Source organism: Ideonella sp. (assembly GCF_041918995.1).
Lineage (GTDB): Bacteria > Pseudomonadota > Gammaproteobacteria > Burkholderiales > Burkholderiaceae_C > Ideonella.
Window position 1 is genome coordinate 1 of the sequence record NZ_JAYRUN010000013.1, and the last position, 54103, is coordinate 54103.

Genomic DNA, 54103 nt, shown 5'->3' on the forward strand with positions numbered 1-54103 from the left:
GGCGCGGCCGGCGAGCCGGGCAGCGAGCTGCTGCCCGTGGCCGACGCGGCGGCCCCCGCGGCCGCGGGCCCGACGGCCGGACTGACCGCCACGGCCGGCGAGGGCTTCGCCGCCGCCCTGGCCGAGGCCGGCGGCGCGGCGCCCGCCGACACCGTGGCGACGGCGCCCGCCGAGGCCGCCGCGCCGGCCCCCACGCCGGCCCGGATCGACGCGCCGCCCGGCACGGAGGCCTTCAACGAGGCGCTCGGCGCGCAGCTGCACACCTGGCTGGAGGACGGCGTGGAGTACGCCACCCTGGAGCTCAACCCGCAGGACATGGGGCCCATCGACGTGCGCATCGCGCTGGTCGGCGGCCGCACCCAGATCGAGCTGGCCGCCGACGTGGCCGCCACGCGCGAGGCGCTGAACGACGCGCTGCCCGGCCTGGCCGAGGCCCTGGGCGACGTGGGCCTGCAGCTGTCGGGCGGCAGCGTGGGCGACCAGACCGGCCGCCACGCCGCCGACCGCGATGGCCAGGCCCAGCGCGGCTACGTGCTGCCGGCCTGGCTGGCCCCAGCGCGCCAGGGCGCCGACACGGCCGCGGCGCCGGGTGGCGGCCCGCGGCCCGGCCAGCGCGGACTGGTCGACCTCGTCGCCTGAGCCGGACCGCGCGGCCGGGAGGCCGCCGGGGCCCGCGCACCGCGCGCACAGGCGGGCGAGACCGTCGCGAGAGGGGGCCGAAAGGCCCCGCTTTTTCGCCATTCGCCGGGCAGGCCGCTCCGAATAATGGGCAGACAGGAAGAAGGGCCCCACCGGCCCTGCGCCTGTCGCCAACCAAGGAGCCCCCCTGATGTCCGCCGCCGCTGCCGCCCCCGCCGCCGCCGACGCTGCGCCCAAGAAGGGCAAGAAGAAGCTGATCATCATCGTCGCCGCCGTGGTGGCCCTGCTGGGCATCGCGGGGGGTGGCGCGGCCATCTTCCTGAAGCAGAAGGCCGCCGCCGAGGCCGCCGCCGCCGAGGACGAGGGCGAAGAGGGCGACGACGCCCACGCCGCCCCGGCGAAGGCCGCCAAGGCCAAGAAGGACGACAAGCACGTGCCGCCCGTGTTCGTGCCGCTGGACCCGTTCGTCGTCAACCTCGCCGACCGCGAGGCCGACCGCTTCGCGCAGGTGGGCATCACGCTGGAGGTCGAGGACGCCAAGGTGGGCGACGAGATCAAGGCCTACATGCCGGCCATCCGCAACAACATCCTGCTGCTGCTGGCGCACAAGACCTCGCAGGAGCTGATGGAGGCCGAGGGCAAGGAGCTGCTGGCCAAGGAAGTCAAGCGCGAGGCGCTGCGCCCCATGGGCTACGAGTACGAGGTGCCCGAGGCCGAGGCGGAGGACGAGGACGCGCCGAAGAAGAAGAAAAGGAAGAAGAAGGCCGCCCCGGCCGAGGACTTCCCGATCAAGTCCGTCCAGTTCTCCTCGTTCATCATTCAATGAGGCGTTAGCGGCGCTGCCATGAACCAGCAGATCCTGTCGCAAGACGAAGTCGATGCCCTGCTCCAGGGCATCACCGGCGAGAGCCAGAAGCTCGAGCAGGAAGAGCACACCGAAGGCGGTGTGCGCGTCTACGACATCGCGAGCCAGGAGCGCATCGTCCGCGGCCGCATGCCGACGATGGAGATCATCGGCGAGCGGTTCGCGCGCAACATCCGGATCGGGCTGTTCAACTTCATCCGCAAGAGCCCCGAGGTCGCGATCAACGGCATCAAGGTGCAGAAGTACAGCGCCTTCCTGCGCGAGATCGTGGTGCCCACCAACTTCAACATCGTGTCGGTGCGGCCGCTGCGCGGCTCGGGCCTGATCGTGTGCGACCCGAGCATCGTGTTCTCGGTGATCGACGCGCTGTTCGGCGGCGCCGGCAAGTTCCACACGCGCATCGAGGGCCGCGACTTCAGCGCCACCGAACAGCGTGTCATCGAGCGCCTGGTCGAGGTGATCATCACCGAGTACCGCAACGCGTGGAAGGGCATCTACCCCCTGGAGCTGGATTACCAGCGCTCCGAGATGCAGCCGCAGTTCGCCAACATCGCCACGCCGAGCGAGATCGTGGTGGCCAGCTCGTTCACGCTGGAGATCGGCGAGACCAGCGGCACCATCCATTTCTGCATTCCCTATTCCACCCTGGAGCCCATCCGCGACGTGCTGTATTCGTCCATCCAGGGCGACGCGGTGGAGCCGGACCGCCGCTGGGTGAACCTGCTGAAGCAGCAGATCCAGTCCGCCGAGGTGGACCTGGTCGCCGAGCTGGGCACCGCCCAGGCCACCGTCGAGCAGCTGCTGGCCTTCAAGCCGGGCGACTTCATCGAGCTGGACCTGCTGCCCATGATCCAGGCCAAGGTGGACGGCGTGCCGGTGTTCGACTGCCAGTACGGCACGTCCGACGGCCACTACGCCATCAAGATCGACAAGCTGCTGTCCACCCAGGGCCATGGCTGGCTGGGTGACGCCGGCGCGTCCTGAACCGAACTGACGACACGAGGAGCCGCACATGGCTGCTGACCAAGACGACATGGCCGATGCCTGGGCGGCCGCCCTGGCGGAATCGAAGGGCGCCGGCGACGTGGCGAGCGAGCTGGCCGCGCCGGCGGAACAGGTGTCGCCCGCCGCGTTCACCAACTTCTCGCCCACGGGCACCACCAGCGGGGCCGGGAACGACCTCAACATGATCCTGGACATCCCTGTCCAGCTCACGGTGGAGCTCGGCCGCACCCGCATTCCCATCAAGAACATCCTGCAGCTGGCGCAGGGCTCGGTGGTGGAGCTGGAGACCCTGGCCGGCGAGCCCATGGACGTGCTGGTCAACGGCTTCCTCATCGCGCAGGGCGAGGTGGTGGTGGTGAACGACAAGTTCGGCATCCGCCTCACCGACATCGTGACCCCCAGCGAGCGCATGCGCCGTCTCAGCAGGACATGAGACCCCCACGCTCCCTGCCAGTCGCTGCCCTCCGAGGGGGCGCCTGCAGGAGACCGGCAGAGCCGGATCTGCGCAAGAACCTTCGCTGAATCACCCATGCCCACCACTTCCCTCACTCCGCTGCTGGCCTTCGTGGCCGTGGTGGCCCTCATTCCGGCGGCCCTGTGGCTGCTGCGCCGCTCCGGCTACGCCGGCGCCGGCCCGCAGGGGCTGATGCGCACGGTCGGCAGCCTGTCGCTGTCGCCCTCCCAGCGCGTGGTCGTGGTGGAGCTGGGGCAGGGCGACGCCGCCCGCTGGCTGGTGCTGGGCGTCACGGGCGAGCGCATCTCGCGCCTGGCCGAGATGGACGCCCAGGCGCAGGCCGAGGTGCCGCTGGCCCTGCGCACGCCGCAGGCGGCCACGGTGGCGCAGCTCATCGCCAAGTGGCGCTCGGGCAGCGCCGGTGGCCAGCCGCCCGCGGGGGGCCAGCCATGAACCTGCGCGCCTTTGCACGCCGGGTGGGCCCCGGCGTGGGCCTGGTCATGCTCGGCGCCGTCCTGGCCGCCGGCTGGCCGGCCGACGCCCTGGCCCAGACGGCGCCCACCGCGCCCGCCGCCCCGGGCCCCGGCCTGCCCCTGGTCATCGGCCAGGGCGCCGGCGGCAACAGCTACTCGGTGCCCATCCAGACGCTGCTGTTCTTCACCGCGCTGTCGTTCCTGCCGGCGGTGCTGCTGCTCATGACGGGCTTCACACGCATCGTCATCGTGCTCAGCCTGCTGCGCCAGGCGCTGGGCACGCAGGCCGCGCCGCCCAACCAGGTGGTCATCGGGCTGTCGCTGTTCCTGACCTTCTTCGTCATGTCGCCCACCATCGACAAGGTCTACAGCCAGGCGTGGATGCCGTACTCGACCAACCAGATCGCGTTCGACGAGGCCCTGAAGCGGGGCGAGCTGCCCATGCGCGAGTTCATGCTCAAGCAGACGCGCCAGGCCGATGTGCAGCTGTTCTCCAAGCTGGCCCGGCTGGACCCGCAGGTCAAGGGCGAGGATGTGCCCTTCCGCGTGCTGGTGCCTGCCTTCGTCACCAGCGAGCTGAAGACCGCCTTCCAGATCGGCTTCCTCATCTTCGTGCCTTTCCTGATCATCGACATGATCGTGGCCAGCGTGCTGATGAGCCTGGGGATGATGATGCTGTCGCCCGTGCTGGTGGCGCTGCCCTTCAAGCTCATGCTGTTCGTGCTGGCCGACGGCTGGAACCTGCTGCTGGGGTCGCTGGCCGCCAGCTTCGCCACCTGAGGGACCCCCCCATGGATTCGAGCCAAGTCTTCACCTACGGCCAGCAGGGCCTGCTCATGCTGCTCACCGTGTCGGCCCCCATGCTGGTGGTGGTGCTCGTGGTGGGCGTGCTGGTGAGCATCTTCCAGGCCGCCACGCAGATCAACGAGGCCACGCTGAGCTTCGTGCCCAAGCTGCTCGCCGCCGTGGCGGTGTGCGCCGTGGCCGGCCCGTGGATGATGAGCACGCTGGTGGATTACCTGCGCAGCATGCTGCTGGCCATTCCGGCGGCGGCAGGCTGAATGTCCACCCCCGGTCGCTTCGCGCCCACCCCCCGCGGGGGTGCCCAGCCGCCTTGGGGCGGCCCGGCGCCGGCTGGGGCAGCCCGGTTCATCGGATGATCTCCGTCACCGAAGCGCAGCTGATGGCGTGGATCACGCCGGTGCTGTGGCCCTTCCTGCGCACGCTGGCGCTGTTCCAGGCCATGCCGGTGCTGGGCCAGCGCCTGGTGCCCATGCGGGTGCGCATCGCCCTGGCGTTCATGGTCGCGGTGTGCGCCGCGCCTTCGCTGCCCGCGGCGCAGGCCGTGCCGCTCGATTCGGCCCAGGCCGTGCTGCTCGTGGTGCAGCAGCTGCTCATCGGGCTGTCGCTGGGCTTCGCGGTGCGCATCGTCTTCGCCGCGGTGGAGTTCGCCGGCGAGATCGCCGGCCTGCAGATGGGCATGAACTTCGCGGGCTTCTTCGATCCGCTCATGGCGACCCAGAGCACGGCCGTCAGCCGCTTCTTCGCCACCCTGGTGGCCTTCCTCTTCATCGTGCTCAACGGTCACCTCACGGTGATCGCGGTGGTGGTGCAGAGCCTGCACGCCTTCCCGGTGGGCACCGAGCCCTTCGCGTTCCTGGTGCAGACGCTGCCGCATCAATGGGGCGCGGAGATCTTCACCCTCGGCCTGTGGATCGCCCTGCCGCTGATCGCGATCATGCTGTTCGTGAACCTGCTGCTGGGCGTCATCTCGCGCGTGGCACCGCAGACCCACATCTTCGCCATCGGCTTCCCCATCACCATGGGCATCGGCCTGGGCAGCCTGCTGTTCATCCTGCCCCTGATGGAAACGCCGTTCATGGCGCTGCTCGAGCGCATGCTGGCGCGCTTCCAGTAGCGCCCACCCGTTCGCCCTGAGCCTGTCGAAGGGTCCCGAGCCCGTTCGCCCTGAGCCTGTCGAAGGGTCCGCCCCTCCGTCACTGCCCCGGCGGCGGCTGCCAGAGCTCCACCTTGTTGCCCTCCGGGTCGATCACCCAGCCGAACTTCCCGTACTCGGAGTCGTCGGTCTTGTCCAGCACCTGGCAGCCTTCGGCCCGCAGCGCCTGCAGCAGGGCGGCGAGGTCCTCGACGCGGTAGTTCACCATGAAGGGCGCGGTGCCCGGCGCGAACGGCTGGCCGTCCGCCGGGCCCACCGACCAGATGGTGGTGCCGCCGGTGGGCCGGCCGTCCGCGTCGGTCCAGGAGAAGGCGGCGCCGCCCCAGTCCTGCACGTCGATGCCCAGGTGCTGCCTGTACCAGGCGCCCAGGGCCTTCGGGTCCCGGGCCTGGAAAAAGATGCCGCCGATGCCTGTGACTCTGCGCATGAGAAGCTCCCGGTGGGGGGTGAGAGCGCGAGCGTAGCGCGTTCGGCGGCCGCGCGCGTCAGTCCTGCACCGGCGCGAGCACCGCGATCGTGTCGCCACGGCCCTGCACGTAGGTGTCCACCAGGATATGGCCCGCGTCCGTGATGTGCAGGGCGGCGGAGCGGCCGCCGTGGGTCAGCAGGCCGCCACGCACCTGCCAGGTCAGGTCCACGAGCGTCCACTGGCCGTTCACCTCGTGCCACAGGACGGCCCGGGACTCCTTCACGTCGTCGGCGCACTCGCCCACCACCTGGCGCTGGCTGTTCATGCCGTTGGCCCAGCAGGAGAAGTGGGGCAGGTGGGTGGGCCGGGGCAGCAGCTCCACGCCGCCGGCCAGCGTCCACAGCGCGGCGTGCAGTCCCTGCCCAGCGGCCACGGCGGAGCCCACGGCCGTGCCGTCGTCGCGCAGCTGCCTCACGTCCACCATGTCGAATCGGTGCCGCGTGCCGTCGGGCTGCTGCACGAACGCGTACTGCTTGCGCGGCGCGTTCAGCACCCCGGCGATGTCGCCGCGGCGGTTGATGCGCAGCACGTCCGCCGGCATGTCCAGCCGCTCCACCTGGCCGTCCGGCGTCCAGCGCACTGCGTGCACCGGCTTGCTCCAGGGGTCGTCGTACAGGTGGCCGATGATGACGCCGTCATCGTTGACCGCCACGGCGCGCGAGGACTGGCCGGCGCCACCGGGGTGGGGCAGCGCGACGCGGCGGCCGTTGGGCAGCATCTTCAGCGCCCGCAGCACCCCGCGGTGGTCGCCCACGTTCACCGTGCCATGGCCCACCGCCAGGCCCTGGCGGTTCACGGCCACCAGTTCCACGCCATCGTCGCCGCCGCTGGGGAAATCGCTCACGCGGTCCATGCGCTCACGCGCGGGCGTCCAGCGGAAACCGGTGATCGTGCTGAAGTCGGCCGCGTAGGCCATGCCCACCACCTGGTCGCGCTCGTTCATCGCGTAGGCGGTGGGCAGCCAGGCCGGGTCGTCCAGCAGGTGCAGCACGCGGTAGTCGGGCGGGTTCGCGCCGGACGCGGCGGCAGGGGCCGCGGCGCACAGGGCCGCGGTGAAGGCGGCGGCGAGGGCGGTGAACAGGCCGAGGCGGCGTGCGCGCGCGTCGGAGAACGAGGGAGGTGGCATACAGGTGCTCCGGTCGTGATGGGAAAGGGTGGGGAGTCAGGCCGCAGCCCGGCGTCAGGGCCGCTGCGGCTCCAGGATCATGGTGACGAAGCCCTGGCCGGCCACCCAGCTGTATCCGAGGATGGTGCCGGCTTCGGTGATGTGCAGCGCCGCGGTCCCGCCTTGGTGGCGCGCCAGCCAGCCTCCCTGGACATGCCAGCTCAGGTCCACGAGCTGCCACTCCCCGCCCACGCGCTGCCACAGGATGGCATGGGTGCCGTCCTGCGCGGAGAAGCACTCCCCGACCACCTGCCACTGGCTGTTCATGCCGTTGGCCCAGCAGGACGTGGCTGGCCGGTTCAGCGGGCGCGGCAACAGCTGCACGCCGCCTTCCGGCGTCCAGACCGCGGCATGCTCCTTGTGTCGGTTGGCCATCGTGTAGCCGGCCACGGTGCCGTCGTCCAGCAGCCGCTTCACGCTGCGCAGCGCGAAGTGGTGCAGCGTGCCGTCGGCCTGCTGCAGGAAGGCCGTGCGGTCCGTGGGCGTGGTGACCTGGCCGGCAATGTCGCCCCGGTTGTTGATGTGCTGCACCTCGGGCGGGATGTCCAGGAGTTCCACGCTGCCATCGGGGTTCCAGCGGACCGCCCGCGACGACCGGCGGTAGAGGCCATCGGAGAGCTGGCCGATGATGACGCCGGCATCGTTCACGGACACCGCCCGCGAGGACTGTTCCGGGCTGCCCGGATGGGGCAGCTGAACCCGCTGCCCGTTCGGGGTCAGCATCACGGCGCGCACCCTCATCGCACCGTCGACGATCACGCCAGCGTCCCCTACCGCCAGCCCCGCGCGGTTGATCGCCCTGAGCAGCACGCTGCCGTCGCCGTCGGCCGGATGCGGGGTGTAGTCGATGCGGTCCTTCTCGGCGGACCATCGGAAGCCGACGCTTGGCGTCGGACCCCGGTATTCGCCCACCACCTGGTGGCGTTCGTTCATGACCTCGGGAAGGTGTGTCCACTCCCCGCCGTCCAGCCGATGACGGACGCGGTATTCCGGAGGCGACGGTTGCGCCTGCGCGGCCGCCAGGCTGCCCACGAGGACCGACAGGGTGGCGAGGCGCGTGGGTCTCATGGGCGGGCTCCAGGTCGAGGGAAGGCGCCGACTCTAGGGCGGCGGGCGCGGCTCTCTGCATTCCGGCTTGGGGGTTGACCGGTGCAGCGAGAATCGCTGCGTCGTCATTGCCGGGAGCCGCACATGGCCTGGTGGATCCTCCTCGTGGCCGGCCTGCTGGAAGTGGGCTGGGCCATCGGCCTGAAGTACACCGAGGGCTTCACGCGCCTGGTGCCCAGCGCGCTCACGCTCGCCGCCATGGGCGCGAGCGTGGGCCTGCTGGGGCTGGCGATGAAGACGCTGCCGGTGGGCACGTCCTACGCCGTCTGGGTGGGGGTGGGCGCCGTGGGCACCGCCATCCTCGGCATCGTGCTCTTCGGCGAGGCCGCCAGCGCCGGCCGCCTGGTCAGCCTGGGCCTCATCGTGGCCGGCATCGTGGGGCTGAAGCTGGCCAGCCCGGCCTGAGCCACAGGCAGTTCACAGGGAGTGCACATGGAACCCGTCGAGACCCGCTCGGACATCCGCCACCGCTGGCTGCCCGCCCCGCCCGAGGCGGTGTTCGCCGCCATGGCCGACCCCGCCCGCATCGCCCGCTGGTGGGGCCCGGCGGGCTTCACCAACACCATCCATGCGTTCGATCTCCGGCCGGGCGGGGATTGGCGGCTCACCATGCACGGCCCGGACGGCCAGGACTTCCCGAACGAGAGCCGTTTCACCCGCCTGGAGGCGGGGCGCCTGTTCGAGATCGAGCACCTGAACGGCCACCACTTCGTGCTCACGCTGTCGCTCACTCCCGTGGATGGCGGCACCCGGGTGGACTGGCAGCAGACCTTCGACACGGCCGAGCACCACCGGCGCATCGCCGACTTCGTGGCCGCCGCCAACGAGCAGAACCTGGACCGCCTGCAGGCCGAGGTGGCGCGCGGCGCCGACGCCGCATGAACGGCCGCACGCCGGCCGAGGTGGTGCGCGAGTTCTGGCGGCGCATGGGCAGCAACGATTTCGCCGCCGTGCAGGCGGTGCTGGCGCCCGACTTCGTGCTCGAATGGCCGCAGAGCCGCGAGTGCATCCGCGGCCCGGCGCGCTTCGCGCAGATGAACACCGAGTACCCGGCTCACGGCCCGTGGGTGTTCACGCTGCATCGCTGCGTGGGCGGCGAGGCGGCGGGCGCCGGCGAGGTGGTCACCGACGTGTCCGTGGCCGACGGGGTGCAGTCGGCCCGCGCCATCTCCTTCTTCACCGTGCAGGGCGGGTGCATCACCCGGCTGGTGGAGTTCTGGCCCGAGCCGTTCGAGCCGCCGCCGGGCCGCGCGCATCTCGTGGAGCGCATGGCGTGAGCACCGGGACGACGCCGCACGCCGCCTTGCCGGACACCGTGTTCGAGACCCACCGCCTGCGCGCGCGCCGCCTGGTGGCGGCCGATGCCGAGGCGATGCACCGCGTGTACGGCGACGCCGATGCCATGCGCTGGGTGGGCGATGGCGAGCCGCTGGACCGGCCTGCCTGCGAGCACTGGGTGCAGGTGACCCACCGCAACTACGCCACCCGCGGCTACGGCATGTTCACGCTCACCGACCGGCACGGCGGCGCGGTGCTGGGCTTCTGCGGCCTGGTGCACCCGGGCGGGCAGGTCGAGGCGGAGCTGAAGTACGCCCTGGCGCGCGAGGCCTGGGGCCAGGGGCTGGCCACCGAGGCGGCCGCGGCGATGCTGTGCACAGGGCACCGCCTGTTCGGGCTGGCGCACATCATCGCCACCGTGGCGCCCGCGCATGTGGCCTCGCAGCGCGTGCTGCTGAAGGCGGGCATGCGCTTCGGCGCCTTCCGCCCCGGCGAGGGCAGCGACGCGGCCCAGTGCTTCGACTGGTGGCCCGACGGGGCGGCGCCCGCGACGGTCCGCGAACGCCCCGCGGGCCCGATGACCGCCTGCACGGTGACCACAGCGGACCCGTTGGGCGACGACGCGCAGGGGCTGCTCGCCGCGCTGTCCGCCACGCTGCAGCAGATCACCGGCAGCCCCGGCACGGCCTCGTTCGACGTGGCGGACGTGGCGCAGCCGGGCGCGGCCTTCGTGCTGGCCCGCACGGCCGACGGCCGGGCGGTGGGTTGCGGCGCGCTGCGGCCGCTGCAGCCTGGCGTGGCCGAGCTCAAGCGCATGTACGCGGCGCCCGGCACGCAGGGCGTGGGGACGCAGGTGCTCGCCGCGCTGGAGGCGCAGGCCCCCCGGCTGGGTCACCGCGAGCTGTGGCTGGAGACACGCCGGGTGAATGCGCGCGCGGTGGCGTTCTACCTGCGGCACGGGTACGCTGTGATCCCCAACTACGGCCGCTACGCGGGCCGCGCCGAGGCGGTGTGCTTCGGCAAGCGGCTGCCCGCCTGACCCGCGGCGAAAGGCACCCCATGCGCCACGACGACACGCCCGCACCCTATCCCGGCGACATGGAGATCCTGGAGCGCGATCTCACTCCCACCGAGGCGCACGTGCTGGTCGGCTGCCTGCGCACGGCGGGCATCCCGGCCGACGCCGGCGACACGAACCTGGTGCAGGCGCACTCGCTCATCGCAGTGGCGGTGGGCGGCGCCAAGGTGCGCGTGCCGCGCGAGCACCTGGCCGAGGCGCGCGAGGTGCTGGCCGCCTTCCGGCGCGGCGACTTCGCGCTCGACGACGACTTCGACGTGGGTTCAGCCCCGGGCTGAGCCGGCGCCCCGGGCGACGCGGCCGCACAGGTAGGTCCACACGAAGCTGGCCGCCGCGTAGGCGGTGAGCTCGGCGTGGTCGTAGGGGGGCGACACCTCGACGCAGTCCATGCCCACGAAGGGCAGGTCGGCCAGCTCCTCCAGCACCGTCATCACGTGCGCGGTGCTCAGGCCGGCGGGCTCGGGGGTGCCGGTGCCGGGGGCGAACGCCGGGTCCAGGCAGTCGATGTCCAGGCTCAGGTAGACGGGCGGCTGGCCGGCGGCCTGCAGGCGCTGGCGGATCTGGCCCAGCACGGGGGCGAGCTGCGCGGGGCTGGCCAGCCCGCGCAGGTCGCGCGCGGTGAAGATCAGGCCGCCCTGGTCGCGCACGTACTCGCGTGCGGCCCGCTCGCCGGCCGAGCGGATGCCCAGCTGCGTGAAGCAGCTGCGCTCCACCAGGCCCTCCTGGATGGCCTCCCAGACCCAGGTGCCGTGGCCGCTGGGCTCGCCGAAGTGGTCTTCCCAGGTATCGCAGTGCGCGTCGAAGTGGATCACCGCCACGGGGCGGCCCTGCTGCGCCCGCAGCGCGCGCAGGATGGGCAGGGTGACCGAGTGGTCGCCGCCCAGCCAGACCATGTGGCGCTGCGCCAGCAGGGCAGGCAGCTGGGCGGCGAAGGCCGCACGCATGGCTTCCAGGCCCGTGTTCGGCAGGGCCAGGTCGCCCAGGTCGGCCAGCGCGTCCACCGGGCTGCAGTCGAAGTGCGGGTGGATGCCGTCGCACAGCATGTGGCTGGCCTGGCGGATGGCGCGCGGCGCCAGGCGCGCGCCGGGCCGATTGGTGGTGGAGCCGTCCCAGCACAGGCCGGCCAGGCCGAAGGGCCGCGCCGGTGCGGCGGCGGCGGTCGGGCACTTCAGGAAGCTGGCCTGGTCGAGAAAGGCGAAGCCGTGGGCAGGGGAGAGGTCGGTCACGGTGGTGGGCGGGTGAGAATGGGGCGCTGGCCAGCTTAAGCGGCCGCCCGGTCCGAAGGAATGGCCAAGCCGTCACGTTCACTTGCCTGTCGATCCAGCGTCGCCGAGTCCGAGCTGCGCCTGCTGCGCACCTTCGCGGCGGTGGTGGCCGCGGGCGGCTTCTCCACGGCCGCGGCCGAGCTGGAGGTGGACCTGTCCACCGTGAGCAAGCAGTTCCGCGAGCTGGAGCAGTGGCTCGGCGTCACGCTGGCCCGCCGGGGACGGGGCGGCTTCCGGCTCACGGCCGAAGGCGAGCGGCTGCACGCGCTGACGCGCCAGTTCTTCGGCGGCATGCAGGCCTTCAGCCAGGACCTGGCCGCCCTGGCGCTGGGCCAGCGCCCGCTGCTGCGGCTGGGCGTGGTGGACGCCTTGCTCACCGCCGGCCCGGTGGCCGACGGCCGGCAGGTGTCCGCCGCGCTGGCCCGCTGCCTGCAGGCGCTGCCCGGCCTGCAGCTGCAGCTGCGCGCCCTGCGCCCGCAGGACATCGAGCGCGAGCTGCTGGCCGGCACGCTGGACGCGGGCCTCACCGCCGCCCGGCCGCCGGCGCGCGGGCTGGAGCAGCACCGCCTGTACCGCGAGCCCAGCAGCCTGTACGTGGGCCCGGGCCACCCATGGCATGCCGAGCCGGGGCGCGCGCGCTCGGACGAGGAGCTGGCGGCGGTGCGGCTGGTCGTGGACCCGTACCTGGACGGGGTGCCACCCAACGGCCTGGCCCCGGCGCTGGCACGAGGCGGCCACGCGCGGGCCGACAGCATCGAGGCGGCGGCGCTGCTGGTGGCGTCCGGCCACTTCGCCGGCTTCCTGCCCGACCACCTGGTGCGCGGCACGGCGGCGCTGGCCGGCCTGAGCGCCGTGCAGCCGGACCGGTTCTCGTACGCGCAGGACATCGTGCTCACCTGCCGGGCGGGCAAGGCCGAGCCGCCCGTGCGGCAGCTGCTGCGCGCGCTGCTCGACTGAGGCGCTGCCTGGCCGCCGCACCGATACTGCGCCCATGGGCATCGAGATCGAACGCAAGTTCCTGGTCACCGGCACATCCTGGCGCAGCGCGCCGGGCGAGCGCCTGGTGCAGGGCTACCTCAGCCGCGACCCGGCGCGCACGGTGCGGGTGCGCATCGCCGGCGACGCGGCCTTCCTCACCATCAAGGGCGCCACGCACGGCGCCACGCGCGCGGAGTTCGAGTACCCGCTGCCGCTGGCCGACGCCGAGGCGCTGCTGGCGATGTGCGACGGCCCGTGCATCGACAAGATCCGCCGCCGCGTGCCGCATGCCGGCGCCCTGTGGGAGGTGGACGAGTTCGCCGGCGACAACGCCGGCCTGGTGGTGGCGGAGATCGAACTGCCCGCCGAGGACGCCCCCTTCGAGCGGCCGGACTGGCTGGGCGAGGAGGTCACGCACGACCCGCGCTACTTCAACGCGCAGCTGGCCCGCCGCCCTTTCCGGCAGTGGGGCAGCGCGGCGTCAGGCGGCACGCCATGACGGCCGTCCTCCGGCCGCGAGAGACGGCGCCGCCCCCGGGCAGCCGCATCGCCGGCTGCCTGGCCGGTGCCAGCTTCCACGATGCCTGGTGCATCGATGCGCCGTCGGCCGGCCGGGCCGCGCTGGGCCACTTCCTGGACGCGGCCTCGCGCACGCCGCGGTGGGTGGACGCCTGCATGGACCTGCGCAACCGCGTGGTGCGGCGCCTGGGGCTGAAGCACCTGGGAGCGCTGGCGGCCGTGGATCCCGCTCGGCCCTGGGACAGCCACCTGGCCGGCGAGCGCGTGGGCATCTTCACGCTGTTCGAGAACCACTTCGATGAAGCGCTGCTGGGTGACCGCGACAGGCACCTGGACGTGGTGCTCTCCGTGCACCGGCGGCCCCTGACCGACGGTGTCGGCGACCGTGTCACCCTCACCACGGTCGTGCACGTGCACAACACGCTGGGCCGGCTGTACATGCTGCCGGTGCGCCCCATGCACCGGGTCATCGCCCCGGCGGTGCTGGCACGCCTGCGTCCTGCGGCCGGCTGAACCGGGCGGCGGCTCGCGCCGGGCACCGCGTTTGCAGGGGCGGGGCATGCACGCCGCAGTGGTCACCCATGGGGGCACCGACACCCCCCCTGAAGAAGGCAGTGGATGCGACGAGGCGGCCGCCCAGGCGCTGGCCGCCCTGTCGGCCGACGCGCCCGCGGACGCCCTCGCCGCCGCCATCGACGCCGTCGTGCGCCTGGAGCGCGACGGCCGCTACAACGCCGGGCTGGGCGCGCTGCCCGGCATGGACGGCATCGTCATGGAGCTGGACGCCGCCATCATGGATTCGACAGGCCGGCTGGGCGCGGTGGCGGGCATCCAGGGCGTGCGGCACCCGGTGCGCGTGGCGCGATGCGTGGCCGACACGCCCCACGTGCTGCTGGTGGGGCAGGGGGCCACGCAGTTCGCGCTGCGCACCGGCCACTACCAGCCCTTCCTGCCCAACGAACGCGCGCTGGCGCAATGGCGCCAGTACGTGAAGGACATGCAGCAGGCGCAGGCGCCGCGCGCCGAGCGCGAGCAGGCCACCCACACCGAGGATGCGCCCGGCCGCGCGCGGCTGAAGGAGTTCTGGAACTTCCCCACGCCGTGGGAGGACGCGGTGGCGCGTGCCGGCCACGGCACGGTGGGCGCGGTGGCGCGCGACGGTCAGGGGCGTTTCGCGGTGGCGGTGTCCACCGGCGGCTCGCCCCCCTCGTTGTTCGGCCGGGTGGCCGACATCCCGCTGGTGGGCTGCGGCTACTACGCCGGCGAGCACGGCGCCGTGGCCTGCACGGGCGTGGGCGAGCACGTCGTGCGCCGCCATGTGGCGCTGCGGGTGTACGACATGCTGGCGCAGGGCACGCCGCTGCGCGACGCGCTGGCCGCGGGCCTGCGCATGGTGCCGGCCGGCCTGCAGATCGGGCTGATCGGCGTGGACCGCCGTGACGCGGCCGTCGTGTCCAGCCAGCCGATGGCCAGTGCCGTCGTGACGGGGGCCTGACCCGCGGGACCGGCTTACATGCCGCTGGCCGACAGCAGCTTGGCGGCCACCTGCTCCTGGCGCTCGGAGGTGGTGATGAGCTTCATCTGGTGCTCGAACTGCCGCGCGGCGGTGATCATCCCGATCATCGTTTCCACCGGGCTCACGTTGGAGCCCTCCAGGGCGCCGTCCTGCAGGCGCGCGGTGGCGTCGGCGGGCAGGTCGCCGTCGGCCGCGCGGAACAGGCCGTCGGTGCCGCGGCTGAGCTGGGTGTCGGCCTCGGGCGTGACGAGCTTCAGGCGGCCGATCGCCTGCGGCCGCTGGCCGGGCAGCGTGGCGCTCACCGTGCCGTCGCCGCCGATCTGCACCGCGGCGTTGGCGGGCACGGTGATCGGGCCGCCGTCGCCCATGACCTGCAGGCCGTTGCGGGTGACGAGCACGCCTTCGGCGTTGACGTCGAGCGCACCGTTGCGCGTGTAGGCCTCCGTGCCGTCGAGCCCCTGCACCGTCAGCCAGGAGCGGCCCTTCATCGCCACGTCCAGGTTGCGGCCGGTGGGCACCACATGGCCGGCGTCGGGCTTGTAGCCCACGGTGGTCTCCAGCGCGTACACCCGGGTGGACGCGCCATCGCCGCGCACCGGCACCGCGCGGTGCGCGGCCAGCTCTTCGCGGAACCCGGTGGTGTTGGCGTTCGCCAGGTTGTGCGTGAGCACTTCCTGGCGTTCCATGGCCGCCTTCGCGCCGGACATGGACAGGTAGATCATGCGGTCCATGGCGTGCCTTCCGTCTCAGCCGGGCCGTGGGGCGTCAGCGCAGGTTGACCAGGGTCTGCAGCACCTGGTCCATCGTCTTGATGGTCTGGGCGTTGGCCTGGTAGTTGCGCTGGGCGGTGATCATGTTCACCAGCTCGCCGGTGAGGTCCACGTTGGATTCCTCCAGCGAGCCGGCCTGCAGGGCACCGAAGGCGCCGGTGCCGGGGTAGTCGATGGTGGGGCCACCCGACTCCGCGCTCTGGAACCAGCGGTTGCCGCCGCCCGGCTGCAGGCCCTGCGGGTTGCGGAAGCTGGCCAGCTGCACGCGGCCCGCGTCGCGTGTGTCGCCGTTGGTGTAGCGCGCCACCAGGGTGCCGTCGTCGCTGATGCTGATGCCGGCCAGCGCACCCGGCGCATTGCCGTTCTGGTCGATGTTGGTGGTGGCGAAGTCGTCGTTGTACTGGGTGCTGCCTTCGAAGTTCCAGTCGGTGATGGCGATGGCCAGGGTGTCGCGGTCGGCGTTGGCCGGGATGTTCAGCGCCGTCTGGCTGGCCGTGAACGTGCTGCCGTCCTCGGCAAAGCTCAGGCGGTTCGAGGCGATGGGGTCGCCGTCGGCATTGGTGGCGACCGGCTCGCCGTTGGCGACCACGTACACGTCCCAGGTGTCGGCCGGTGTTTCCAGCTTGCGGAAGTAGTACTGCACGTTCACCGGGGCGCCCGCGGCGTCGTACACCGTCATCACCGTGGCGTTGTTGTAGCTCTCGGGGTTGTCCGCCGCGAAGGGCACGGCGGTGGCGATCGGGTCCGCCCCCTTGTTGAGGTTGAGCTCCAGTGAGGCCTCGCTGGTGGTGGTGGGCGAGATGCCGGCGGTGGGCAGCTGCAGCGCCACCGGCTGGCCCGGGATGATGGTGCCCGATGCGCTGGCCATGTTGCCCAGCAGCCGGTCACCCCCCGAGTTCACGATGTAGCCGTTGCGGTCGACCTTGAACTGGCCGTTGCGCGAGAACGAGGTGGCGCCGTCCGCCCCCTGCATCATGAAGAAGCCGCTGCCGTTGATGGCCACGTCCATGGGGTTCTCGGTGGCGGTGATGTTGCCCTGCGTGAACTGCTGCGACACCGAGGCGATGTTCACGCCCATGCCGATGGCGTTGCCGCCCGCGCCGTTGAGCGCCGCGGCGTACATGTCGGCGAACTCCGCCCGCGCGCTCTTGGCACCGAAGGTGTTGGCGTTGGCGATGTTGTTGCCGATCACTTCCAGGCTCTTGGAGGTGGCGTTCAGGCCGGACAGGCCTTGTTGGAAGCTCATGGGGTGCTCCTGCGCGGGGGGAATGGGGTGGGGGAGGGCAGTGGGTCGCGGGCGGTGTCAGAGCACGGCCCAGACGGCGTCGTAGGACACGCGCTCGCCGCCGACCAGCTCGAGCGCGAGCGTGCCGCCGAAGTTGCTGACGGCCTGCACGCGCTCGTGGGTGAGGGTCATCACGTCGACCTCGGCCTCGCCGCGGGTGGCGGTGACCTCGAAGCTCAGCTCGCTGCCCCGGTAGGCCTCGGGCACCTCGAAGTCGAAATCGTGGCGGCCCGCTTCCAGGTCCTCCAGCTCGATCGTGCCCACGGTGTTGCCGGCGGCGTCCTTGATCGTCACGGTCACGTCGTCGGCCGGGCCGGCCAGCTCGAAGCCGCCGTCGCCCTGGCCGGCGGTCTGGCGCAGGGTGTCGCCTTCGATGGCCACGTCGCGGCCGATGAGCGCAGCGCTCTGCAGCGCCTGCAACTGCACGAACTGGCCGTTCAGCCCGGCCACCGTGGTGTTGAGCGACTCGATGCCCGAGACGGTGCTGATCTGGGCCATCTGCGAGGTGACCTGCGCGTTGTCCAGCGGATTCAGCGGGTCCTGGTTCTGCATCTGGGCGACCAGCAGCTTCATGAAGCGGTCGGTCTGCTCCTGGGCGCTGGACGCGCTGGAGGCCACGGTGTTGGCAGCGCTGCTGCTGCCGGACAGGGCGTTGACGGTCATGGCGTGCGCTCTCGTTCAGGGCCGAAAGGAGGGGCCGTGCTCACACGCCCTGGCCCATCTGCAGCGTCTTCTGCAGCATGGACTTGGCGGTGTTCATGACCTCGATGTTGTTCTGGTAGGAGCGCGAGGCGGAGATCATGTTGACCATCTCCTCCACCGCGTTCACGTTGCTGAAGGTGACGTAGCCCTCGGCGTCGGCGGCCGGGTGCGCGGGCATGTGCACCTTGCGGCCGGGCACGTCGCTCTCGGTGATGGTCGACACCTTCACCCCGGCGCTGGCGCCTTCCACGCTGGCGTCGGCCGGCCCGGGCGTGCCGGCGGTGGCGCCCATCAGCACGGTCTGGAACACCACCTGGCGCGCCTTGTAGGCCTGGCCGTCGGGGCCGGCCACGCTGTCGGCGTTGGCCAGGTTGGAGGCCACCACGTTCAGGCGCTGGCTCTGCGCGCTGACCGCACTGCCCGAGATGTCAAACACGCGGAACATGCTCATGTCAGCCCCTCGCTCGCTGAGTACAGCGACCGATCCCCCGAGGGGATGGCGGGCCGGCTCGGGAGCGGCCCGGCGCTCGGCCCGCGGTCAGTCGCTTGGATTCGGTTCATCTCATTCAACCCTGGGTGTGGCTCTTCATCGCGTCCAGCGTGGTCTTCACGCTGCCGTTGATGAAGCGCAGGGTGGCCTCGTACTTCACCGCGTTCTCGGCGAAGCTCGCGCGCTCGCGGTCCATGTCCACGGTGTTGCCGTCCAGGTTGGTCTGGCTGGGGGCGGCGAAGCGCATGGCGGTGGCCGTGGGGTCGTTGCTGCCGCCGGCGCCCATGTGGCCAGGGCGCGGGGTGTCCAGGCGTGCGGCGCTGGCCTGCGTGCCGGTGGCCGCGCGCAGGGCGGCGGAGAAATCCATCTCCCTGGCCACGTAGCCCGGCGTGTCGGCGTTGGCGATGTTGCTGGCGATGATGCGCTGGCGTTCCGAGCGCAGCGTCAAGGCCTGGGCGTGGAAGTCCAGCGAGCGGGTCAGGCGGTTGACGTTCATGGCAGATGTCCCTTCAGCGCCGGCCCGAGGTGGCCGATATCGGGCCCATGGGAAGCGCGTTGGGGCGATTGTGGGAATCGGGCCTGCGCGCCAAAGCGCCGAATAGCCGGGTGGCGGGCCTGCATTTCCCGTCTTGGCGCGCCGGGGCGCTGCCTACAGTGGCGGCCATGACCTCCGGCCTGCCCCTCTGCCTGCCCCTGCTGCGTGCCACCGTGCTCGCGGGCGGCCTGCTGGGTGCCGGGCTGGCCGCGGCGCAGACAACGGCCCCGAGCGGCACCCCCGCGGCCGCCGACCCCTTTGCCGCCGTGAGCGAGCAGGTGCGCCAGCTCGCCACCGACAGCGCCGGCCGCGCCGGCCTGGCCACCGCCCGCGTGGAGGTGGAAGTGGGCCAGCTCGACCCGCGCCTGCGCCTGGCCCCGTGCCAGCGCATCGAACCCTATCTGCCGCCCGGCGTGCCCGCCTGGGGCCGCACCCGCGTGGGCCTGCGCTGCGTGCAGGGCGAAAAGCGCTGGAACGTGAGCCTGCCCGTCACGGTGCATGTCTGGGCCCGCACCCCCGTGGCCCGCGCCGCGCTGCCCGCCGGCACCACCCTGGGTGCCGAGCACCTGGAGCTGGCCGAGGTGGACTGGGCCACCGGCTCGGGCGTGCCGGTGGCCGACGCCGAGCGCCTGGCCGGCCGCGTGCTGGCCCGGCCGCTGGCCGCGGGCAGCCCGGTGCGGCCCAATGACCTGAAAGCCCGCCAGTGGTTCGCCGCCGGCGAGACCGTGCGCGTGGTGGCCGGCGGCCCCGGCTGGCAGGTGGTGAGCGAGGCCGAGGCCCTGTCGCCCGGCATCGAGGGCCAGACGGTGCGCCTGCGCGCGGCGTCCGGCCGCCTGCTGCAGGGCCGGGCCGTGGCCGACCGCCAGGTGGAGGTGATGCTGTGACCGCCCCGCTGACACGGCCGCCCGCGAAGGCGCAAAATTCTTCTCAAGTTCGCCCGCAGGGGGTCGAAATCCGATCCATGCCGCCATGTCCCGACCGGGACGCCGCGGCAATCAGGAGAGCATCATGAAAATCGGTTCGCTCGATTCCAAGGCCTCGCTGGCGCCGCTCACGAACGAGCGCCGCTCGGGCCAGGCGGACAAGACCGGCGCGTCCTCGGCTTCTGCGGAGCCGAGTGCGACGGTGCAGCTGTCGTCCACGGCCTCGATGATCCGCGCCGCCGACAGCGACGGCACCTTCGACGCCGAGAAGGTGCAGCGCATGGCCCAGGCCATCCGCGACGGCAAGTTCGAGGTCAATGCCGAGGCGATTGCCGACAAGCTCATCGCGAACACGCAGGAAATCCTGCGCAAGTACTCGTCGTGATGTGCGGGCGGTGACGCCGGCCGTCCCCGGCGGCAAGCGGCTCGCGCCCGGTTCCCGTTCCCTTCCAGCCCTTGCTGCCCGCCTGTGCGTGCGCGGCATGGCCAGACTCACCCTGACGGCTCGCTGCCCGAGGCCCCATGCTCAGCTCTCCTGCCGAACAACACGCGCTGCGTGACACCGTGGACCTGGAGGCCGCGCTCGCCACCGTGGAGACGCTGATCGCCCAGCTGGGCCAGGCCCTGAGCGAGCACGACCCGGCGGCCACCGAGACCGCATCCACCGCGCTGCACCGCGCACTCGGCCAGGCCGTGGACCGCGCCACCCGCGCCGCGCGCCACGGCGGCATGCCGCCGGCCCTGCGCCGCCGGCTCGCCGCCTGCGGCGGCCAGGTCGCCGCCCTGCGCGAGGCCGTGGCCCGCGCCAGCGTGTCGCTGGACAAGGCGCTGGAGATCCTGCTGCCCGGCGCCGGCACCTCCCGCGCCGTCGTCTACGGCGCCGACGGCCAGGCCGCGCGCACCTCCACGGGCGGCATCGCCCAGGCCTGAGCCCCCGGGCCCCGAGCGCCCGCACGGACCCCGGTGGCGCGCATCAGCGCCACAAACCCCTCGCTTTTCACCGCCTCGCCGGCCTCAAGCCCGGCGGATCATGGCGACACCGAGGCCCCCATTCCAGGTGGCCGGGAGTGCCGCCATGATTCGTTCGCTTTGGATCTCCAAGACGGGGATGGAAGCCCAGCAGACCCAGCTGGACCACATCTCCAACAACCTCGCCAACGTGGCCACCAGCGGCTACAAGCGCGCCAGCGCGCAGTTCGAGGACCTGATCTACCAGAACCTGCGGCAGGCCGGCGCCGCCAGCTCGGACCAGACCGTGCTGCCCGCGGGGCTGCAGGTGGGCCTGGGCACCCGTGCCGTGGCCACCGCGCGCAACTTCACCCAGGGCAACCTGCAGCAGAGCGGGCGCAACCTCGACGTGGCCATCGAGGGCAACGGCTTCTTCCAGGTCAGCCTGCCCGACGGTGACACCGCCTACACGCGCGACGGCTCGTTCAAGCTCGACCCCAACGGCCAGCTCGTCACCAACAGCGGCTACCTGGTGCAGCCGGGCATCACCGTGCCGGCCAACGCGCTGAGCGTGACCATCGCCGCCGACGGCACCGTGAACGCCACCGTGCCCGGCCAGACCGCCCCGCAGAACCTGGGCCAGCTGCAGCTGGCCAGCTTCACCAACCCCGGCGGGCTGGACCCGCGTGGCGGCAACCTCTTCGGCGAGACGGCCGCCTCGGGCGCGCCGACGGCGGGCAACCCCGGCGCCAACGGCATGGGGGCCCTGCAGCAGGGCTACCTGGAGACGAGCAACGTGAACGTCGTGGAGGAGCTGGTCTCGATGATCCAGACCCAGCGCGCCTACGAGCTCAACTCCAAGGCCATCTCCACCTCCGACCAGATGCTGCAGCGCCTGGCGCAGCTGTGACGCGCCATCTCTCAGGGCCTTCTGCCATGACCACCCGATTGTTCTCCCTCCTCGGCGCCGCGGCGCTGCTGGGCCTGGCCGGCTGCCAGGTGCTGCCCACCCAGGCCACGGTGGACTTTCCCGTGGCCACCGCGCCCGCGCTGCCCGAGGGTGGCCCGGTGCCCCAGCCGGCCATGCCGCCCGTGGCCACGGCCTACGGATACCCCTACGGCGCGGCGCAGCCCGCGGCCGCGCCCACCGGCTCCATCTACCAGCAAGCCACCTACCGCCCGCTGTTCGAGGACCACCGCGCACGCATGGTGGGCGACACGCTCACCATCCAGATCGTCGAGAAGATCACCGCCAGCCAGAGCGCCAACAGCACCGTGGACAAAAGCGGCGAGCTGAGCGCCGGCATCACCGCGCTGCCGGGCGTGGCCGCGCGCCACCTGGGCGGCGCCAAGGCCTCGGCCGAAAGCGGCAACACCTTCGCCGGCAAGGGCGCCACCAGCTCCACCAACGACTTCACCGGCACCATCACCGCCACGGTGGTGGGCCTGCTGCCCAATGGCCACCTGCTGGTGGCGGGCGAAAAACAGATCGGCGTGAACCAGCATGTGGACGTGCTGCGCTTCACCGGCCAGGTCGACCCGCGCTCCATCCAGCCCGGCAACGTGATCCCGAGCGCCCAGGTGGCCAACGTGCGGGTGGAAAAGCGTGGCCGCGGCGCCATGGCCGACGCCCAGGGAACAGGCTGGCTGGCGCGCTTCTTCTTGAGCCTTTGGCCGGTGTGATCCTGGCCTCCAATGTGTTCACCATGAACAGCATCCCCGACCGCCTGCTGCGCGCCGCGATGGCCCTGGCCATCGTGCTCTCCACGGCCGCCCTGTGGTGGCCCTGGCCGGCCCAGGCCGCCCAGCGCATCAAGGAAGTGGCGGCGGTGCAGGGCGTGCGGCCCAACCAGCTCATCGGCTACGGTGTGGTGGTGGGCCTCGACGGCACCGGTGACCAGACCACGCAGACGCCGTTCACGCAGCAGGGCCTCACGTCCATGCTGCAACAGATGGGCGTGACGGTGCCGCCGGGCACCAACATGCAGCTGAAGAACATCGCGGCGGTGCTGGTGACGGCGCAGCTGCCGGCGTTCGCCCAGCCCGGGCAGCAGATCGACGTGTCGGTGTCCTCCATCGGCAACGCCAAGAGCCTGCGCGGCGGCCTGCTGGTGGCCACGCCGCTGAAGGGCGCCGACGGCCAGGTCTATGCCGTGGCCCAGGGCCAGCTCATCGTGGGCGGCGCGGGCGCGTCGGCCGGCGGCTCCAAGGTGCAGATCAACCACCTCTCCGGCGGCCGCGTGCCGCAGGGCGCCACGGTGGAGCGTGCCGTGCCCACGCCGCTGCACCAGGGCGACAGCATCCAGCTCGACCTGAACTCGGGCGACTTCGCCACCGCGCGCGCCGTGGCCCAGGCCATCAACGGCGCCAAGGGCGCGGGCACGGCGCAGGCGCTGGACGGGCGCGTGGTGCGCGTGCGCGTGCCGGCCGAGCCGGACGCCCGCGTGGGCTTCCTGGCCGACATCGAGAACCTGCCGCTGGAGCTGGCCCGGCCGGCCGCCAAGGTGGTGCTCAACCCGCGCACCGGCTCCATCGTGCTCAACCAGGCGGTGGCGCTGGCGCCCTGCGCCGTGGCGCACGGCAGCCTGTCGGTCACCATCAGCTCCACCCCGGTGGTCAGCCAGCCGGGCCCGCTGTCGGGCGGGCAGACGGTGGTCAGCGAGAAGGCCGACATCCAGGTGGCTTCGCAGGGCGGCGCGCTCATCTCGCTGCCCGCGGGCGCGCAGCTGGCCGACGTGGTGAAGGCGCTCAACAGCCTGGGCGCCACCCCGCAGGACCTGCTGGCCATCCTCCAGGCCATGAAGTCGGCCGGCGCGCTGCAGGCCGAGATCGAGGTCATCTGAGCGCACCCGCACGGAGCCGCCCATGAGCACGCCCTTCAACCCCGCCCAGCTGTCGCGCACCAGCTATGGCGACGCGCGCGGCATGGAGTCGCTGAAGACGGCCGCCGCCCAGGACCCCAAGGCGGCCGTGCGCGAGGCGGCCAAGCAGTTCGAGTCGCTGTTCCTGCAGCAGCTGCTCAAGACCATGCGCGAGTCGGCGCAATCCAGCGGCATGCTCGAGAACGAGGGCACCAAGCTGGGCTCGGAGATGCTGGACACGCAGTGGGCCGGCAAGCTGTCGGGCCAGCCCGGCGGCCTGTCGGACATGATCGCGCGCCAGCTCGAGCGCCAGATGGGCATGGCCCCCGGCCCCATCCCGCGCCAGGACAGCGCCAACCGCAGCGCCCCGGCCAACCCGCTCAAGCCGCAGGCGTCGGCGGGCGTGCCGCGCGGCTCCGCGCTGGGCTTCGTGTCGCAGCACCAGGCCGCGGCGGAAGCCGCCGAGCGCCGCACCGGCATCCCCAGCGAGTTCATGATCGCCCAGGCCGCGCACGAGACCGGCTGGGGCAAGAAGGAGATCCGCCATGCCGATGGGTCGCCCGCGTACAACCTCTTCGGCATCAAGGCCGGCGCCAACTGGAACGGCCCCACCGCCGAGGTGATGACCACGGAGTACGTGGGCGGCGTCGCCCGCAAGGTGGTGCAGAAGTTCCGCGCCTACTCGAGCTACGCCGAGAGCTTCGCCGACTACGCGAACCTGATGAAGGGCAGCCCGCGCTACGCCAACGTGGTGAAGTCGGGCGACAACGCGCACCAGTTCGCGCACGGCCTGCAGCGCGCCGGCTACGCCACCGACCCGGCCTACGCGGACAAGCTGTCCAAGGTCATCAACACCACGCTGCGCCTGCAGCGCAGCCTGACGGCCTGACGGGCCGGCGGCGCACCGCACTGACGAGGAACCCCGATGTCCGGCAGCCTGATGTCCATCGGCATGCGCGCGATGTTCGCGAACTCCGCGCAGCTCAACACCACCGGCCACAACATCGCCAACGCCAACGTCCAGGGCTACTCGCGCCAGGACGTGGTGCTGTCCACGGCGCAGGGCCAGTTCACCGGCGCCGGCTTCTTCGGCAAGGGCGTGAACGTGGTGGACGTGCGCCGCGTGCACGACGAGTTCCTCACCATGCAGGCGCGTGCCGCGCGGTCGCTGGCGTCCAGCGACACCGCGCGGCTCGGCCAGCTCAGTGCCATGGAGGACGTGTTCCCTCCGGGTGAGCAGGGGCTGGGCTACGCCATGGGCGACTTCTTCGCCGCCATGGTCGACCTCGGCAACTCACCGGCCGACACCTCGGCGCGGCAGGCCGTGCTGTCGCGTGCGTCGGACGTGGCCAATCGCTACACCTACGCGTCCAACCGCCTGGACGTGCTCGCCGCGGGTGTGCGCGACGACATGGACAACGCGGCCAAGGCCATCACCTCGCTGGCGCAGCAGGTGGCCGACCTGAACGACCGCATCGCCGGCCTGCGCGGGCTGGAACAGTCGCCCAACGACCTGCTGGACCAGCGCGACGGACTCATCGCCAAGATCGGCGAGTACGCTGGAGTCACGACGGTGAACGACGACGGTGCCGGCACCGTCAACCTGTTCATCGGCGGGCAGCCGCTGGTGGTGGGGGCGCGCTCCTACGCGGTCGAGGCGCGGCCCGACCCGGTGGATGCCTCGCGCTCCGCGCTGTACCTCGGCGGCGACAATGGCGCGTCGATGCTGCGCGAGAGCACGCTCACCGGCGGCTCGCTCGCCGGCCTGATGCGCTTCCAGAACAAGGACCTGGTCGACGCGCGCAACCAGCTGGGCCAGATGGCCATGGCGTTCGCCACGCAGGTGAACGAGGCGCAGCGGCTGGGCCTGGACCTCAACGAGCAGGCCGGCGGGCCGCTGTTCGCCGTGGGCCAGCCGCAGGTGCTGCCCAACGCCACGAACCGGCGCGACTCCAGCAACGCCTTCATCGCCAGCGTCGGCATGTCCATCACCGACGCCACCGTGCTGCAGGCCAGCGACTACGAACTGCGCGCCGACCCGGACAACCCCGGCGCCTACCTCATGACGCGCCTGTCCGACGGGGCCGACGTGGCGCTGAGCGACACCGACGGCGACGGCGTGTGGAACACCGACCCCGACCAGGGCTTCACCGTCACCATCGGCACACCGGCGCCTGCTGCGGGTGAGAGCTTCCTGCTGCGCCCGGTGGCCAACGCCGCGGGCGGCATGCGCCGCGTGCTCGACGACCCGGATGGCCTTGCCGCCGCGTCGCCCTTCCAGGCGGCCATGGGCGCGTCCAACACCGGCACCGCCAGCGTCGACATGCTGCGCATGACGGGCAGCACGTCCAACCGCGCGCTGTCCACCGACATCGCCTTCGGCACGCCAGCCGCCGACGGCACGGTGCCGTACACCTACACGAACAGTGACGGGTCCACCGGCAGCGGCACCTGGCGCGCTGGCGAGCCGATCGAGATCAACGGCTACGCGCTGTCCCTGAACGGCGCGCCGGCCGGCGGCGACACCGTGTCCATCGCGCCCACGCTGCATGCGGACACCGACAACGGCAATGCGCTGGCGATGGCCCGCCTGGCCGACGAGCGCATGGTGGGTCGCACGCCTGGCGCCAGCGGCTCCACCGGCGGTGCCACCGTGACGGACGCCTATGCCGACCTCATGGCCAACGTCGGCGTGCGGGTGCAGAGCGCCCGATCCGCCAGCAGCATCTCGCAGGCCGGCCTCACCCAGGCCGACAACGCGGTGCTCGACAAGTCCGGCGTCAACCTCGACGAGGAGGCCGCCCGGCTGATCCAGTTCCAGCAGGGCTACCAGGCCGCGGCCAAGGTGCTGCAGGTGGCCCAGTCGATCTTCGACACCATGATCCAGCTCAGCCGGTGACGGCCGGGCGACGCTGACCCGAGGACCCTGACATGCGCACCACCACGATGAACAGCTGGGCGGCCGCCGTGGCCAACCTGCAGCGCCGGCAGACCGAGATGAACGACGCGCAGGAGCGCCTGACCAGCGGCCTGCGGGTGATGCGCGCGAGCGACGATCCCACGGCGGCCGCGCGTGCCGAGCGTGCCCGCGCGCTGATGCAGCGCACCGAATCCACCGAGCGCGCGGTGGATGCCAGCCGCAATGCGATGACGCTCACCGAGTCGGCGCTGGCGGACGCCGGCGAGCTGCTGCAGCAGGCGCGCGAGCTGGTGGTGGCGGCGGGCAACGCGAGCTACTCCGAGGCGGAGCGCCAGGACGTGGCGAACCAGCTGGCCGAGATCCGCAAGCAGCTGATGGGCGTGGCCAACCGCAGCAACGGCGCCGGCGGTTACGTGTTCTCCGGCCAGGGCTCCGCGGTGCCGCCGTTCCTGGACGGCGGTGGGGGCGTCACCTACGAGGGCTCCGGCGGCACGGTGCGCGTGGCGTCGGAAGAACCCCTGCCGCTCACGCTCAACGGCGGCGAGGTGTGGATGTCCGCGCCCACCGGCAATGGCCAGTTCGAGACCCAGGTGCGCAGCCCCAACAGCGGCGGCGCCTGGATCGACGCCGGCCGCGTCACCGACCCCTCGGCGCTCACGGGCGCCGGCTACGCCATCAGCTTCAGCGTCAGCGGCGGCGTGACCACCTACAGCGTCACCCGCGACGACGGCGTCACCACCGACGCCGACGGCAACCCGCTGCCCAGCGGCGCGGCGTTCACCGCCGGCCAGGCCATCGAGGTGGACGGCATGGCCGTCATCGTCAGCGGCGCGCCGGCCGACGGGGACACCTTCGGCATGGTGGACTCCGAGCCCACCCTGGACGTGTTCAGCGTGCTCGACGGCCTCGTGGCCCAGCTGGGCGACCCCTCGCAGACCAGCGCCGAGGTCAGCCAGACGGTGCAGACGGGCCTGCGCGACATCGACCGGCTCACCGACCACCTGCAGGGTGCCCGCAGCATGACCGGCGAGGTGCTGAACCGCATCGAAGGCATCCAGGGCCGCCTCGACGACATGCAGCTGTACGGCGAGAACACGCGTTCGGATGCCGAGGACCTGGACACCATCCAGGCGATCTCGGATTTCAAGAACCAGCAGACGGGCTACGAGGCCGCCTTGGCCACATACTCCACCGTGCAGCGCCTGTCGCTGTTCGACTACATCAAGACCTGAACCCACGCATGAGCGCCATCCTCGACCACCTCATCCTCGGCTGCGGCGCGATGTTCGACGCGCAGCGCGCGCCCGCCACCGCCCGCCTCACGGTGCACCCGGCGACGGACGACGCGCCGGTGGACCCGGCCGGCCTGCTGGAGGCGCTGGCCGAGGTGTGGCCGGCCGACTCCGGCCCCATGTCGCTGAACCTGACCAGCGAGCCGTGGCTGTCGGCGCTGATGGACGCCGAGCTGCCCGGTCACCTCATGGTGGAGGTGCCCGCCTTCCTGGCGGGCGAGCCGGCCTGGGCCGACCGCATCCGCCAGCGTGCCGGCCAGGGCGCCGGCCTGGTGCTCAAGGGCCGGCCGCTGTCGCCGCTGGGCGCCGACGTCATGGCCTGCTTCAAGCTGGCCATCGTCGACCGCGCTGACGACCGCCGCCTGGGCGCCGCCCCGGCGGCCGCGGGCGCGCCGCGCGCGCTGCCCTTCGTGCAGTCGGGCAACGCCACGCCGGCCGAGGCGGCCGACAGCTTCAAGCGCGGCGCCCAGGCGGTGCTGGGCTGGCCGCTGGGCGAGGCGCCCGACGGCAGCAAGCCGAAGAAGGGCGTGCCCGGCAGCGTGGCGGTGGTGATGGACCTGATCCAGCGGGTCGACCGCGAGGAGCCCGCGCCCAAGCTGGAGGCGGTGCTGCGGGGCGACCCGTCGCTGGCCTTCCGCCTGATGCGCTACATCAACTCGCCCGGTTTCGGCCTGTCGGTCGAGATCAACTCCTTCTCGCACGCGCTGATGATGCTGGGCTACAGCCGCCTGAAGCGCTGGCTGGCGCTGCTGATGACCAGCGCGGTGGACGACCCCGACCTCAAGCCGCTCATGTTCCTGGCGGTGCGGCGCGGCCTGCTCATGGAGGAACTGGCCAAGCAGCACGGCGACGACACCACGCGCAACGAGGTGTTCCTGTGCGGCGTGTTCTCGCTGCTGGACCGCATGCTGGGCCAGACCTTCGGCCAGCTGTTCGGCTCGCTGCCGGTGCCCGACCGCGTGGCCCAGGCCCTGGTGCAGGGCGACGGCCCCTACCTGCCCTACCTGGAGCTGGCCGAGGCGGTGGAGATGGAATCGCCCATCGACATCCGCGAGCGCACCGAAGTGCTGCTGGCCACGGCGGGCGAGGTGAACCGCGCCGCGCTGCGCGCCATGGCCACCGCGCGCCAACTGCGCGCGGATTGACGTTCCCGCGCCAACTGCGCGCGGATTGACGTTCCCGCGCCAACTGCGCGCGGATTGATTCACGCCCGGGCCCCCCGGGCGCGGCGCCGGCTGTCATGCGCCAGCCGGGGGTGACCCTTACACTCGTTCGGTTCACCTCCACGCCGTCCATGCCACCGATCTTCTCGCCCCGCCGCTCCGCGCCCCGCATGCCATCGGCCGGGGAGGGCACCGGGCCGGGGGCCGAGCTGGCGGCGCTGTTCGACCTCAACCCCTGCGGCCTGGCGCTGCTGGACGCCAGTGGCCGGCTGCTGCGCCACAACGCGCCCTGGGCCGCGCTGAGCCCGGCCGGGACCGAGCCGCGTGGCCTGGCGGCGTTGCCCGAGGGCTGGCAGCGCCTGTGCCGCTGGTCGGCAGGCCACTGGTCGGCCGGCGCCGACTGGGGCCCCGAGGACGGCTGGGTGGAAGGCGAGGGCGGCCGCCGCCTGCACCTGCGCGCGCAGGGGCGCCGCCTGCCCGGCGCCGTGCCCGGCGCGCCCGCCCGCTGGCTCATCCAGGTGGAAGACCTGGCGCTGCAGGACGACACGGCACGCGCCGCGGTGCAGATCAGCGCCCTGATGGGCACGGCCGGCGTGGGCGTGGCCACCTGGGACGCGGAGCAGGGCTGGAGCTCCGCGGCCAGCCTGCGCGGCACCGCGTCGACGGCCGCGGCCGCCGCCCCCGCCGCCGTGGGCGCCTCGCTGTCGCAGCTGTCGATCGGCCGCGACGTGGTCGAGACCGAATCCCTGCCCGACTACACGCGCCTGCAGCAGGCGCTGCGCCAGCGCGAGCGGCTGCAGGTGCGCTACGCCGTGCGCCACCCCGACACCGGACGCCGTTGGCTGCTGACGCGCGTGGAGCCGGCCGAGCTGGGCCCCGGGCGGCCGGCGATGAGCGTGGTCACGCTGGACATCACCGACGAGGAGAACGCGCGCCGCCACAACGAGCACCTGCTGGCCGAGCAGGCCCGAGCACGCGAATCGCTGCTGCTGCAGACCGACCGCACGCGCGCGGTGCTCGATTCCGTGCTGGTGGGCATCGTCACCGTGGGCTCCGGCGGCATCGAGTGGATGAACCGCTCGGCGCGGCGCATGTTCGGCGGCGAGCTGGCCGATTTCCAGGGCCAGCCCATCGCCGTGGTGGCCTCGCCCGAGCCCGGGCACCCGCTGCGCCGCACCGACTGGCCCGCTGTGCTGGCGGAGGGCCAGGCCGAGACCTTCGAATGCCGGCTCGTGGCGCGCGACGGCCGCACCTTCTGGGTGGTGGGCAACGCGGTGCTCACCGGCCACGAGACGGGCGCCCGGCAGGTCACCTTCGCGCTGCTCGACATTGAGCGCCGGCGCCAGGCGGAGAACCAGATCGCCCAGGCGCAGGCCAGCCTGCAGCGCATCATTGAGACGGCCCCGCTGGCCATCGCGCTGTTCGATGCGCGCGGCCTGCAGGTGCTGCAGCACAACCAGATGATGTCCGCCTTCGCCCGCCGCCCGGGCGACGAGATCCAGGGGCGCCCGCCTTCGCTGTGGCTCACGGGCCCGGAGGCGGCTTCGCTGTCGGCCTGGCTGCACCAGGCGGTGGCCACGCGCGAGATGGTGCGGCGCGAGCTGCACCGCGACGGCGACGCGGAGCACGGCGTGCCCTCCAGCGAGTGGGACGTGCGCATCGTGGCGCTGCAGGCGGGCGGCGAGGGCCAGCCGGAGCAGCTGCTGCTCGTGGCCAGCGACGTGAGCGAGCAGCGCGCGGCCGAGCAGGCGCGATTCGAGGCCGCCATCGCCCAGCGCGAGATGCTGGTCAAGGAAGTGCACCACCGCATCAAGAACAACCTGCAGGGCGTGGCGGGGCTGCTGCAGCAGAACGCGCTGCGCCACCCCGAGGCCGCGCCGGCGCTGGCCGAGGCCGTGGGGCAGGTGCACGCCATCGCCCAGGTGCACGGCCTGCAGGTGGGCATCACCGGGCCGCTGCGGGTGCGCGGCGTGATCGAGGCCATCGCCACCTCGGTGCAGCGCATGTTCGGCCGCACCATCGTCTGCGAGGTGGGCGGCCCGGCGCCGCACCGCTTCGCGCTGAGCGAGGCCGATTCCATCCCCATCGCGCTCACCGTGAACGAGCTGCTCACCAACGCCATCAAGCACAGCGACCCGGCGGCGCCCGACGCGCGGGTGTGGTGCCGCGTGGAGTGCGAGGACGCAGCCCTGCGCGTGTGCGTGGCCAGCCCCGGCGCGCTGCCGCCCGGCTTCAGCCTGGCGCAGGTGCCCCCCGGCATCTCGGGGCTGGGGCTGGTGCGCGCGCTGCTGCCGCGCAAGGGCTCGGCCATGTCGCTGGAGCAGCAGGGCAGCCAGGTGGTGGCCACCTTGCGGCTGGAGCCGCCGGCGGTCTCGCTGCTCGAGCCGCTGTGAGCGCCGGCAGCGCGGCGTGGTGCGGGCGGATTCCGGTGCTTTTGCGCCGCATGCGTCCGCTGCCCGGTGCGTCACAATGGCCCTTTCCGTGACACCGTCATGACCCCTTCCGTGCCCGCCGCCCCCAGCGTGCCCCCGGCTGCCGCGCCCGCCGCGCCCAGCAAGGGCAAGATCCTCGTCGTCGACGACGATCGCCTGGTGCTGGCCACGGTCACCCATGGCCTGGCGCGCGCCGGCTACGAGGTCATCGACGCGGACAACGGCGACGACGCCATCCTGCTGGCGCGCCAGCACCGGCCCGACCTGGCCCTGCTGGACATCCGCATGGAGGGCAAGTCGGGCTTCGACGTGGCGGACTACCTGCGCAGTTCGCTGGGCACGCCGTTCATGTTCCTCTCCGCCTTCGCCGACGACGCCACCGTGGCGCAGGTGAAGGCGCTCGGGGCGGTGGCCTACCTCGTCAAGCCGCTGGACATCGCGCAGATCGTGCCCACGGTGGAGGCCGCGCTGTCGAGCGTGCGCTCGCGGCCGCTGGCCGGCGCGCCGGCCGACCCGGCGCCGGCGCCGGCCGACCCCCTGGCCAACCCGGTGCCCGTGGCCGTGGGCGTGCTCATGCACCGCTATTCGCTGGCGCGTGGCGAGGCGCTGGCGCGCCTGCACCGCCTGGCCCAGGCCGACGGCCGCTCGCTGCACGCCCAGGCGGCGGCGCTGCTCGACGCGGTGGAGCTGCTCTCCCGGCCGTCCGGGAGCTGAAGGCTCCCCACGGCCGCCTGTGGGCTGTGGCGGTGCCAGGTCGTCCGTCTGACTGGAGCCTCCCTCGCGGAGCGAGGCTGGAGGGTGCGGTCGAACACGCTGGAGCCCCCTCGCGGAGGGGGCTCGGGGGAGCCGGGCGAAAAGCCGCAGGCTAGGAGGCTGGGCGGCTTCTGCCGCGCAGCCTCCTAGCCCAGCGTGAAATAGAAGCGGGCGCCCTTGCCCACTTCGGATTCGGCCCAGATGTCGCCGCCGTGGCGCCGCAGGATGCGGCGCACCGAGGCCAGCCCCACCCCGGTGCCCTGGAAGTCCTTGGCGCTGTGCAGGCGCTGGAACACACCGAACAGGCGATCGGCGAAGCGCATGTCGAAGCCGGCGCCGTTGTCGGCCACCACGAAGGCGCGCCGGCCCTGGTGGTCCACCTGCCGGAACTCGATCTTCGCCACCGGCACCTGGCCGCTGTACTTCCAGGCGTTGCCCAGCAGGTTCTCCAGCGCGATGCGCAGCAGCGTGGGGTCGCCCTGCACCAGCAGGCCGGGCTCGATCTGCACCTCCGACTGGCGCTCCGGCTGCTGGCGCTGCAGGTCCTCCACGATGTAGGTGGCCAGCTGCGACAGGTCGACCGGCTTGCGTGACAGCGGTTGCTGCTGCAGGCGCGACAGGGCCAGCAGCGCGTCGATCATGCTGTTCATGCGCGCGGCGGCGGCCAGCACCCGCTCGAGGTGGTCGTTGCCGATGCGGTCGAGGAAGCGCCCGTAGTCCTCCTTCAGGATGCGTGCGAAGCCCTCCACGACCCGGATGGGGGCGCGCAGATCGTGCGATACCGAGTAGGCAAACGAGGCCTGCTCCTCGGCCGACGCCACATCGGGCGCCGCGGCCGGGGCGCGGTGGCGCAGCAGGAGCAGCCGGCCGCCGTCGCTGGCGTCGGGGTCGCCCACCGGGACCACGCTCACCGTCCAGTCGCCCGCCTCGCGGGCCTGGCCCGGGGCGAGCGAGGCGGCCGCCTCGGCCAGGCCGGCCGGCAGGCGGGCGAGCAGGTCGTCCCAGCTCAGGGAGTCGGCGGCCCGACCGTCCTGGCGCAACAGGCGCTGGGCGTCGGGCGACAGGGCGGCCACGCGCCAGGTGGCCGTGCCGCCGTCGGCCGCGGGCTCGGCGCGCAGGGCGATGGCCGGCTGGTCCAGCTCGGGCCACAGGCGCTGCAGCAGCGCGTCGGCGAAACGCCCCCGCTCGCCTGCCGCGAGCGGGGTGGCGGTGCCCACGTAGCCGGTGAAGCGGCCCTCGCCGTCGAACTGGGCGACGGCATGCAGGCGCCATGGCTGGCCGTCGCGGCGGCGTCGCACCCGCAGCGGCTCGATGGTGGCCAGCGCCTCCAGGCGCGCCTTGAGCGGCGCCTCGGGGCCGAAGGCCTCCCACACGGCTGAGCCCAGCGGCTCGCCTTCCGCCCAGTCGGCCTCGCTGGCGCCGGCGGGGGGGCGCCACTGGCGCAGCCGGTGCCCGGTGTCGCTCTCCCACCACCAGGCGTCCACGAGCCGGGCAGCGCTGTGCTGTCGCAGGCGCGCGTCACGCAGCCGGGCGCTGGCGCGCTGGTGGCCGAAGGCGATGCCGGCGCCGGCGCAGGCGGCCCCGAAAACCCCCATGGCCAGCCACCCGGACGCGGCCGCGGGCAGCGCCCCGGGTGCGGCCAGCTGCCACGTCAGGGCCAGCGCCACCGCCAGGGCGGCCGACAGCAGCAGCGCCGCCGTGAGGCCGCGCCCACGGCGCCGAGGGTTGCGCTGGCGCGGGCAGTGCAGGGGGGGCATCGGGCCATTGTAGGAGCCGGCATGCGTGCAATCCGTGGCCGAAATGACGCTACCGCCCGCATGTCGCCACGATCCACGGTTTCCGGAGGTATATTGGCTCGGCCACTGCGAACACCATGCGAGACGCCCGGCCGACGCCACCCCTGGACCCCGAGAACAGCGCTGTGCTCGATGAAGGCAGCCTGGCGCAGCTTCGCCAGCTCGACCCTGCCGGCACGGGCGGCTTCGTGCAGCGCGTGCTGGGCACCTACGCCCGCTCGCTGGCGCAGCACGAGGCGGACGCCCGCGCCGCCGTCGCCGCACAGGACTGGCCCGCCTTCGGCAAGATCGCCCACACCCTCAAGTCCGCCTCGGCCAGCGTGGGGGCGCTCGCCTTCTCCGCGCTGTGCGCCGAGATCGAAGGCGGCATCCGCAGGCAGGAGCTGGCGGCGGTGGAATCGCAGGCGGCCCGCTTCTTCGAGGAGGCCGACCGTGTGCGCCTGGCGGTGCAGGCGCACCTGGGGCCGTCGGCCACATGACCGCCGGCGGCGCACCCTTCGGCGTCAACCCGGCCGAACGCCCCCGGGTGCTGCTCGTCGACGACGACGAGGTCAACCTGATGCTGGTGTCGGCCGCGCTCACGCAGCACGGCTTCGAGATCACCGAGGCGCGCGACGGCGAGGCGGCCCTGCGCATGCTGCGCGACTGGACGCCCGACCTCATCGTGCTCGATGCGCGCATGCCCGGCCTGGACGGCTTCGAGACCTGCCGCGAGCTGCGCCGCATGTACGGCTACGAGAACGTGCCGGTGCTCATGCTGACCGGCCTGGACGACGAGACCTCGATCAACCGGGCCTACCAGGCCGGCGCGACCGACTTCTTCGTCAAGTCCAACCAGTGGACGCTGCTGGCCGGCCGGCTGCGCTACATGCTGCGCGCCTCGCGCACCAACATCGAGCTGGCACGCAGCCGCTCCAAGCTGGCGCGCGCCCAGGACCTGGCCAAGATGGGCAGCTTCGACTGGTGGCACGAGCCCGGCCGGTCCCTCTACCGCGGGCTGGTGCTGTCGGAGCAGGCGCTGCATGTGCTGCTGGGCAAGGTGGACGTCGAGGACCGCCCCAGCCTGACCTTCCTGCTGCGCTCCATTCCCACGGTGGACCGGCACAACTTCGTCCGCACCGTGCGCAACGTGGTCCAGCACGAGGACCGGTTGCTCATGGACGTGCCGATGAACCTGCCCGGCAAGTTCATCATCCTGCACGTGCAGGCCGAGCCCGAATTCGGCGACCAGGGCCACTGCGTGGGCTACAGCGGCATCGTGCAGGACGTCACCGAGCGCCGCCGGGCCCGCGACGAGATCCAGCGCCTGGCCGAGACGGACAGCCTCACCGAGCTGCCCAACCGGGCGCAGCTGCGCAAGCGCACCGAGCAGGCGCTTTTCCAGGCGCAGCGCATGGGGCACCAGGTCGCGCTGCTCTACATCGACCTCGATCGCTTCAAGAACATCAACGACACGCTCGGCCACTCGGCCGGCGACGAGCTGCTGCGCGAGGTGGCCCGCCGGCTCAAGAGCTGCGTGCGCCACAGCGCCAAGATCATCGAGAGCGAGAAGGAATCCATCGGCCCGCGCGCGCACCGCGCGCTCGAGGGTGTCGGCCGCCTGGGCGGGGACGAGTTCGTGGCCCTGCTGCCCGAGGTGTCCGACGAGGCCGAGGCGGAGGCCGTCGGCCGCCGCATCCTCGATGCCTTGCGCGAGCCGGTGGACGTGAGCGGACAGGAGTGCTTCGCCACCGCCAGCGTGGGCATCGCGCTGTACCCGCGCGACGGCCTGGACGCCCAGGACCTGATGCGCAATGCCGACGAGGCGATGTACCGCGCCAAGGAGGAGGGCCGCAACCGCCTGGTCGTGTACAGCCCGCAGGGGGCCAGCCGCGGCCGCGAGCAGCTCGAGCTGGAGACCGCGCTGCACAAGGCGCTGGAGCGCGACGAGCTGGTGCTGTACTACCAGCCCCAGGTGGAGGCTTCCAGCGGGCGCATGGTGGGCGTGGAGGCGCTGATGCGCTGGCGGCGGGGCGAGCAGCTGGTGCCGCCCAACGAGTTCATCCCGCTGGCGGAGGTGACCGGCCTCATCGTGCCCATGAGCGAGTGGGTGCTGCGCGAGGCGGCCCGCCAAGCCGCGGCGTGGCGCGAGGAGTTCGGCTTCGACGGCACGGTGGCGGTGAACATGCCCTACCGCATGTTCGTGCAGAAGGACATGGTCGAGCTGGTCGAGCATGCCGTGCGGGATCACCGCCTGCCGCACCGCATGATCCAGCTCGAGATCACCGAGGAAAGCCTGGTGAAGGACCTGCAGAGCATCCAGCCCACGCTGCGGCGGCTGAACGAGCTGGGCGTGCAGATCTCGGTGGACGACTTCGGCACCGGCTACTCGTCGCTCTCGCGCCTGACCGACCTGCCCATCTCCGAGGTGAAGATCGACCGCTCGTTCGTCAAGAACATGGCCGTCACCCACAAGGGCACGGCCGTGGCGCGCACCATCATCGCGCTGGCGCAGGTGCTGGAGCTGCGCGTGATCGCCGAAGGCGTCGAGACCGAGGACCAGAAGGCGGCACTGGTGGCCGAAGGCTGCGACCTGATGCAGGGCTTCCTGTACTCCCGCCCCGTCCCGGGGTCGGAGATCGGCCCCTGGAACGCCCGCCACGAGGCACGGCTGGCGGCCGACGCCGCCACCGCACCCCGCGTGGCCGCGCCGGCTGGCGCCCGGCCGCGCCGCGAACCCGGGGCCTGAGCCGGCCCTTTGCCTGCTGCCGCGCCGCCGGCGCGCCCGACGCGCATGAAGCAACCTTCGACCCCCCTCACGCCGGCCCAGATCGCCAAGGCCGCGCTGCGCCGGCTGGCGATGGCCAAGCTGGAGCCCACCCCCGAGAACTACGCCCAGGCCTGGGCCGAGGAATCGGGTGAGGCGCGCGCCCCGGGTGGCCTGCCACCCCGTGCCCGCCCGGTGGCGGAGCGGCTGGCGCAGCGCCTGGCCGATGAGCCCGCCCAGCGCGCCGAGCTGGTCCAGCACCTCATGGCCGGGCAGTGGGACGAGACCCAACGCTGGCTCGAACGCAGCGGCGAACAGGCCGGCAGCCAGTCGCAGGCCTGGGCGCAGCTCATCGAGCGGCTGACCCGCGGCCTGGAGCGCGGCGGCCGGCAGTGGACCACGGGGCGCCGCAAGGACAGCCTGCAGCGCGTGCTCGATTCCAGCCGCGGCGACATGCAGCGCCTGCTGCACCGGCTGCGCCAGCTGGTGGCCTCGTGGGACGGCGACGACGCCCCGGCGCCGCCGCTGGCCACGCCGGCGGACGCCGAGCCCGCGCCGGCTGCGCCGCCCGCGTCAGGTGCAGCGGGTGCAGCGGGTGCGGCGGGTGTGACGGTGGCGGCCACGGCGGCCGGCGATGGGCAGGACTGGCCCGCCGTGGTGGCGCCGTTGAACGCCACCGTGCGCGTCGCCTTGCCCACTGGCGATTCCCCGCGGGCGGCGGAGCTCGCCGACGCGCTGGGCCGGCTGGGCGACCGCCTGGCCACCGAAGGTGCCACGCCGGAGCTCACCGCCCTGGCCGAAGCCCTGTGCGAGCAGGCGCGACGGCTGCTGGCGCACCGCCACCACCTGCTGGCGCAGGTCCACGGCTTCTCCCGCGAGCTGACCGAGGGCCTGTCCGAGCTCGCCGAGTCGGACAGCTGGGTGCATGGCCAGGTGCAGAGCCTGCGCGAGCGGCTATCGGGCCCGCCGAGCGCCCGGGCGGTGCAGGCGGCCAGCCACCTGCTGGCCAACGCCCGCACCCGCCAGGCGCAGCTGCGGGCCGACCGTGACGGCGCACGCGACGCGCTGCGCGAGCTCATCCAGCGCATGCTGTCCGAGCTCGGCGAACTGGACCAGCACACCGGGCGCTTCAGCGAGGGCATGCTGCGCTACGCCGACACGATCGCCCGCGCGGACTCGCTGGAATCCCTGGCGGGCGTGGTGCGGGAGCTGGTGGACGACAGCCGCTCGGTGCATGCGCTGGTGCACGGCACGCGCGAGCGCCTGGCGGGCGAGCACCGGCGGGCCACCGAGCTGGAGCAGCGCGTGCGCGACCTCGAAGGCGAGCTGCGGCGCCTGTCCGACGAGCTCGCCACCGACGTGCTGACCCAGGTGGCCAACCGGCGCGGCCTGATGCAGGCCTTCGACGCCGAGCGCTCGCGGCTGGACCGCGAGGGCGGCGCGCTCGCCGTGGGGCTGCTGGACATCGACAACTTCAAGCGCCTGAACGACTCGCTCGGCCACGCCGCGGGCGACCAGGCGCTGGTGGCGCTGGCGCAGCACGTGCGGCGCTCGCTGCGTCCGGTGGACGTGGTGGCGCGCTTCGGCGGCGAGGAGTTCGTGGTGCTGCTGCCCGGCACGCCGGTGGACGAGGCGCAGCGCGTGCTGACGCGGCTGCAGCGCGAGCTCACCGCCAGCCTGTTCATGCACGACGGCAAGGAGGTGTTCGTCACCTTCTCCGCCGGCGTCACCGCCTACCGGCTGGGCGAGCCCGTGGAAGAGGCCCTGGAGCGCGCCGACGAGGCGCTCTACGAGGCCAAGCGCACGGGGAAGAACCGCACCTGCATCGGCTAGGGATGGACGCGGCTGTCTGACCGGCGCCACCGCGGCGTGCACACCGCCGTCACCCTGGCGGCACGGCGGGTTCCTTCACCGCCTGGCAGCGGCCCGCCGCTGCTGCCAGGCGAGCAGCTCGCCCACGAAGCCGCGGCGGAAGGCGACCACGCACACCACGAAGATGGCGCCGATGATCACGGTGACCCACGAGCCCACGCGGTCGGCCAGGAAGTTCTGCAGGCCGATGATGGTGAACGCGCCCAGCACCGGGCCGGCGAAGGTGCCCATGCCGCCCAGCAGCGTCATCAGCACCACCTCGCCCGAGAGCGACCAGTGCGCGTCGGACAGGGTGGCGAAGCCCAGCACCAGGGTCTTGAGCGAGCCGGCCAGGCCGGCCAGCGCCGTGGACAGCACGAACGCCAGCAGCTTGTAGCGGTTCACGTCGTAGCCCAGCGAGGTGGCGCGCGCCTCGTTCTCGCGGATGGCCTTGAGCACCTGGCCGTAGGGGGAGTGCACGACGCGCAGGATGAACAGGAACACCGCCACGAACACCGCCAGCACGACGAAGTACATGACCAGGTCGTTGGCCAGCGGGAGCACGCCGAACAGGTGGCCGCGCGGCACGCCCTGCAGGCCGTCCTCGCCGCCGGTGAAGGGCGCCTGCAGGAACACGAAGTACACCATCTGGGCCATGGCCAGCGTGACCATGGCGAAGTAGATGCCCTGGCGCCGGATGGCGATGGCGCCCACCACGGCGCCGGTGGCGGCGGCGATGAGCGTGCCGGCGAGGATGCCCAGCTCGGGCGACCAGCCCGCCGAGCGCACCAGCCAGCCGGTGGCATAGGCCGCCGCGCCCAGGTAGGCGGCGTGGCCGAAGGACAGCAGGCCGGTGAAGCCCAGCAGCAGGTTGAAGGCGCAGGCGAAGATCGCGAAGCACAGCGCCTTCATCATGAAGATGGGGTAGACGCCGACGAATGGCGCGATCACCAGGGCCGCCAGCCCCAGGCCCCAGGCGATGCGCGCGTGGCGGTGCGACAGGGCGCTCATCACTTTTCCTTCCCGAACAGACCGGCCGGCCGGATCATCAGCACGATGGCCATGATGACGAACACCACGATGCTCGAGGCCTCCGGGTAGAACACCTTGGTGAGCCCCTCCACGATGCCCAGCATCAGCCCGGTGAGGATGGACCCCAGGATGGAGCCCATGCCGCCGATGACCACCACGGCGAACACCACGATGATGAGGTTGCTGCCCATCAGCGGCGTGATCTGGATGACCGGGGCGGCGAGCACGCCCGCCATGGCCGCCAGCCCGGCGCCGGCCGCGTAGGTGAGCATCACCATCATCGGCACGTTGACGCCGAAGGCCTGCACCAGCGCCGGGTTCTCGGTGCCGGCGCGCAGGTAGGAGCCCAGGCGCGTGCGCTCGATGACGAACCAGGTGCCGAAGCAGATCGCCAGCGAGGCCACGATCACCCAGGCCCGGTAGTTGGGCAGGATCATGAAGCCCAGGTGGGTGGCGCCCTGCAGCGCCTCGGGCACCGCATACGACTGCCCCGACACGCCGAACTGGTCGCGGAACACGCCCTCGGCAATGAGCGCCAGGCCGAAGGTGAGCAGCAGGCCGTAGATGGGGTCGATCTTGTACAGCTGCTTGAGCAGCGTGCGCTCGATCACCACCCCCATCGCGCCCACCAGCAGCGGCGCCACCACCAGGGCGGCCCAGTAGTTCAGGCCGAAGGTCTCCAGCCCGTACCAGGCCACGTAGGCCCCCATCATGTAGAGCGCGCCGTGGGCGAAGTTGACGATGCCCAGCAGGCCGAAGATCACCGCCAGGCCCAGGCTGAGCATGGCGTAGAAGGAGCCGTTCACCAGGCCCAGCATGAGCTGGCCCAGGAACGCCTGCAGGGGGATGCCGAAAATCTCCACGGCGGGCCTCTCTCGTGGCTTAGCGGCTTACTTCCAGAGCGCGCACTTCGACTCGGCCTTGGTCGTCCAGGCTTCCTCGCCCTTGAAGGTCTGCACCACGTTGTAGTAGTCCCAGGGCTCGGTCGACTTGTCCGGCGACTTCACCTGCATCAGGTACATGTCGTGGACCATGCGGCCGTCGCCGCGGATCCAGCCGCCCTTGGCGAAGACGTCGTTGAACTTGGCCTTGCGCATCTGCGCCAGCACCTTGTCGGCATCGTCGCTGCCCACGGCCTTGACCGCGGCCAGGTACTGGGTGGCCACCGAGTAGTCGGCAGCCTGCAGCGAGCTGGGCATGCGCTTCATCTTCTCGAAGAAGCGGCGGCCCCAGGCGCGCGTCTCGGCGTCGCGGTTCCAGTACCAGCTGTCGGTGAGGTACATGCCCTGGGTGGTCTTCAGGCCCAGCGAGTGGATGTCGTTGATGAACACCAGCAGGCCGGCCAGCTTCATGCTCTGCGTGATGCCGAACTCGTTGGCCGCCTTGATGGAGTTGATGGTGTCGCCGCCCGCGTTGGCCAGGCCGAGGATCTGCGCCTTGCTGCCCTGGGCCTGCAGCAGGAAGGAGGAGAAGTCGCTGGCGGACAGCGGGTGCTTGACCGAGCCCACCACCGTGCCGCCCGCGGCCTTGACCACGGCGGAGGTGTCGTTCTGCAGCTGCGCGCCGAAGGCGTAGTCGGCGGTCAGGAAGTACCAGCTCTTGCCGCCGGCCTTGACCACCGCGCCGCCCGTGCCCTTGGCCAGCGCCACGGTGTCGTAGGCCCAGTGCACGGTGTACGGGTTGCACTGCTCGTTGGTCAGCGCCGAGGTGGCCGCGCCCACCGAGATGAACACCTTCTTCTTCTCGGCCGCCACCTTGGCCATGGCCAGGCTGGTGCCCGAGTTGGTGCCGCCGATGAGCAGGTCCAGGCCCTGGGTGTCGAACCACTCGCGCGCCTTGGCGGCGGCCACGTCGGCCTTGTTCTGGTGGTCGGCGAAGACCAGCTCGACCTTCTTGCCGTTGACCGCGCCGCCGGCGTCGGCGATGGCCATGCGGATGGCCTCCACGCCGCCCTGTCCGTCGATGTCGGAGTACAGCCCGGCCATGTCGGTGATGATGCCGATCCTGATCACGTCGCCCGAGACCTGGGCCTGGGCGGCGGTGGAGGCGGCCATCCCGGCCAGGGTCAGCGCGCAGGCGGCGGCGAGTGTCGTCATCTTCATGGCAGGTGTCCTTCGTGGTTGGATGGCGTGCGTCACACGCCGAGGTACTCATGCAGGCGCTCGATGCGCGAGGGCAGCTCGGCCTGCGTGAACTGCTGGATCACCTGGCCGTGCTCCATCACCAGGAAGCGGTCGGCCAGGGGGGCGGCGAAGCGGAAGTTCTGCTCCACCATGACGATCGTGTAGCCCTGGCGGCGCAGCGACAGCACCATCTCCGCCAGCTTCTGGACGATGACGGGCGCGAGTCCCTCCGAGATCTCGTCGAGCAGCAGCAGCTTGGCGCCGGTGCGCAGGATGCGCGCCACGGCCAGCATCTGCTGCTCGCCGCCGGACAGCCGGGTGCCCTGGCTGGCCGCGCGCTCCTTCAGGTTCGGGAACATCGCATGGATCTGGTCGAGCGGCATGCCCCCGGGCTGCAGCACCGGCGGCAGCAGCAGGTTCTCCTCGGCCGACAGGCTGGAGAAGATGCCGCGCTCCTCGGGGCAGTAGCCGATGCCCAGCCGCGCGATGCGGTGGGTGGGCATGGCGATGGTCTCCTGGCCCAGCACCTTGACCGAGCCCTTGCGCTGCGGCGTCAGGCCCATGATGGCGCGCAGGGTGGTGGTGCGCCCGGCGCCGTTGCGGCCGAGCAGCGTGACGACCTCACCCTCGTCCACGTGGAAATCCACGCCGTGCAGGATGTGGGACTCGCCGTACCAGGCGTGCAGACCCGAGATCTCGAGGAAGCGGCGCGCGGCCATCTTTAGTGGGCTCCCTTCAGTTCCACCTGGGCACTGCCCATGTAGGCTTCGATGACGGCAGGGTCCTTCGACACCTGCTCGTAGGGCCCCTCGGCCAGCGTGGCGCCGCGCTGCAGCACCGTGATGGTGTCCGCGATGCTGGCCACCACGCTCATGTTGTGCTCCACCATCAGCACCGTGCGGTCGGCGGCCACCTTCTTGATGAGCGCGCGGGTGCGGTCCACGTCCTCCAGGCCCATGCCCTGGGTGGGCTCGTCCAGCAGCATCAGCTTGGGGTCCATGGCCAGCGTGGTGGCGATCTCCAGCGCACGCTTGCGGCCATAGGCCAGCTCCACCGCCAGCTTGCCCGCGAAGGCGGCGAGGTCCACCGCGTCCAGCAGCTCCATGGCGCGGGCGTTCAGGCTGTCCAGGCTGCGCTCGCTGCGCCAGAAGTCGAACGAGTGGCCGCGCTGGCGCTGCAGGGCCACGCGCACGTTCTCCAGCACCGTCAGGTGCGGGAACACGGCGGAGATCTGGAACGAGCGCACGACGCCGCGGCGGGCCACCTGCACCGGCGTCTCGCGCGTGATGTCGTGGCCGTCGAAGACGATGCGCCCGGCGGTGGGCGTGAGGAACTTGGTCAGCAGGTTGAAGCAGGTGGTCTTGCCCGCGCCGTTGGGGCCGATCAGGGCGTGGATGCGGCCGCGTCGCACCCGCAGGTTCACCTGGCTCACCGCGACGAAGCCCTTGAACTCCATCGTGAGGTCGTTCGTCTCGAGGATGTATTCGCTGCTGCGCATGAAGAATCAGGCCTCCGCGGGGCGCGCGCCGAGACGCCGGGACAGCGTGCGCGCGGCTTCTTGCACCACCTGCTTCTGGCGGTCCATCTGGCCGGCGCCCAGCACGGCCTTGTTGAGACACACGCCCACGGCGGCTACGGCCTGCCCGGTGGCGTCGAAGATGGGGGCCGCCAGGGCGACGACGCCCTCGCGGATGCCCTCGTCGTCCACGCTGTAGCCCTGGGTGCGGCAGGCGGCGAGCTCCGCCCGCAGCTCGGCCGCGGTGGACGCGCCCTGGGCGGTCAGGCGCGGCAGCGGGTCGGCCGGCAGCAGGGCCCGCAGGCGGGCCTCCGGCAGGTGGGCCAGCAGCGACTTGCCGGTGGCGGACAGGTGCGCGGGCAGGCGCATGCCCACGTGGAAGGCCAGGCCCAGCGGCCGGCTGCCGTGGCGCACCGCCACGTAGATCACCTCGCTGCCGTTGAGCACCGAGAGGATCAGCGTTTCCTCGGGCGCGTGGCCCTCCTGCCAGAGGCGGTCGAACTCGCCGGCCACGCTGGTGCTCGCCACGAAGGCCTCGGCCAGCGCCATGACGGCCGGGCCGATCTGCATGGCGCCGTCGCTGGCGCGGCGCAGGTAGCCGGAGCTCAGCAGCGTGTTGCACAGCCCGTGCACGCTGCTCTTGGGCAGGGCCAGCTGGCTGGCCACGCGCGCCATGCTCAGGGCCTGGCGCTCCCGCGCGAGCAGGTCCAGCACGGCCAGGGCACGCACGACGGCGGGCACGCGCGCACCGCCGGTCCCTTCCCCCCTCGCCGGGTCGGCGGGGAGGCGGGGCGCGGCGGTGGACGAGGGGGAGGTCATGGGTTCAAGCTGCTGAACCACGTTCAGCCTTTCGAACCAGTCTGCGAGCGCGGGGGCAGGGTGGTCAACGGGTTCGGCCCCAGGTCACGGGTAAACACCGATCCAGCGATCCGCCCCGGCGCCGCGTCGCGCCACCCGGCCGGAACTGGCCCGCTGCCGGGGTGGTTCTCGGGCGATCGCCTGCGGCGCGGCTTCCTAGCATGGACATCCATGCATCCCGCGCTTGTGTCCTCCGCTGCCCGTGCACCGGCCACGCCCGCCCCGGGCTGGCGGTCGCGCCTGCCCGCCATGGTGGGGCTGGCGCCGTGGGGGCTGGCAGTGCTGGCGGACTGGGCGGCGGACCATGCCGGCAGCCTGCGCGGCACGGCCACCTGGCAGTTCGTCGGCATGGCGGCGGCGGTGGCCGGGCTGGTGGGCATCGCCGTGTGCCTGTGGCGGCTCGGCGGCGGGCGCGGCATGCTGCCGCGCGCGGTGCTGGGCGTGCTGCTGGCCATCGGGCTGGGCACGGCCGGGCCATCCTCCGCCCAGCGGGCCGCGGAGATCGGTCGCATCGCCTTCGGCCTGGACCCGCTGCCCGCGGCGCGGGTGGAACTGTCGGGCGACGGGCGCACGCTCTGGCTGCGCGGCGCCATCGGCACCGGTTCGGCCGACGCGGTGGCGCGCGCGCTGGGCGCCGCGTCCGGGGTGCGCCTGGTGCGGCTGGATTCGCCCGGCGGCCGGGTGTACGAGGCGCGCGAGATCGCAGAACTGCTGCGCGCCCGCCGCGTGGACACGTTCGCCGAGGGGCTGTGCGCCAGTGCCTGCACCGTGGTGCTGCTGGCCGGCCGCGAGCGCGGGGCGGCCGAGCAGGCCCGCATCGGTTTCCATCGGCCGCAGTTCGCCGGGCAGGACGACGAGGCGCTGGGCACCAGCCACGCGCTCATCCGCGCCTACCGGGACGCCGGGCTGGGCACCGCCTTCATCGACCGGGTGCGCGCCACGCCCAGCCGGTCGATGTGGTACCCCGCGCGTGCCGAGCTGTTGCGACAGCGTGTCCTGACCGGCTGAGCCCGCTATGCTCCGGCGCCTCACCGACAGGATGGAGGCGCCGCATGCCCACTGCCCCGACGCTGCCCCAGCCGCCCATCCGGGTGGGCATCGGCGGCTGGACCTTCGAGCCCTGGCGGGGCAGCTTCTACCCGCCCGGGCTGCCGCACGACGACGAGCTGGCCTACGCCAGCCGCCAGCTGCGGGTCATCGAGGTCAACGGCACCTACTACCGCCTGCAGAGCCCCGCCACCTTCGCCCGCTGGCACGCGCAGGCGCCCAGCGGCTTCGTCTTCAGCCTGAAGGCCTCGCGTGTCGTCACCCAGCGCCGGGTGCTGGCCGAGGCGGGCGAGGCGGTGCAGCGCTTCGTGGACAGCGGCCTGGCCGAGCTCGGCGACAAGCTGGGGCCCATCGTCTGGCAGCTGCCGCCCACGCACCGTTTCGAGCCGGACGACCTGGCGGCCTTCTTCGCCCTGCTGCCGCAGAAGGCGGGTGGCCTGCCCCTGCGCCATGTGCTGGACCCCCGGCACGAGAGCTTCCGCTCTGGCGAGTACCTGGCGCTGGCGCGCGCCCACGGCATCACCACGGTGTTCACCGACGGCGAGGACTACCCGCCCATCCCCGACCCCACCGGCCCGTTCGTCTACGCGCGGGTCATGCGCACCGAGCCGCAGAACGCGCTGGGCTGCACGCCCGAGGCGCTGGACGCGCTGGCGGCCTGCGCCCGTGCCTGGCAGCAGGGCGGGGAGCCCACCGGCCTGCCGCGGGTGGACGCCGCGCCGGCCACCGGGCCCGGCGCGCCGCGGGAGGTGTTCCTGTTCTTCATCAGTGCGGCCAAGGAGAAGGCGCCCCTCGCCGCCCGGGCGCTGCAGCAGCGGGTGGATGCGCTCCCGCCCATGGCCTGAACAGGCGGCTTGGCGGCCGCACGTGATTCCAGTCGTATCGGTTCCCCCGGGGGTATGGGCTGTTTGGTGACATGCGCACACAACGGGCTTGCTGCACCCCCTATCTTGAGGGGGTTTGTCCACTCCAGCGCCCGCCCACCCATGAGCCACTCCGCCCAGACGCCCCGTTTCCGTTCGTCCGTCGTGCATCTCCTGCCCTCCACCGGCAAGCCCGCCTCCCGCCTCGCCGTCGGTGCGCTGATGCTCGCAGGCACCGCCTGGGCCGCCACGCCGGGCACCGGCAACCCCGATGGCACCTGCGGCGTGCCGGTGAACGCCCGGGCCGTGGACACCAGCCATCCCACCACCGTGATCGGCAACGGCACGCCCGCCAGCTGCACCTCGCGCGCCTTCGTGGACGCCGTCGCCAAGGGCGGCATCATCAAGTTCAGCTGCGGCCCCAACCCCGTCACCATCACGCTCACCGAGACGGCCAAGGTGCGCAACGACAAGCCCAACGTGGTGATCGACGGTGGCGGCAAGGTCACGCTCAGCGGCGGCGGCGTGCGCCGCATCCTCTACCAGAACACCTGCGACCCGGCCCAGGTCTGGACCTCGCCGCACTGCGACACGCAGGACACGCCCCGCACCACGGTGCAGAACATCACCTTCACGCGCGGCAACTCCGCCGGGCAGGACTACGGCCAGAGCGAGGTCTATGGCGGGGGCGCCATCTTCGTGCGCGGCGGGCGGCTGAAGATCGTCAACGCGCGCTTCTTCAAGAACACCTGCGAAGGCACCGGCCCCGATCTCGGGGGCGGCGCCGTGCGCGCCTTCGTGGCGTCCCCGGTGGTGCCCATCTACATCACCAAGAGCACCTTCGGCGGCGGCAGCGGCTATGGCAACAGCTGCTCCAACGGCGGCGCGATCAGTGGCCTGGGCAGCAACTTCGCCATCTACAACAGCCTGATCACCGACAACACGGCCGTGGGCTGGGGGGCCAACCCCCAGCGCCCGGGCACGCCCGGCGGTGGCAGCGGCGGCGGCATCTACCAGGACGGCAACACCATCCGCCTGACTATGTGCGGCACCAAGGTGCAGCGCAACCATGCCAACGAGGGCGGCGGCGCCTCGTTCTTCGTGAGCAACAACCTCACGGGCACCATGACGATCAACAAGTCGGTGCTCTCGGGCAACCCGAGCGACGGCTTCGAGTCCGACGGCCTGCCCGGCATGTTCGTGCTCGCGGCCCCGGGCCAGCCGGTGGTGACCGACTCGCAGATCCTGCGCTGAGCGGCGGCGGGGCCCTGCGGGGCCCCGCGAGGTGGCTGGCGGAAGCGGTGAGATTCGAACTCACGGACGGGATGAACCGTCGCCGGTTTTCAAGACCGGTGCCTTAAACCGCTCGGCCACGCTTCCGTTACGCAGCGGGCATTATCCCCGGATCATCCCGGGATCAGCACGGCGCCTGCGCCTGCGTGCAGCGCACCTGCGTCACCTCGCGCCGGCCGCCCTCCACGCGCACGGCGGTGAGCGCGCCGCCCCACACGCAGCCGGTGTCCAGCGCCAGCAGGTCCGGCCGGTTGATCAGGCCCAGGGTGGACCAGTGGCCGAACGCCACGGGCTGGCCGGCAGTGGCGCGCTGCGGGTGCTCGAACCAGGGCGCGAAGCCGGGTGGAGCGGCGTCGGCACCTTCCTTGGTGTCGAACTCCAGCGTGCCGTCGGCGGCGCAGAAGCGCAGCCGCGTGAGCACGTTGACGATGCAGCGCAGGCGGTCCGCGCCCGTCAGGTCGTCGCTCCAGCGCGCGGGGGTGTTGCCGTACATGCGCGGCAGGAACTCGGCCAGTGCCGGGCCCTGCAGCACGGCCTCCACCTCGGCCGCCCGGGCCAGGGTGGAGGCCGCGTCCCAGGCCGGCACCACGCCGGCATGCACCAGCAGCCAGCCGCAGGCCATGTCGGCCAGCCGGCCCTGGCGCAGCCAGGCCAGCCAGGCCTCGCGCTGCGGGTGCGCGAGGATGTCGTCCAGCGTGTCGCGCCGGTGCGGCGGGCGCACGCCGTGCGCCACGGCCAGCAGGTGCAGGTCGTGGTTGCCCAGCAGCACCGTGGCCGAGCTGCCCAGCGCGTGCAGGCGCTGCAGCGTGGCCAGCGAGCCGGGGCCCCGGTTGACCAGGTCGCCCAGCACGTGCACGTGGTCGCGCGAGGCGGAAAAGCCGATCTCGGCCAGCAGGCGGTCCAGGGCGTCGCAGCAGCCCTGCAGGTCGCCGATGAGGTAATGCATCGGCCGATTCTGCTACGCTCGGCGCCCGTTTCCGGGCCCTTTGCCGAGGCCTGACTCACCCGGCCTCATCCGCGGCGCACGCCGGGAGCCGCCTCCCGCTCCGCATGGACTTCGCCCTTCTCGTCTTCCTCATCCTGCTCAACGGCCTGTTCGCGATGTCCGAGATGGCGCTCTCGGCCAGCCGCAAGGCGCGCCTGCAGGTGATGGTGGAGGCCGGCGAGTCCGGCGCGCAGGCGGCGATGGACCTGCACGACAACCCCACCAAGTTCCTGTCGACCGTGCAGATCGGCATCACGTCGATCAGCGTGCTCAACGGCATCGTCGGCGACGCGGCCTTCTCCGGGCCGGTGTCGGCGTGGCTGCTGGCGCACCTGCCGCTGTCGCAGCGGGCGGCCGAGGTGACGGCCACCGCGCTGGTGGTGCTGATCATCACCGTGCTGTCCATCATCTTCGGCGAGCTGGTGCCCAAGCGCGTGGGGCAGATGTACCCCGAGACGGTGGCGCGCCTGGTGGCCCCGCCCATGGAATGGCTGTCGGCCGCCACGCGCCCGCTGGTGGCCGTGCTGGCCTTCAGCACCGAGGGCATCCTGCGCCTGCTCGGCGTGCGCGCGGGGCCGGCGCGCAGCGTGACCGAAGAGGAGATCGCCGCCAGCCTGGAGGAAGGCCTGGACGCGGGCGTCATCGAGGCGCAGGAGCACCAGATGGTGCGCAACGTGTTCCGCCTGGACGACCGGCAGATCGGCTCGATGATGATCCCGCGGGCCGAGATCGAGTGGCTGGATGTCAACGCGTCGCCCGAGCAGACGCTGCGCGCGATCGCCGAGGGGGACCATTCGCGCTACCCGGTGTGCCGCGGCGGCCTGGACGACGTGATCGGCGTGGTGGCCGCGCACAGCCTGCTCAAGCCGCTGTCCGAGGGCCGCGGCCCGGCGCTGGCCGAGCACCTGGAGCCGCCGGTCTTCGTGCCCGAGACGCTGTCCGGCATGGAGCTGCTGGAGCACCTGCGCACCTCGGGCGCCGAGCTGGTGTTCGTGGTGGACGAGTACGGGGCGGTGCAGGGCGTGATCACCGTGCGCGACGTGCTGGAGGCCATCACCGGCGAGTTCGGCACGCCCACCGACGAGGACGCCTGGGCGGTGCAGCGCGAGGACGGCAGCTGGCTGGTCGACGGACTCATCCCGGTGCCGGAGCTGAAGGACCGCTTCGACATCAAGGAACTGCCCGAGGAAGACCGCGGGCGCTACAACACCCTGGCCGGCATGATCATGCTGTTGCTGGGCCGGCTGCCCCGCACCACCGACCGGGTGGAGTGGGGCGGCTGGCGGTTCGAGGTGGTGGACCTCGATGGCAAGCGCGTGGACAAGGTGCTGGTGACCCGCCAGGCCGACCCGCAACAATCTGGAGACCTGAAGTGATCAATCCCGAGCTGCACAAGAAGCCGGTGGCGCTGGACCGTGTCGGGCACCGCGACCTCAAGGTGCGACGCGACCGCAACCCGCTGGCGGCGGCGGCCGGCCTCAACGCCTTCTTCCTCACCGCGGCGGAGTTCGTGGAGGCGTGCAAGGACTACCCCATTCTCTTCCTGCACGCAGGCAAGGACGACGCGGGCAAGGAGCTGTGCGCGCCGGTGGCCGTGTTCGGCCTCAAGCGGGGCGAGAACCTGTTCTGGCGCCATGGGCGCTGGGACGCGCGCTACGTGCCGGCGCTCCTGCGGGCCTACCCGTTCGCCATCGCGCCCACGCCGGAGCGGCAGTACGTCGTGTGCGTGGACGAGGACAGCGACGTGATCAGCCGCGAGGAAGGCGAGCCGCTCTTCGACGCCGAAGGCAAGGCATCGTCGTACCTGGAGGCCATGCGGCAGCTGGTCGAGAAAGCCGAGGTCGAGGTGGAGCGCACCAAGGCCATCGGCCGCCGCCTGCTGGAGCTGGGCCTGCTGCAGCCCCGGCGCTTCGACGCCACGCTGCCGGATGGGTCACCGCTCACCATCGATGGCTTCCTCGGCCTGAACGAGGAGAAGCTGGCCCAGCTGCCGGACGCCGTGACGTTGGAGCTCGCGCGCAATGGCCTGCTGGCATTGATCCACTTCCACCTGGCCTCTCTGGGCAACATGGGCCGGCTGCTGGAAGTGCACGCCGAGAAGCGCGCCGCCGAGGCGGCCTGAGCCGCCAGGGCGCGCCGGCAGGGCGCGGCGTGGGGTTGGCCCTGAGCAGCGGCCGGCGGGTGCCCGCGTAAGCTGGGGCATCCCCCTGCCACCGCCCTTGCTTCGACCAGGAGACCCGCCATGCCCCGTGCCTCGCGCGCCTTGACCCCGCTTCTTCGCCTGGCTGCCGGCGCCGCCCTGGCCGCGGCCCTGCCCGCCACGGCGCAGGAGGTGACGCTGCGCTTCCACCACATCTGGAACACCCAGGCCATGGCCTCGGTGCAGGTGATCCAGCCCTGGTGCGACAAGATCGCGCGTGAATCCGCCGGCCGCATGAAGTGCCAGGTGCTGCCCGCCATGACAGGCGGCGGCACCCCGCCGCAGCTGGTGGAGCGCGTGAAGGACGGCGTAGACGACCTGGTCATCACGCTGCCGGGTTACACCGCCGGGCGCTTCCTGGCCATGGAGGTCTTCGAGCTGCCCTTCATGACCAACTCGGCCGAGGCCGGCGCGCGCGCGGCGTGGGACTACCTGCAGAAGCACGCGCTGAAGGAGTTCCCGGGCACCAAGGTGCTGGCCACCTGGGTGCACGACGAGGGTTACGTGCACACCCGCGACCGGCCCGTGCGCACGCTGGCCGACTTCAAGGGCCTCAAGATGCGCGCACCCACGCGGCAGACGAACAAGCTGCTCGCCAGCCTGGGCGCCACGCCGGTGGGCCTGCCGCTGCCGTCGGTGCCCGACGCGGTGAGCAAGGGCACCATCGACGGCTTCCTGCTGCCGTGGGAGGTGATGCCTTCGCTGAAGCTGCAGGAGATGGTGCGCTACCACAGCGAGACCGACCCGAGCCGGCCGGCGCTCTACAGCGCCGTGTTCGTGTTCGCCATGAACCAGGCGCGCTACGACAGCCTGCCGCCCGAGCTGAAGAAGGTGATCGACGACAACAGCGGCGCGGCGCTGTCGCGCCAGATCGGCCGCACCTGGGACCAGAGCCAGGACGCGGGCCGGCGCGCCGCACGCGAGCGCGGCAACGTGTTCCATACCGTGCCCGCGGCCGAGCTCGACCAGTGGCGCGAGAAGGCCGCGCCGCTGTACGGCGCCTGGGTCAGCGAGGTCACCGCCAAGGGCTGGCCGGGGCAGCAGATGCTGCAGGACGCACAGGCCCTGCTGGCCCAGTACCGCAGCGCGCCCTGAGGGGCCACCTTGGGGGCGGGGCCACGCCGCGCCCGCCCCGGCGGGCCTGGATCCGCCACAATCCGCCGCATTCGCCGACCGGCAGGTCGGCGAACGGCATCCGCCGCCCCGCACCCCGCCCTGACGAAAGACCCGCGCCCATGTCCGACCCGCTCGTCCTGGTGGCCGATGACGGCCCCGTCCGCACGCTCACGCTGAACCGGCCTGCGGCCCTCAACAGCTTCACCTCGGCCATGCACGCCGAGCTGCGCGACGCGCTGGACGCGGCCGCCGCGGCCCACCATGTGCGTGCCGTCGTCATCACCGGCGCGGGGCGCGGCTTCTGCGCCGGCCAGGACCTGAACGACCCGGGCATGGCCCCGGGGGCCGACGGCAAGGTCGACATCGGCGCCGTCATCGAGGCCAACTACAAGCCGCTCGCCCTGCGCCTGCGCGCCATGCCGGTGCCGGTGCTGGCGGCGGTCAACGGCGTGGCGGCCGGCGCGGGCGCCAACCTCGCGCTGGGCTGCGACCTGGTGGTGGCGGCGCGCAGCGCGAGCTTCATCCAGGCCTTCGCCAAGATCGGCCTCATCCCCGACTGCGGCGGCACCTGGCTGCTGCCGCGGCTGCTGGGCCGGGCCCGCGCGCTGGGCCTGGCGCTCACCGGCGACAAGCTGCCCGCCGAGGAGGCCGTGCGCCTGGGCCTCATCTGGCAGTGCGTGGACGATGCCGAGCTCATCGCCACCAGCCAGGCCCTGGCCCAGCGCCTGGCCGCCATGCCGGTGAAGGCGCTGGCCGCCACCCGGCAGGCGCTGGACGCGGCCGCGCACATGACCATGGAAGACGCGCTCGCGCTGGAAGCGCGCATGCAGCGCGACCTGGGCAACCAGGCCGATTTCGCCGAAGGCGTGGCCGCGTTCCAGCAGAAGCGCGCCCCCCACTTCACCGACCGCTGAGAGGGCCTGCCGCCATGGCCGAGACCGACCCCCAGCGCCTGGCCGAGGCCGTGCGCGACGCCATGTGGCGCAACGACCGCGCGTCGCAGGGCATGGGCATGCAGGTGCTGGCCATCGGGCCCGGCACCGCCACCCTGCAGATGTCGGTGCAGGACCGCATGCTCAACGGCCACGACATCTGCCATGGCGGCTTCGTCACCACCCTGGCCGATTCGGCCTTCGCCTTCGCCTGCAACGCGTACAACGAGGTGACCGTGGCCTCCGGCTTCGACGTCAACCTCGTGGCCGCCGCCCGCCTGGGCGACGTGCTCACCGCCACCGCCAGCGAGGTGCACCGTGCCGGCCGCACGGGCGTGTACGACATCGACGTGCGCAACCAGCGTGGCGAGCGGGTGGCCGCCTTCCGCGGCCGCTCCTACACCCTCAAGGGCCGACACGTGGTGGACCCCTCCACCCTGGCCTGAACCGCCCCGTTCCATGAACCACCGACTCCTCTCGCGGGCCCTGGCCACCGGGCTGGGCCTGGCCGCGGCCGTGTGCGCCGCCGCCGACCAGCCGCTCACCACGCTGCCCTACACGCCGGGGCTGGACGTGTCCTCCATGGACACGCGCGCGGCGCCCTGCGAGGACTTCTACCAGTACGCCTGCGGCGGCTGGATGCAGCGCAACCCCATCCCGCCCGACCAGGCACGCTGGGATGTCTATTCCAAGCTGGCGGACGAGAACAAGCGCTACCTCTGGGGCATTCTGGAGGGACTGGCCGGGCAGGCGGACGGGCGCACGCCGGCGCAGCAGCAGATCGGCGACCTGTATGCCTCGTGCATGGACGAGACGGCGGTGCAGGCCCGCGGGACGGCGCCGCTGGCGCCCTGGCGCGAGCGCATCGCCGGCATGCGCAGCCTGAAGGACCTGCCCGGCGTGCTCGCCGCGATGCACCTGTCCGTGGCCGGCGGGGCACCCTTCGCCTTCGACCAGAACCCCGACTTCGGCGACTCCAGCCGTGCGATCGGCTTCGTCATGGCCGGCGGACTGTCGCTGCCCGACCGTGACGACTACCTGTCCAGCGAGCCGCGCATGCGCGAGATGCGCGCCCGCTTCGTGGCGCACGTCGCCCGCATGTTCGAGCTGGACGGCATGCCGGCGCCACGGGCCGGGCAGGCCGCCATGACGGTGCTGTCCATCGAGAGCGAACTGGCCGCCGCCATGCTCACGCGCGTGCAGCAGCGCGAGCCCAGCCGCCTGCACCATGTGATGGACCTGGCCGGCCTGCAGCGGCTCGCGCCGCACATCGACTGGGCCGGGTACTTCCAGGCCCTGGGCGCGCCGGCGCAGCGCGTGGTGAACGTCACCGAGCCCGCGTTCCTGCGCGCGCTGGACGCCGCGCTGGCCCGGCGCCCGCTGGCCGAGTGGCAGACCTACCTGCACTGGCATGCCCTGCATGCCCTGGCCGACAAGCTGCCGCGGGCATTCGACGAGGAGCACTTCGCCTTCTTCAGCCAGGCCCTGCGCGGCGTGCCGCAGCCGCCCCCGCGCTGGCGGCGCTGCGTGAACGTGGTCGATGCGCTGCTGGGCGATGCACTGGGTCAGGAGTTCGTGCGCCGCACCTTCGGCCCGGAGCAGAAGCGCGCCACCGAGCGCATGGCCGCGCAGATCGAGCAGGCCATGGCGCGGCGCATCCAGGCCCTGGACTGGATGACACCCGCCACCAAGGCGCGCGCGCTGGAGAAGCTCTCCGCCGTGGTCAACAAGGTGGGCTACCCCGACCGCTGGATCGACTACGCCAGCGTGCGCATCGCGCGCGACGATTTCGCGGGCAACGTGCGCCGCGCCACCGAGTTCGACAGCCGCCGGGAGCTGGCCAAGATCGGCAAGCCGGTGGACCGCGTCGAGTGGAGCATGACGCCGCCCACGGTGAACGCCT

The 54103-nt window shown here is 72.4% G+C and carries 58 protein-coding genes and 1 tRNA gene (1 of these 59 cut by a window edge); 41 read left to right on the forward strand and 18 right to left on the reverse strand.

Features of this window, described 5'->3' with window-relative positions:
* The 8 genes from ACE3UN_RS12730 to fliR all read left to right on the forward strand — a co-directional run.
* Nucleotides 1-639 (forward strand): flagellar hook-length control protein FliK (locus tag ACE3UN_RS12730; protein ID WP_374675331.1); only part of this gene is annotated, 639 nt, incomplete at its 5' end.
* A 190-nt stretch (nucleotides 640-829) separates the two neighbouring features.
* On the forward strand, nucleotides 830-1465 hold the full coding sequence (gene fliL, locus ACE3UN_RS12735; protein WP_374675332.1) for a flagellar basal body-associated protein FliL: 636 nt from the start codon (nucleotides 830-832) through the stop codon (nucleotides 1463-1465).
* 18 nt (nucleotides 1466-1483) lie between these two features.
* On the forward strand, nucleotides 1484-2488 hold the full coding sequence (fliM, locus tag ACE3UN_RS12740) for a flagellar motor switch protein FliM (RefSeq protein WP_374675333.1): 1005 nt from the start codon (nucleotides 1484-1486) through the stop codon (nucleotides 2486-2488).
* A gap of 28 nt (nucleotides 2489-2516) precedes the next feature.
* Complete coding sequence (fliN, locus tag ACE3UN_RS12745; protein WP_374675334.1) at nucleotides 2517-2942, forward strand: flagellar motor switch protein FliN; 426 nt, start codon at nucleotides 2517-2519, stop codon at nucleotides 2940-2942.
* Between the two features lie 96 nt (nucleotides 2943-3038).
* Nucleotides 3039-3416, forward strand: a complete 378-nt coding sequence (locus ACE3UN_RS12750; protein ID WP_374675335.1) for a FliO/MopB family protein — start codon at nucleotides 3039-3041, stop codon at nucleotides 3414-3416.
* Nucleotides 3413-4216 (forward strand): flagellar type III secretion system pore protein FliP, encoded by an 804-nt coding sequence (gene fliP, locus ACE3UN_RS12755; protein WP_374675336.1) that lies wholly within the window; start codon nucleotides 3413-3415, stop codon nucleotides 4214-4216. The genes ACE3UN_RS12750 and fliP overlap by 4 nt, the downstream gene beginning before the upstream one ends.
* 11 nt (nucleotides 4217-4227) lie before the next feature.
* Nucleotides 4228-4497 (forward strand): flagellar biosynthesis protein FliQ, encoded by a 270-nt coding sequence (gene fliQ, locus ACE3UN_RS12760; RefSeq protein WP_374675337.1) that lies wholly within the window; start codon nucleotides 4228-4230, stop codon nucleotides 4495-4497.
* A gap of 95 nt (nucleotides 4498-4592) precedes the next feature.
* Entirely contained in the window at nucleotides 4593-5354 is a 762-nt protein-coding gene (fliR, locus tag ACE3UN_RS12765; protein WP_374675338.1) for a flagellar biosynthetic protein FliR, read from the forward strand.
* A 79-nt stretch (nucleotides 5355-5433) separates the two neighbouring features.
* On the opposite strand, the gene ACE3UN_RS12770 is transcribed toward fliR, so the two are convergent.
* Genes ACE3UN_RS12770 through ACE3UN_RS12780 form a run of 3 tightly spaced genes read right to left on the reverse strand, consistent with a single transcriptional unit; the run spans nucleotide 5434 to nucleotide 8095 of the window.
* Complete coding sequence (locus ACE3UN_RS12770; protein ID WP_374675339.1) at nucleotides 5434-5820, reverse strand: VOC family protein; 387 nt, start codon at nucleotides 5818-5820, stop codon at nucleotides 5434-5436.
* Nucleotides 5821-5878: 58 nt separating this feature from the next.
* A complete protein-coding gene (locus tag ACE3UN_RS12775; protein WP_374675340.1) occupies nucleotides 5879-6988 on the reverse strand; it encodes a hypothetical protein in 1110 nt (369 codons plus the stop codon).
* Nucleotides 6989-7042: 54 nt separating this feature from the next.
* Nucleotides 7043-8095 (reverse strand): hypothetical protein, encoded by a 1053-nt coding sequence (locus tag ACE3UN_RS12780; RefSeq protein WP_374675341.1) that lies wholly within the window; start codon nucleotides 8093-8095, stop codon nucleotides 7043-7045.
* A 123-nt stretch (nucleotides 8096-8218) separates the two neighbouring features.
* Here ACE3UN_RS12780 and sugE point away from each other — a divergent pair, with 123 nt between their 5' ends.
* From sugE to ACE3UN_RS12805, 5 genes are read left to right on the forward strand one after another with little or no spacing between them, the layout of a single operon-like run.
* Nucleotides 8219-8539, forward strand: a complete 321-nt coding sequence (gene sugE, locus ACE3UN_RS12785) for a quaternary ammonium compound efflux SMR transporter SugE (protein ID WP_374675342.1) — start codon at nucleotides 8219-8221, stop codon at nucleotides 8537-8539.
* 27 nt (nucleotides 8540-8566) lie between these two features.
* The gene (locus ACE3UN_RS12790; protein WP_374675343.1) at nucleotides 8567-9016 is read left to right on the forward strand and encodes an SRPBCC family protein; all 450 of its coding nucleotides are present in this window, start codon (nucleotides 8567-8569) and stop codon (nucleotides 9014-9016) included.
* A complete protein-coding gene (locus ACE3UN_RS12795) occupies nucleotides 9013-9411 on the forward strand; it encodes a nuclear transport factor 2 family protein (RefSeq protein WP_374675344.1) in 399 nt (132 codons plus the stop codon). Before ACE3UN_RS12790 ends, ACE3UN_RS12795 begins: the two co-directional genes overlap by 4 nt.
* Nucleotides 9408-10451, forward strand: a complete 1044-nt coding sequence (locus ACE3UN_RS12800) for a GNAT family N-acetyltransferase (protein ID WP_374675345.1) — start codon at nucleotides 9408-9410, stop codon at nucleotides 10449-10451. Before ACE3UN_RS12795 ends, ACE3UN_RS12800 begins: the two co-directional genes overlap by 4 nt.
* Before the next feature lie 20 nt (nucleotides 10452-10471).
* Complete coding sequence (locus tag ACE3UN_RS12805; RefSeq protein WP_374675346.1) at nucleotides 10472-10768, forward strand: hypothetical protein; 297 nt, start codon at nucleotides 10472-10474, stop codon at nucleotides 10766-10768.
* On the opposite strand, the gene ACE3UN_RS12810 is transcribed toward ACE3UN_RS12805, so the two are convergent.
* On the reverse strand, nucleotides 10754-11716 hold the full coding sequence (locus tag ACE3UN_RS12810; protein WP_374675347.1) for an agmatinase: 963 nt from the start codon (nucleotides 11714-11716) through the stop codon (nucleotides 10754-10756). The two genes, ACE3UN_RS12805 and ACE3UN_RS12810, sit on opposite strands and share 15 nt — an antisense overlap.
* Before the next feature lie 60 nt (nucleotides 11717-11776).
* Here ACE3UN_RS12810 and ACE3UN_RS12815 point away from each other — a divergent pair, with 60 nt between their 5' ends.
* Genes ACE3UN_RS12815 through ACE3UN_RS12830 form a run of 4 tightly spaced genes read left to right on the forward strand, consistent with a single transcriptional unit; the run spans nucleotide 11777 to nucleotide 14747 of the window.
* Nucleotides 11777-12712, forward strand: coding sequence for a LysR family transcriptional regulator (locus tag ACE3UN_RS12815; RefSeq protein ID WP_374675348.1), 936 nt, complete (start codon nucleotides 11777-11779; stop codon nucleotides 12710-12712).
* Nucleotides 12713-12746: 34 nt separating this feature from the next.
* Complete coding sequence (locus ACE3UN_RS12820; RefSeq protein ID WP_374675349.1) at nucleotides 12747-13232, forward strand: CYTH domain-containing protein; 486 nt, start codon at nucleotides 12747-12749, stop codon at nucleotides 13230-13232.
* The gene (locus ACE3UN_RS12825; protein WP_374675350.1) at nucleotides 13229-13765 is read left to right on the forward strand and encodes a DUF2867 domain-containing protein; all 537 of its coding nucleotides are present in this window, start codon (nucleotides 13229-13231) and stop codon (nucleotides 13763-13765) included. The genes ACE3UN_RS12820 and ACE3UN_RS12825 overlap by 4 nt, the downstream gene beginning before the upstream one ends.
* Nucleotides 13766-13811: 46 nt before the next feature.
* Nucleotides 13812-14747, forward strand: a complete 936-nt coding sequence (locus ACE3UN_RS12830; RefSeq protein WP_374675351.1) for an isoaspartyl peptidase/L-asparaginase — start codon at nucleotides 13812-13814, stop codon at nucleotides 14745-14747.
* Nucleotides 14748-14761: 14 nt separating this feature from the next.
* On the opposite strand, the gene flgF is transcribed toward ACE3UN_RS12830, so the two are convergent.
* The 5 genes from flgF to flgB form a co-directional block, all read right to left on the reverse strand.
* A complete protein-coding gene (flgF, locus tag ACE3UN_RS12835; RefSeq protein WP_374675352.1) occupies nucleotides 14762-15499 on the reverse strand; it encodes a flagellar basal-body rod protein FlgF in 738 nt (245 codons plus the stop codon).
* A 34-nt stretch (nucleotides 15500-15533) separates the two neighbouring features.
* Complete coding sequence (flgE, locus tag ACE3UN_RS12840; RefSeq protein ID WP_374675353.1) at nucleotides 15534-16784, reverse strand: flagellar hook protein FlgE; 1251 nt, start codon at nucleotides 16782-16784, stop codon at nucleotides 15534-15536.
* A 57-nt stretch (nucleotides 16785-16841) separates the two neighbouring features.
* Complete coding sequence (locus ACE3UN_RS12845) at nucleotides 16842-17486, reverse strand: flagellar hook assembly protein FlgD (RefSeq protein ID WP_374675354.1); 645 nt, start codon at nucleotides 17484-17486, stop codon at nucleotides 16842-16844.
* A 40-nt stretch (nucleotides 17487-17526) separates the two neighbouring features.
* Complete coding sequence (flgC, locus tag ACE3UN_RS12850) at nucleotides 17527-17976, reverse strand: flagellar basal body rod protein FlgC (RefSeq protein ID WP_374675355.1); 450 nt, start codon at nucleotides 17974-17976, stop codon at nucleotides 17527-17529.
* A 115-nt stretch (nucleotides 17977-18091) separates the two neighbouring features.
* Nucleotides 18092-18511 (reverse strand): flagellar basal body rod protein FlgB, encoded by a 420-nt coding sequence (gene flgB, locus ACE3UN_RS12855; RefSeq protein ID WP_374675356.1) that lies wholly within the window; start codon nucleotides 18509-18511, stop codon nucleotides 18092-18094.
* A gap of 167 nt (nucleotides 18512-18678) precedes the next feature.
* Between flgB and flgA the strand changes: the two genes are divergently transcribed.
* The 12 genes from flgA (at nucleotide 18679) to ACE3UN_RS12915 (ending at nucleotide 31803) form a co-directional block, all read left to right on the forward strand.
* Nucleotides 18679-19434 carry a flagellar basal body P-ring formation chaperone FlgA gene (gene flgA / locus ACE3UN_RS12860; RefSeq protein ID WP_374675357.1) on the forward strand — a complete coding sequence of 252 codons (756 nt, stop codon included), beginning with the start codon at nucleotides 18679-18681 and terminating at the stop codon, nucleotides 19432-19434.
* Between the two features lie 124 nt (nucleotides 19435-19558).
* On the forward strand, nucleotides 19559-19858 hold the full coding sequence (gene flgM, locus ACE3UN_RS12865; RefSeq protein WP_374675358.1) for a flagellar biosynthesis anti-sigma factor FlgM: 300 nt from the start codon (nucleotides 19559-19561) through the stop codon (nucleotides 19856-19858).
* A 137-nt stretch (nucleotides 19859-19995) separates the two neighbouring features.
* Nucleotides 19996-20403 (forward strand): hypothetical protein, encoded by a 408-nt coding sequence (locus tag ACE3UN_RS12870; RefSeq protein ID WP_374675359.1) that lies wholly within the window; start codon nucleotides 19996-19998, stop codon nucleotides 20401-20403.
* Between the two features lie 145 nt (nucleotides 20404-20548).
* Nucleotides 20549-21331 (forward strand): flagellar basal-body rod protein FlgG, encoded by a 783-nt coding sequence (gene flgG / locus ACE3UN_RS12875; protein WP_374675360.1) that lies wholly within the window; start codon nucleotides 20549-20551, stop codon nucleotides 21329-21331.
* A gap of 26 nt (nucleotides 21332-21357) precedes the next feature.
* Complete coding sequence (locus ACE3UN_RS12880; RefSeq protein WP_374675361.1) at nucleotides 21358-22104, forward strand: flagellar basal body L-ring protein FlgH; 747 nt, start codon at nucleotides 21358-21360, stop codon at nucleotides 22102-22104.
* Nucleotides 22105-22127: 23 nt separating this feature from the next.
* Entirely contained in the window at nucleotides 22128-23264 is a 1137-nt protein-coding gene (locus ACE3UN_RS12885; protein WP_374675362.1) for a flagellar basal body P-ring protein FlgI, read from the forward strand.
* A gap of 22 nt (nucleotides 23265-23286) precedes the next feature.
* Complete coding sequence (gene flgJ / locus ACE3UN_RS12890) at nucleotides 23287-24171, forward strand: flagellar assembly peptidoglycan hydrolase FlgJ (RefSeq protein ID WP_374675363.1); 885 nt, start codon at nucleotides 23287-23289, stop codon at nucleotides 24169-24171.
* A gap of 36 nt (nucleotides 24172-24207) precedes the next feature.
* A complete protein-coding gene (gene flgK, locus ACE3UN_RS12895) occupies nucleotides 24208-26181 on the forward strand; it encodes a flagellar hook-associated protein FlgK (protein ID WP_374675364.1) in 1974 nt (657 codons plus the stop codon).
* A gap of 32 nt (nucleotides 26182-26213) precedes the next feature.
* A complete protein-coding gene (gene flgL, locus ACE3UN_RS12900; protein WP_374675365.1) occupies nucleotides 26214-27434 on the forward strand; it encodes a flagellar hook-associated protein FlgL in 1221 nt (406 codons plus the stop codon).
* 8 nt (nucleotides 27435-27442) lie between these two features.
* Complete coding sequence (locus tag ACE3UN_RS12905; RefSeq protein WP_374675366.1) at nucleotides 27443-28639, forward strand: EAL and HDOD domain-containing protein; 1197 nt, start codon at nucleotides 27443-27445, stop codon at nucleotides 28637-28639.
* Between the two features lie 188 nt (nucleotides 28640-28827).
* Nucleotides 28828-31050: a sensor histidine kinase gene (locus ACE3UN_RS12910; protein ID WP_374675367.1), complete on the forward strand. Its 2223-nt coding sequence runs from the start codon at nucleotides 28828-28830 to the stop codon at nucleotides 31048-31050.
* A 99-nt stretch (nucleotides 31051-31149) separates the two neighbouring features.
* Nucleotides 31150-31803: a response regulator gene (locus ACE3UN_RS12915; RefSeq protein WP_374675368.1), complete on the forward strand. Its 654-nt coding sequence runs from the start codon at nucleotides 31150-31152 to the stop codon at nucleotides 31801-31803.
* A gap of 185 nt (nucleotides 31804-31988) precedes the next feature.
* On the opposite strand, the gene ACE3UN_RS12920 is transcribed toward ACE3UN_RS12915, so the two are convergent.
* Nucleotides 31989-33599 (reverse strand): ATP-binding protein, encoded by a 1611-nt coding sequence (locus ACE3UN_RS12920; protein ID WP_374675369.1) that lies wholly within the window; start codon nucleotides 33597-33599, stop codon nucleotides 31989-31991.
* Between the two features lie 116 nt (nucleotides 33600-33715).
* Between ACE3UN_RS12920 and ACE3UN_RS12925 the strand changes: the two genes are divergently transcribed.
* The 3 genes from ACE3UN_RS12925 to ACE3UN_RS12935 are packed head-to-tail and all read left to right on the forward strand — an operon-like array spanning nucleotide 33716 to nucleotide 38217.
* The gene (locus ACE3UN_RS12925) at nucleotides 33716-34117 is read left to right on the forward strand and encodes an Hpt domain-containing protein (RefSeq protein WP_374675370.1); all 402 of its coding nucleotides are present in this window, start codon (nucleotides 33716-33718) and stop codon (nucleotides 34115-34117) included.
* Nucleotides 34114-36366 carry a putative bifunctional diguanylate cyclase/phosphodiesterase gene (locus tag ACE3UN_RS12930; RefSeq protein ID WP_374675371.1) on the forward strand — a complete coding sequence of 751 codons (2253 nt, stop codon included), beginning with the start codon at nucleotides 34114-34116 and terminating at the stop codon, nucleotides 36364-36366. The genes ACE3UN_RS12925 and ACE3UN_RS12930 overlap by 4 nt, the downstream gene beginning before the upstream one ends.
* Before the next feature lie 45 nt (nucleotides 36367-36411).
* Entirely contained in the window at nucleotides 36412-38217 is a 1806-nt protein-coding gene (locus tag ACE3UN_RS12935) for a diguanylate cyclase domain-containing protein (RefSeq protein WP_374675372.1), read from the forward strand.
* Nucleotides 38218-38292: 75 nt separating this feature from the next.
* Here ACE3UN_RS12935 and ACE3UN_RS12940 read toward each other — a convergent pair whose 3' ends face one another.
* The 6 genes from ACE3UN_RS12940 to ACE3UN_RS12965 are packed head-to-tail and all read right to left on the reverse strand — an operon-like array spanning nucleotide 38293 to nucleotide 43647.
* Nucleotides 38293-39246 carry a branched-chain amino acid ABC transporter permease gene (locus tag ACE3UN_RS12940; protein ID WP_374675373.1) on the reverse strand — a complete coding sequence of 318 codons (954 nt, stop codon included), beginning with the start codon at nucleotides 39244-39246 and terminating at the stop codon, nucleotides 38293-38295.
* On the reverse strand, nucleotides 39246-40130 hold the full coding sequence (locus ACE3UN_RS12945) for a branched-chain amino acid ABC transporter permease (RefSeq protein ID WP_374675374.1): 885 nt from the start codon (nucleotides 40128-40130) through the stop codon (nucleotides 39246-39248). Before ACE3UN_RS12945 ends, ACE3UN_RS12940 begins: the two co-directional genes overlap by 1 nt.
* 27 nt (nucleotides 40131-40157) lie before the next feature.
* On the reverse strand, nucleotides 40158-41363 hold the full coding sequence (locus ACE3UN_RS12950; RefSeq protein WP_374675472.1) for an ABC transporter substrate-binding protein: 1206 nt from the start codon (nucleotides 41361-41363) through the stop codon (nucleotides 40158-40160).
* A gap of 38 nt (nucleotides 41364-41401) precedes the next feature.
* Entirely contained in the window at nucleotides 41402-42109 is a 708-nt protein-coding gene (locus ACE3UN_RS12955; protein ID WP_374675375.1) for an ABC transporter ATP-binding protein, read from the reverse strand.
* Nucleotides 42110-42111: 2 nt separating this feature from the next.
* Nucleotides 42112-42888 carry an ABC transporter ATP-binding protein gene (locus tag ACE3UN_RS12960; RefSeq protein WP_374675376.1) on the reverse strand — a complete coding sequence of 259 codons (777 nt, stop codon included), beginning with the start codon at nucleotides 42886-42888 and terminating at the stop codon, nucleotides 42112-42114.
* 6 nt (nucleotides 42889-42894) lie between these two features.
* Nucleotides 42895-43647 carry an IclR family transcriptional regulator gene (locus ACE3UN_RS12965; RefSeq protein WP_374675377.1) on the reverse strand — a complete coding sequence of 251 codons (753 nt, stop codon included), beginning with the start codon at nucleotides 43645-43647 and terminating at the stop codon, nucleotides 42895-42897.
* 288 nt (nucleotides 43648-43935) lie between these two features.
* On the opposite strand from ACE3UN_RS12965, the gene ACE3UN_RS12970 reads away from it, so the two are divergent.
* The 3 genes from ACE3UN_RS12970 (at nucleotide 43936) to ACE3UN_RS12980 (ending at nucleotide 46928) form a co-directional block, all read left to right on the forward strand.
* Complete coding sequence (locus ACE3UN_RS12970) at nucleotides 43936-44772, forward strand: ATP-dependent Clp protease proteolytic subunit (protein ID WP_374675378.1); 837 nt, start codon at nucleotides 43936-43938, stop codon at nucleotides 44770-44772.
* 44 nt (nucleotides 44773-44816) lie between these two features.
* Entirely contained in the window at nucleotides 44817-45656 is an 840-nt protein-coding gene (locus tag ACE3UN_RS12975; protein ID WP_374675379.1) for a DUF72 domain-containing protein, read from the forward strand.
* A 141-nt stretch (nucleotides 45657-45797) separates the two neighbouring features.
* Nucleotides 45798-46928 carry a hypothetical protein gene (locus tag ACE3UN_RS12980; RefSeq protein ID WP_374675380.1) on the forward strand — a complete coding sequence of 377 codons (1131 nt, stop codon included), beginning with the start codon at nucleotides 45798-45800 and terminating at the stop codon, nucleotides 46926-46928.
* Between the two features lie 36 nt (nucleotides 46929-46964).
* On the opposite strand, the gene ACE3UN_RS12985 is transcribed toward ACE3UN_RS12980, so the two are convergent.
* Both ACE3UN_RS12985 and ACE3UN_RS12990 read right to left on the reverse strand, forming a co-directional pair.
* A tRNA-Ser gene (locus ACE3UN_RS12985) sits at nucleotides 46965-47054 on the reverse strand.
* 37 nt (nucleotides 47055-47091) lie between these two features.
* Entirely contained in the window at nucleotides 47092-47913 is an 822-nt protein-coding gene (locus ACE3UN_RS12990; RefSeq protein ID WP_374675381.1) for a symmetrical bis(5'-nucleosyl)-tetraphosphatase, read from the reverse strand.
* A 104-nt stretch (nucleotides 47914-48017) separates the two neighbouring features.
* Between ACE3UN_RS12990 and ACE3UN_RS12995 the strand changes: the two genes are divergently transcribed.
* From ACE3UN_RS12995 to ACE3UN_RS13020, 6 genes are all read left to right on the forward strand, one after another.
* Nucleotides 48018-49328 (forward strand): hemolysin family protein, encoded by a 1311-nt coding sequence (locus ACE3UN_RS12995; protein WP_374675382.1) that lies wholly within the window; start codon nucleotides 48018-48020, stop codon nucleotides 49326-49328.
* Entirely contained in the window at nucleotides 49325-50074 is a 750-nt protein-coding gene (locus ACE3UN_RS13000) for a SapC family protein (protein WP_374675383.1), read from the forward strand. Before ACE3UN_RS12995 ends, ACE3UN_RS13000 begins: the two co-directional genes overlap by 4 nt.
* Before the next feature lie 120 nt (nucleotides 50075-50194).
* Nucleotides 50195-51247, forward strand: coding sequence for a TRAP transporter substrate-binding protein (locus ACE3UN_RS13005; RefSeq protein WP_374675384.1), 1053 nt, complete (start codon nucleotides 50195-50197; stop codon nucleotides 51245-51247).
* Nucleotides 51248-51387: 140 nt separating this feature from the next.
* Nucleotides 51388-52182, forward strand: coding sequence for an enoyl-CoA hydratase-related protein (locus ACE3UN_RS13010; RefSeq protein WP_374675385.1), 795 nt, complete (start codon nucleotides 51388-51390; stop codon nucleotides 52180-52182).
* A 14-nt stretch (nucleotides 52183-52196) separates the two neighbouring features.
* A complete protein-coding gene (paaI, locus tag ACE3UN_RS13015; RefSeq protein ID WP_374675386.1) occupies nucleotides 52197-52646 on the forward strand; it encodes a hydroxyphenylacetyl-CoA thioesterase PaaI in 450 nt (149 codons plus the stop codon).
* A gap of 13 nt (nucleotides 52647-52659) precedes the next feature.
* A protein-coding gene (locus ACE3UN_RS13020; protein WP_374675387.1) for a M13 family metallopeptidase crosses the window boundary here: on the forward strand, nucleotides 52660-54103 show its 5' portion. 614 nt of this gene lie beyond the right edge of the window; the window shows 1444 of its 2058 coding nt (coding positions 1-1444); its start codon is at nucleotides 52660-52662; its stop codon lies beyond the right edge, outside the window.

Coding starts and splice junctions, on each gene's coding strand:
- ACE3UN_RS12915 (WP_374675368.1), top strand. CDS start 31,150: ATGACCCCTTCCGTGCCCGCCGCCCCCAGCGTGCCCCCGGCTGCCGCG.
- ACE3UN_RS12920 (WP_374675369.1), bottom strand. CDS start 33,599: ATGCCCCCCCTGCACTGCCCGCGCCAGCGCAACCCTCGGCGCCGTGGG.
- ACE3UN_RS12795 (WP_374675344.1), top strand. CDS start 9,013: ATGAACGGCCGCACGCCGGCCGAGGTGGTGCGCGAGTTCTGGCGGCGC.
- flgB (WP_374675356.1), bottom strand. CDS start 18,511: ATGAACGTCAACCGCCTGACCCGCTCGCTGGACTTCCACGCCCAGGCC.
- flgA (WP_374675357.1), top strand. CDS start 18,679: ATGACCTCCGGCCTGCCCCTCTGCCTGCCCCTGCTGCGTGCCACCGTG.
- ACE3UN_RS12805 (WP_374675346.1), top strand. CDS start 10,472: ATGCGCCACGACGACACGCCCGCACCCTATCCCGGCGACATGGAGATC.
- ACE3UN_RS12995 (WP_374675382.1), top strand. CDS start 48,018: ATGGACTTCGCCCTTCTCGTCTTCCTCATCCTGCTCAACGGCCTGTTC.
- ACE3UN_RS12790 (WP_374675343.1), top strand. CDS start 8,567: ATGGAACCCGTCGAGACCCGCTCGGACATCCGCCACCGCTGGCTGCCC.
- flgL (WP_374675365.1), top strand. CDS start 26,214: ATGCGCACCACCACGATGAACAGCTGGGCGGCCGCCGTGGCCAACCTG.
- flgF (WP_374675352.1), bottom strand. CDS start 15,499: ATGGACCGCATGATCTACCTGTCCATGTCCGGCGCGAAGGCGGCCATG.
- ACE3UN_RS12935 (WP_374675372.1), top strand. CDS start 36,412: ATGAAGCAACCTTCGACCCCCCTCACGCCGGCCCAGATCGCCAAGGCC.
- ACE3UN_RS12950 (WP_374675472.1), bottom strand. CDS start 41,363: ATGACGACACTCGCCGCCGCCTGCGCGCTGACCCTGGCCGGGATGGCC.
- fliR (WP_374675338.1), top strand. CDS start 4,593: ATGATCTCCGTCACCGAAGCGCAGCTGATGGCGTGGATCACGCCGGTG.
- flgE (WP_374675353.1), bottom strand. CDS start 16,784: ATGAGCTTCCAACAAGGCCTGTCCGGCCTGAACGCCACCTCCAAGAGC.
- ACE3UN_RS12905 (WP_374675366.1), top strand. CDS start 27,443: ATGAGCGCCATCCTCGACCACCTCATCCTCGGCTGCGGCGCGATGTTC.
- ACE3UN_RS12955 (WP_374675375.1), bottom strand. CDS start 42,109: ATGGCCGCGCGCCGCTTCCTCGAGATCTCGGGTCTGCACGCCTGGTAC.
- ACE3UN_RS12845 (WP_374675354.1), bottom strand. CDS start 17,486: ATGACCGTCAACGCCCTGTCCGGCAGCAGCAGCGCTGCCAACACCGTG.
- flgM (WP_374675358.1), top strand. CDS start 19,559: ATGAAAATCGGTTCGCTCGATTCCAAGGCCTCGCTGGCGCCGCTCACG.
- ACE3UN_RS12970 (WP_374675378.1), top strand. CDS start 43,936: ATGCATCCCGCGCTTGTGTCCTCCGCTGCCCGTGCACCGGCCACGCCC.
- ACE3UN_RS12980 (WP_374675380.1), top strand. CDS start 45,798: ATGAGCCACTCCGCCCAGACGCCCCGTTTCCGTTCGTCCGTCGTGCAT.
- ACE3UN_RS12830 (WP_374675351.1), top strand. CDS start 13,812: ATGCACGCCGCAGTGGTCACCCATGGGGGCACCGACACCCCCCCTGAA.
- fliN (WP_374675334.1), top strand. CDS start 2,517: ATGGCTGCTGACCAAGACGACATGGCCGATGCCTGGGCGGCCGCCCTG.
- flgC (WP_374675355.1), bottom strand. CDS start 17,976: ATGAGCATGTTCCGCGTGTTTGACATCTCGGGCAGTGCGGTCAGCGCG.
- ACE3UN_RS12990 (WP_374675381.1), bottom strand. CDS start 47,913: ATGCATTACCTCATCGGCGACCTGCAGGGCTGCTGCGACGCCCTGGAC.
- ACE3UN_RS12925 (WP_374675370.1), top strand. CDS start 33,716: ATGCGAGACGCCCGGCCGACGCCACCCCTGGACCCCGAGAACAGCGCT.
- ACE3UN_RS12820 (WP_374675349.1), top strand. CDS start 12,747: ATGGGCATCGAGATCGAACGCAAGTTCCTGGTCACCGGCACATCCTGG.
- fliQ (WP_374675337.1), top strand. CDS start 4,228: ATGGATTCGAGCCAAGTCTTCACCTACGGCCAGCAGGGCCTGCTCATG.
- paaI (WP_374675386.1), top strand. CDS start 52,197: ATGGCCGAGACCGACCCCCAGCGCCTGGCCGAGGCCGTGCGCGACGCC.
- ACE3UN_RS13010 (WP_374675385.1), top strand. CDS start 51,388: ATGTCCGACCCGCTCGTCCTGGTGGCCGATGACGGCCCCGTCCGCACG.
- fliM (WP_374675333.1), top strand. CDS start 1,484: ATGAACCAGCAGATCCTGTCGCAAGACGAAGTCGATGCCCTGCTCCAG.
- ACE3UN_RS12775 (WP_374675340.1), bottom strand. CDS start 6,988: ATGCCACCTCCCTCGTTCTCCGACGCGCGCGCACGCCGCCTCGGCCTG.
- ACE3UN_RS12975 (WP_374675379.1), top strand. CDS start 44,817: ATGCCCACTGCCCCGACGCTGCCCCAGCCGCCCATCCGGGTGGGCATC.
- ACE3UN_RS12750 (WP_374675335.1), top strand. CDS start 3,039: ATGCCCACCACTTCCCTCACTCCGCTGCTGGCCTTCGTGGCCGTGGTG.
- fliL (WP_374675332.1), top strand. CDS start 830: ATGTCCGCCGCCGCTGCCGCCCCCGCCGCCGCCGACGCTGCGCCCAAG.
- ACE3UN_RS12880 (WP_374675361.1), top strand. CDS start 21,358: ATGACCACCCGATTGTTCTCCCTCCTCGGCGCCGCGGCGCTGCTGGGC.
- ACE3UN_RS12870 (WP_374675359.1), top strand. CDS start 19,996: ATGCTCAGCTCTCCTGCCGAACAACACGCGCTGCGTGACACCGTGGAC.
- ACE3UN_RS12930 (WP_374675371.1), top strand. CDS start 34,114: ATGACCGCCGGCGGCGCACCCTTCGGCGTCAACCCGGCCGAACGCCCC.
- ACE3UN_RS12780 (WP_374675341.1), bottom strand. CDS start 8,095: ATGAGACCCACGCGCCTCGCCACCCTGTCGGTCCTCGTGGGCAGCCTG.
- fliP (WP_374675336.1), top strand. CDS start 3,413: ATGAACCTGCGCGCCTTTGCACGCCGGGTGGGCCCCGGCGTGGGCCTG.
- ACE3UN_RS12770 (WP_374675339.1), bottom strand. CDS start 5,820: ATGCGCAGAGTCACAGGCATCGGCGGCATCTTTTTCCAGGCCCGGGAC.
- sugE (WP_374675342.1), top strand. CDS start 8,219: ATGGCCTGGTGGATCCTCCTCGTGGCCGGCCTGCTGGAAGTGGGCTGG.
- ACE3UN_RS12910 (WP_374675367.1), top strand. CDS start 28,828: ATGCCATCGGCCGGGGAGGGCACCGGGCCGGGGGCCGAGCTGGCGGCG.
- ACE3UN_RS12960 (WP_374675376.1), bottom strand. CDS start 42,888: ATGCGCAGCAGCGAATACATCCTCGAGACGAACGACCTCACGATGGAG.
- ACE3UN_RS12885 (WP_374675362.1), top strand. CDS start 22,128: ATGAACAGCATCCCCGACCGCCTGCTGCGCGCCGCGATGGCCCTGGCC.
- flgJ (WP_374675363.1), top strand. CDS start 23,287: ATGAGCACGCCCTTCAACCCCGCCCAGCTGTCGCGCACCAGCTATGGC.
- ACE3UN_RS12815 (WP_374675348.1), top strand. CDS start 11,777: ATGGCCAAGCCGTCACGTTCACTTGCCTGTCGATCCAGCGTCGCCGAG.
- ACE3UN_RS13005 (WP_374675384.1), top strand. CDS start 50,195: ATGCCCCGTGCCTCGCGCGCCTTGACCCCGCTTCTTCGCCTGGCTGCC.
- flgG (WP_374675360.1), top strand. CDS start 20,549: ATGATTCGTTCGCTTTGGATCTCCAAGACGGGGATGGAAGCCCAGCAG.
- ACE3UN_RS12825 (WP_374675350.1), top strand. CDS start 13,229: ATGACGGCCGTCCTCCGGCCGCGAGAGACGGCGCCGCCCCCGGGCAGC.
- ACE3UN_RS12940 (WP_374675373.1), bottom strand. CDS start 39,246: ATGAGCGCCCTGTCGCACCGCCACGCGCGCATCGCCTGGGGCCTGGGG.
- flgK (WP_374675364.1), top strand. CDS start 24,208: ATGTCCGGCAGCCTGATGTCCATCGGCATGCGCGCGATGTTCGCGAAC.